The organism is Vicinamibacterales bacterium, from assembly GCA_036496585.1.
GTDB lineage: Bacteria > Acidobacteriota > Vicinamibacteria > Vicinamibacterales > 2-12-FULL-66-21 > JAICSD01.
In genome coordinates this window covers 57672-110205 of sequence record DASXLB010000021.1, presented here as the reverse complement: position 1 = coordinate 110205, position 52534 = coordinate 57672, and the positions used below count along the sequence as shown (strand labels likewise).

The following is a 52534-nucleotide window of genomic DNA, read 5'->3' as shown; positions in this document are numbered from 1 at the left end:
GGCAGCTGCGACGGGCAGCGTTGCGCACCGGACAGACGCGTCCGGCCGCCTTTATCGCTTGGAACAGCTAACAGGAATATCTGCAGGGTAAACCCCCACGTCCTTCGCGTCAAGGGTGTGACCGCGTATTGCTGAGGTGCGTGCGCCAAAACGGCATGAGCGGCGGGCCCCCAGCCTCGATCAGATCCTCTGGAAGCTCTTCTCGATCTCGCGCCGCGTCAGCCGCAGCACGACCGGGCGACCGTGCGGGCAGACGCTCGAATAGGCCGTGCGCCGCAGCTCCTCGAGGATGTAACGCATCTTCTCCAGGGTCAGCGGATAGTTGGCCTTCACCGCCGCGTGGCACGCCATCGTCGCGGCGATGCGGCGCAGCGCTTCCTCGGCCCGCGTACCGGCAGTCAGACCGTCGAGATCGTCGGCGAGTGCACGGATCGTCGCCTCGCATTCGCGGGGATCGAGCATCGACGGAACGGCCGACAGCCTCACCACGTCGCCGCCGAACTCCTCAACCTCCATCCCGAACTTCTCGAGCGTCGCCGCGTGCAGCTTCAACGCCTCGCGCTGGACTGAGGAGAGATCGAGCAGGATCGGGGTCAGCAGCCGCTGGCTCTCGAGCCGGCCCGTCGTCAGCCGCTCAGTGACCTGCTCGAAGAGGACGCGCTCGTGGGCGACGTGCTGATCGATGATCGCGACCCCCTCATCGTCGACGGCGATGATGAAGGTGTCGCGGAATTGCCCCAGCGGAATCATGGGGCGAATGGTCGTCGCGGAGGCTGGCAGCTGGACATCGCCTGGGTGCGGGGCGCCGGCATCCGGAAACGGGTAGCCGGCCGCCGGCAGCTGCTCGCGATTCCACCGGTTCCCTACCGCCGCGCCGGCCATGATGCCGGGAATCGCCATCGCCGTCGGTACGATCGGCTGCTCGGCGCCGCCTTCGAGATGGAACTGGACCTCCGGCGCACGCCCCTGCCCGAGCGCCTCGCCGAGCCCTCGACGAAGTACTTCGTGGACGAGCGACTGCTCGAGGAAGCGGACCTCCGCTTTCGTCGGGTGGACGTTGACGTCGACGCGGTCGGGCGCAATCGTCAGGAACAGGTGCACTTCCGGACTGCGCTCCTTGATGGTCGCGACGCTGTAGGCTTCGATGATCGCGTGCGCGATCGTCCGGTCCTTGACGATGCGGCGGTTGACGAAGACGTTCTGGGCGCCGCGCGTCGGCCCCTGGTCGCCGAGCGCCGCGACGAAGCCTTCAATCTGCAGGCCGCCCGCGTCCTTGCGGATCTCGACGAGATCGGCGCGATCGCCGAACAGCTGGAAGAAGCGGTCGCGCAGCGTCGCCGCCGGCGGGCACTGCAGCACCTGCCGACCGTTGGACGTCAGCGAGAAGCCGACCTCGGCGTAGGCGAGCGCCAGCTGTGTCGTCAGACGCGAAATCTGCGTCGTCTCGGCGACGTCGGACTTGAGGAACTTGCGCCGCGCCGGCAGGTTGAAAAAGAGGTCGGCGACCTCGATCGTGGTCCCTTCCGGCGCACCGGCTTCGCGCATCGAGGAGATGACGCCGGCGTCGACCCTGATTTCCGTGCCCGACTGTGCGCCGCGCGCCCGTGTGCGCAGCGTGAAGTGCGACACCGAGGCGATCGATGGCAGCGCTTCGCCGCGGAACCCGAGCGTGCGGATCGCTCCGAGGTCGTCGGCGCGGCGGATCTTGCTCGTCGCGTGCCGCTCGATCGCGAGACGCGCGTCCTCCGAGTCCATCCCATCGCCGTCGTCTTCGACGCGGATCAGCCGCTTGCCGCCCATCTCGACGGCGATGGTGATGCGGGTGGCGCCGGCGTCGAGCGCGTTCTCGCACAGTTCCTTGACGACAGAGGCCGGACGTTCGACGACCTCGCCGGCGGCGATCTGGTTGGCGAGATCCGGAGCGAGACGGTGGATCTTGGCCACTAGATCCACCCGCGGCGGCGGAAGTAGATCAACATGGCGGCCACGATCCCGCCCATCAGGCCCATCAGCACCCAGAACATCGCGATGCCGCTCAGTCCGAAATGCGGCAGGTCGACGTTCATACCGTAGAGACCGGTGATGAAGGTCAACGGCATGAACACGGTCGCGATGATCGTCAGGATCTTCATGATCGTGTTCAGCTGATTCGAGACGATCGCCAGGTTGGCGTCGAGCAGGCTCGTGATCCGATCCTGGAAAACCATCGACTCGTCGGCGAGGCGAACGAGGTGGTCGTAGACGTCGCGGTAGCGGTAGGACATCTGCTCGTCGATGATCGGGAACTCGCGGCGCGCCAGGCGGCCGACCACGTCGCGCTGCGGCTGGACGACGCGGCGGAGCGAGGCGACGTCGCGCTTGAAATCCAGGATGTCCTTCGCCAGGTTGGCGGCGCCCGCTTCGAAGACGCGCTCCTCGAGGGCATCCAGCCGCTCGTTGAGCTCTTCGATCTCCGGGCGGTAGTTGTCGACGATCGAGTCGATGATGCGGTGCATCAGCGCCGCCGCGCCCTCGCCGAGCGCCAGCGAATTGCGCTCGCAGACCTTGGTGATCTGGTCGATCGATCGTGAATCGCCGGAGTGAATCGTGACGAGGTAGTTCGGACCGAGAAAGAAGTCGACGTCGTGGGTCTTGAAGCAGTGCTCCGGCGCCTTGAAATCGATGCGGTGCAGGATCAGGTAGAGGTAGGCGCCGTAGGACTCGACCTTGGGGTATTCCAGCTCGCTCAGCGCGTCTTCCACCGCCAGCTCGTGGAAGTGGAAGACGTCGCGGAGCACGTGCTGGCCCTCGTCCGGCGAAGGATTCATCACGTCGACCCAGACCTGCACGCCGCTGCCGGGGGCGAGCCAGGCGGGATCGACCTGATCCACCTGGCTCGTCCTGCCCCCGACATGGGCGAAGATCTTGAGCACGCCCGGCCTTACTTCGACTGCAGCGCCGCCTGCGCCGCCGCCAGCCGCGCCACGGGCACGCGATAGGGCGAGCAGCTCACGTAGTCGAGGCCGACCTGCTCGAAGAACTGGATCGACGCCGGATCGCCGCCGTGCTCGCCGCAGATCCCGAGCTTCAGGTTCGGCCGCGTGGCGCGCCCCTTCTTCACGGCGATGTCGACGAGCTGGCCAACGCCGGTCGTGTCGATCGTCGCGAACGGGTTCTTCTTGACGATCTCGAGCTCCTGGTAATGGGGCAGAAAGGATCCCGAGTCGTCGCGCGACATGCCGAGTCCGGTCTGCGTCAGGTCGTTGGTTCCGAAGCTGAAGAACTCGGCCGACTGCGCGATCTCGTCGGCGGTCAGTGCGCCCCGCGGGATCTCGATCATCGTGCCGACCATGTAATTCAGCTTGACCTTCTGCTCCGCCTGCACCGCTTTGGCCGCCTGGTGCACCACCTCGATCTGCAGGTCGAGCTCCTTTTTGAAGCCGACCAGCGGAATCATGACCTCGGGCCGGACCTTGATGCCTTCCTTCTGGACCTGGGCCGCGGCCTCGAACACGGCGCGCGCCTGCATCGCCGAAATCTCGGGATAGCCGATGCCAAGGCGGCAGCCGCGGAAGCCGAGCATCGGGTTGAACTCGTGCAGCTGCTCGACGCGCTGGTGGATGCGCGACGCCTTGACGCCGATCTTCTTCGCCAGCTCCTCCTGCTGCTGCTTGGTGTGCGGCAGGAACTCGTGCAGCGGCGGATCCAGGAAGCGGATGGTCGCCGGGTAACCCTTGAGGGCGCGGAAGATGCCCGCGAAGTCCTCGCGCTGGTACGGCAGGAGCTTGGCAAGCGCCGCCTTCCGCTCCTCCACCGTCTCGGCGAGGATCATCTCGCGCATCGCATCGATGCGATCCCCCTCGAAGAACATGTGCTCGGTGCGGGTCAAGCCGATGCCGACCGCGCCGAACGCGACCGCGTTCGCCGTCTGCTCGGGTGTGTCGGCGTTGGTCCGCACGCTCATGCGGCTCGCCTCCGAGCACCACTTCATCAGCTGCTGGAAGTTCTTGAACTTCTCGGTCTTCTGCGCGGCCTGGTCACCGTGGATCAGGCCCGCGACGATCTCCGACGGCGCCGTCTTCACCTGGCCGGCGTAGACCTTGCCGGCGGTGCCGTCGATCGACATCCAGTCGCCTTCCTTGTAGGTCTTCTTCTCGACGGTGACCGTACGCGCCTGGTAGTCCACTTCGACGGCGGCCGCGCCGCACACGCAGACCTTGCCCATCTGGCGGGCGACGAGCGCCGCGTGCGACGAGACGCCGCCGCGCGCCGTCAGGATGCCCTCGGCGGCGATCATGCCGCGCAGATCCTCGGGCGAGGTCTCGACGCGGACGAGCAGGACCTTCTCCCCCTTCTCGGCCGCCGCGACCGCGCGCTCGGCGTTCAGGTAGATCTGACCGGACGCCGCACCGGGACCGGCCGGCAGGCCCGTGGCGATTGCTTTCGCCTTGGCCACTTCCGACGCGTCGAACACCGGCGCCAGCAGCTGCTCGAGCTGGTCGGCGGGATTGCGCAGCACCGCCGTCTTCCAGTCGATCAGCTTCTCCCTGTGCATGTCGATCGAGAACTTCAGCGCCGCCATCGCGGTGCGCTTGCCGTTCCTCGTCTGCAGCATGTAGACGGTGCCCTCTTCGATCGTGAACTCGAAGTCCTGGACGTCCTTGAAATGCTTCTCGAGCGTCTGGCGGATGCGCTCGAGCTCGGCGTACGCCTTCGGCATCTGCTTCTTCAGCTCGGCGACCGGCTCCGGCGTGCGCACACCGGCGACGACGTCCTCCCCCTGGGCGTTGATCAGGAACTCGCCGTAGAACTCCTTGACGCCGTTGGCCGGGTTGCGCGTGAACGCGACGCCCGAGCCAGAGTCGTCACCCGTGTTGCCGTAGACCATCGCCTGGACGTTCACCGCGGTGCCCCACTCCGTCGGGATGTTGTACTTGCGGCGATAGACGATCGCGCGGTCGTTCATCCACGATCCGAACACGGCGCCGACGGCGCCGAGCAGCTGATCCCACGGCGAATCCGGGAACTGCTTGCCGGCGCGCTCCTTGACGAGCGCCTTGAAGCGGGCGACGAGCTCCTTGAGATCGTCCACCGTCAGCTTGGTGTCCTCGACGTCGTGGTGATAGCGATCGTGCTTGAGCCCGTGAATCACGGTCTCGAACGGATCGTGATCTTCGTTCGCGCGCTTCTGGACGCCGAGCACGACGTCGCCGTACATCTGCACGAAGCGGCGGTAACAGTCCCAGGCGAAGCGCGCGTTGCCGGTCTTGACCGACAGAGCCTCGACGGTCTTGTCGTTGAGCCCGAGGTTGAGGATGGTGTCCATCATGCCCGGCATCGAGTCGCGGGCGCCGGAGCGCACCGAGACGAGCAGCGGATTCTTCAGGTCACCAAAGATCTTGCCGGTCTGCTGCTCGAGCGACTTGACGCCCGCGTCCATCTGGGCGCGCAGCGCCGGCGGATACGACCGCTTGTTGGCGTAGTAATACGTGCAGACCTCGGTCGTGATGGTGAACCCGGACGGCACCGGCAGTCCGATCCGGCACATCTCCGCGAGATTGGCGCCCTTACCGCCAAGCAGCGGCTTCATGCCGCCGTTGCCGTCGGTCTTCTTGCCGAAGAGATACACGTACTTTCCGGCGCCCTTCACAGGCGGGGTCTGGGCTTTAAGCTTTGAGCTCTGGGCTTTCGAGGCTTTGCGCGCTGATTTCTTCGCCATTACGTTTGCTGCACTCCTGTTCGATGGCCGATATCCGAAGTTCGATGTGCGATGGGTGCGGTTGCAGGGCGTGCCTTCAGGCCTGCTTTTCTGCAACGATCTCCGAAATGTCTCCGAGCCGGAGAATGAGCGCTTCGAGGCGCTTCATCAACCCGAGACGTGCCGTCCGCAGCGCCGGGTCATCCACCATGACGAACACGTCCGCAAAGAATGTGTCGACGGCGGGACCGAACTTCGCCGCTTCGGCGAATGCACGCCGGTAGTCGCCGGCAACGATCGACGACTCGATGACCTGCTGCCGGCGCTCGAGCTCGTCGCGCAGCGCGACTTCCGCCGGCTCGCCGAGTGGTGCCAGGTCCGCGTCGGTGCCTGCCGGCAACTCACGGGCGATGTTTCTGACGCGCTTGAACGCCGTCGCGAGCTTCGTGAAATCGGCCGACGAGGTGAACTCGGGCAGCACCGTGAGCATGCGCCGCGCGATGAGCGGGCTGAGCGTGCCGACGTCGCCATGCGTCACGGCGCGGATGTTTCGCGCATCGAAGCCGCGCTGTTCGAGCACGAAGCGCGCGCGTTCGAGCAGGAACGGGCGCAGCGCCGCGGCCCCGTCACCCGACAGGTCGATCACCTGGCCGATCGTGACAGCGCGGTCGACGCCCGTCAGCTCCGGCAGGTCCACGAGAATCTTGAGCAGCCCGTGCGCCTGGCGCCTGAGCGCGAACGGATCGCGCGACCCGGTCGGCTTCTCGCCGGCGTTGAAGAGCGAGACCAGCGTGTCGGCCTTGTCGGCGATCGATACCGCCGCCCACGTCTTCGCCGCCTCGCCGAGCTGGGCGCGAGTGGGCGGCGCATCCGCTTCGACGCTCTGCGGCAGGTAGTGGTAATAGATCGCCTTCCAGACCGCGGACGGCAGTCCTTCCTCCCGCGCGTAGATACCGCCCATCACGCCCTGCAGCTCGGGGAACTCGAACACCATGTCGGTGACGAGATCCGCCTTGGCCAGGCGCGCGGCCATCGCCGCGTGCGCCGCCGCATCCGGCGCACCCAGAACATCGGCGGCAATCGTGCGGGCCAGCCTCTCGATCCGCTCGGCCTTGTCGCGATAGCTGTTCGCGGCGAGTTTTTTGTGGAACGTCAGGCTGTGCAGCCGCTCGAGCCGGTCCTCCAGCGTGGTCTTGCGATCCGATTCCCAGAAAAACCGCGCGTCGCGCAGCCGCGCCGTGACGACGCGCTCGGCATTCTTCGCGATGCGGCGTTCGTCCGAGGGCTGCGTATTGACGACCGCCAGGAACGCTTCCTTCAGCGCCCCCTTCTCGTCGCTCACCGGGAAATAGTGCTGGTGATGGACGAGCGTCGTCGTCAGCACCTCGTGCGGCAGGTCGAGAAAGCCGCGCTCGTAGAAGCCGGCCACCACCCCCGGATACTCGACGAGATCGGCGACCTCGTCGACCAGCGCCGCGTGATCGCGCAGGGGCACGCGTCCGCCCAGCTTGCGCGCCTTCGACTCGAGCTCGCGGGCGATCCGATCGCGCCGCTCGGCGTGATCCAGGATGACGAAGTGCTCGGGCAGCCGCGCCCGATACTCCTCGAACGAGCGGACCTTGACCGATCGCCCGGCACGGCCTGAGGTCGCCAGGAAGCGATGCCCGTAGGTGACCGCGCCGGAGGTCACCTCCTGCACCTGCGACGAGAGGACGTTCGGCAAACGGCCGATCGAGAACGGGACGACGCGCCCGCCGTACAGGTAGAGCAGCCAGCGGATCGGGCGCCCGAAGACGAGCTCGCCCTTGCCGTCTTCGAGCATCGCGTCCCAGTGCATCTGCTTGGGAAACGCGATATCGCGCAGCAGCCCAGCGAGCAGCTCCGGCAGCGCGTCGACGGTGCTCTTGCCGCGCACGTGACGGCGCGCGGCGATGTACTCGCCCTTGTCGGTCTTGACGCGCTCGAGCGCCTCGACCGCGACCCCCTGTTTCTTCGCAAAACCGATCGCCGCCGGCGTCGGCTCGCCCGCCGCATTGAACGCGGCGCTGACCGGCGGACCGCTGACGGTCTCGTCGAGATCCTCCTGCCGCTCGGGCATGCGGCCGACACACGCGGTTAGCCGCCGCGGCGTCGCATAGGTCTCGACCGGCGCGTCGGGCTTGAGCCGCATGCTCGCGAGCCGCGCCGAGAGCTTCTCCGCCAGCTGCGTCGTGAGCCCAGGCAACCAGGCAGCCGGCAGCTCTTCGACACCAATCTCGAGTAACAGTTCACGATCCATTTATTCACCGAGGGGCGTCGCCGCTCGGACTCCCCTCCACGCTCTCTCGCCGCGCCTCGCTCGTGCCCCAGATCGCCCGCTAGGCATGCGATCCCTCTTTGCGATCGTTCGCGCCAGGCTCGTCCACGCCGGCCCAGTGCTTCGCGATCGCGACGGCCATCTGCCGGACGCGCAGGATGTACGACATCCGCTCGGTGACGCCGACCCCGCCCGCAGCATCGAGCAGGTTGAACATGTGCGAGCACTTGAGGCAGTAGTCGAGCGCCGGCAGCACGAGATCGGAGCGCAGGAGCGTCTGCGAGAGCTGGTAGTACTTCTCGAACAGGTCGCGATGCAGCGCAATGAACTCCGGCTTCGGCATGTCGACCCGTCCGAAGGCGTACTTCGACTGTTCGACCTCGTCGCGGTGCCGCACGTCGCGATACGTGACGCCGGACGCCCATTCCAGATCGAACACGTTGTCGACGTCCTGCAAGGCCATCGCGAAGCGCTCGAGCCCGTAGGTCAGCTCGACGGAGATCGGCTGAAGGTCGATGCCGCCCGCCTGCTGGAAATAGGTGAACTGCGTGATCTCCTGGCCATCGAAGAGCACCTGCCAGCCGATGCCCCAGGCCCCGAGCGTCGGCGACTCCCAGTTGTCTTCCTCGAACCGCACGTCGTGCGCCCGCAGATCGATGCCGCACGCCTCGAGGCTCTGAAGGTACAGCTGCTGCACTTCGTCAGGCGCCGGCTTGAGGATCACCTGGAACTGGTGATGCTTGAAGAGGCGGTTGGGGTTGTCGCCAAATCGTCCGTCGGCGGGCCGCCGGGACGGTTGCACGTAGGCCACGCTCCAGTGTTGCGGCCCGAGCACCCGGAGGAACGTCTCGGGATGCATCGTCCCGGCGCCCATCTCGATGTCGAGGGGCTGCTGCAGCAGACAGCCCCGGGTCGCCCAGAATTCCGAGAGTTTGAAGATAAGTTGCTGTAGGGTCACGCGATCTGCTGATTATATCGGAGGGCGGGGAGCGGCGGAGTGCAGAGGGCTACCGGAGCTGGCGCAGCACGCGCGCGGACTTGAGCTCCTTCTCGAGATGCAGGTGCAGCAGGCGCCGGTGCACCGTCTCGAGTTCGCGGGCGGCCCCGGGATCGAGCGTCATACCGATGAGCGAGTCGGGGCTTGCCGCGCTGGCGGTCCTCAGAAAGTGCATGGCCTGGAGCGAAAGCGGCGACCCGCCGGGCGAGGCGCAGCGGCGGCATACGTAGTGGTGCTCGCGGGCGGGCATCACCGCGCCGCCATCGTAGGCGCCGCCGCAATCAGGGCAGGCCGCCAGGAGCGGATAGACGCCCTGCAGCCGCAGCAGCCAGAACTCGAAATAGCGTGCCAGCGGATCGGCGGGTGCGCCGCCTGCGAGCGCGTCGATGACCGACGACCCGAGCCGGAACAGGCGCTCGTCGGCATGCCCTTCCGGCGCCCACTCGTCGATCAGCTCGGCAAAGTACTCGGCGTGTCCCAGCGCGAAGACGTCCTGCGTGCCGCGCGCCACCACCGAGAGCGCGCTCCGCTGCGGCTCGACGTAGTTGAGGCGCACCAGATCGCGCAACTCGCGCTCGTAGTAGGCGACGGCGGCCCGCGTCAACGGCTCGAGCGTGCCGGTGAACCGCGATCGCGCCCGCCGCGCCCCTTTCGCCACGCCGCGCTTCTTGCCGCGATCCTTCGTCAGGAACACGACGATCCGATCCGCCTCGGCGAGCTTGTAGGTGCGGAGGATGAGCGCCTCGGAGGTGTAGACCGGCATACCGGGGAAGGGACAGTTTAGTGGAGGGTGCAAAAGGTGCAAAGGGTGCCAACGGTGCTAAGGGTGCGGGTGCTAAGAGTGCCAAGGGTGCAAACGGTGCTCGTGCCAAGGGTGCCGGCGCCTCGGCGCGGCTTGCACCAACCACCATTCGCACCGCGCGGCGCCAGCACCCCTAGCACCCCTAGCACCCTTAGCACCCACACCCTTAGCACCGTTGGCACCCTTTGCACCTTTTGCACCTTTTGCAGCTTCTCTTCTATTTGTGCGCGGATCGCAAATAGAGCGTGGCCAGGCCGAGGAACGACGCGAAGCCGGCGATATCGGTGAAGGTCGTGATGAACACGGTCGAGGCCAGCGCCGGATCGACCTTCAGCGCCTTGAACCCCAACGGAATCAGCGTTCCGGCGGCCCCGGCGACGAACAGGTTGACGATCATCGCGAGGAACAGCAGCACGCCGATCGACGGCTGCCCCGCCATCGCCCACGCCACGAGCGCCGCGACGGCTCCCGTCGCCACGCCATTGCCGACGCCGACGAGCATCTCCTTGAGCAGCGCCTTTCGCGAGTTCGCCCACGTCAACTCGCCGAGCGCCAGCCCGCGCACGATGACGGTCAGCGTCTGGGTCGCCGCGTTGCCCCCCATGCCGGGCACGATGGGCATGAAGATCGCCAGCGCCAGCCAGGCACTCAGCGTCGGCTCGAACAGCTTGACCACGCCGGCAGCCACGAACGCCGTCACCAGGTTGACCAGCAGCCACGGAAAGCGCTTCCGCAGCGACTCGCTGGCCGGCGAGAACACCCGCTCGTCGGTCGACACGCCGGCGAGGCGGTAGATGTCCTCGGTCGCCTCGTCCTTGATGACGTCGATCACGTCGTCGACGGTGATGATGCCGACGAGCTTGTTCTCCTCGTCGACGACCGGAATCGCCAGCAGGTTGTAGGACGCGACCTGGCGCGCGACTTCCTCCTGATCGGTGTCGGTCCGCACACTGATGATGTCGGTCGTCATGATCCGCTTGAGCGGGGTCGACGGTGGCACCAGGAGCATGCGGCGCAGCGAAATCACGCCGACCAGGTGACGCCGCACGTCGACGACGTAGAGATAGAAGACCATCTCGACGTCGCGCGATCCCTGGAGCGTGGTGATGGCTTCGCCGGCGGTCATGTCCTCCGAAAGCGCGAAGACTTTCGGGTTCATGATGCGGCCGGCCGTCTGCTCTTCGTACTCGAGCAGATCTCCGACCTCGTCGCCAGGCCGCTTTTCGATCAGTTCGAGGACCGCGGCGGAGAGCGGCTCCGGCAGATGGTCGACAATCGCCGCGGCGTCGTCGGATGGCAGCTCTTGGAGGAGGCGGGCGATGTCCTCGGCCGAGCGATCGGCGAGCAGTGCCGCGCCCGCTTCCGGACCGGCCTCGGAGAGCGCCTCCATCGCCAGCTTGCCATTGCGCTCGACGAGAAAGGCAAAGGCGGCGGCTCGGTCCCGCTCGCCCAGCTCCGAGAAGACCTGGGCGAGATCGGCGGGATGTTGTTTCTGCAGCAGGTTGACGAGGTTCGCAGTGGCGCCGAGGCGCATCAGCCGTCGGACCGAGTCGAGGACGACGTCAATCTTCCGCTGCACCATGCGATCCGCTCAATCTACCATGGCGACTGAGCGGATCGCGATCGCCGGAGCTGACGGTCCCGCCTCCCTGGTCGACGGCCGATCTATTTCCTCGATTCGAGCATGCGGCGGACGCCGCTGTCGCGCACCGTGTAGTCGCTGGGCACGATGAACAGCGATGGATCCGGCTCGGCGCGCACGATATTGGTCAGCCGATAGGACGAGTCGCCGCTGCGTGGATCGGAATAGTGCGTCAGCACCAGCACTTTGAGTTCGGGCGAGCGCCACTCTTCAGACGTAATCGTGAGCGGCTGTTCGTTGCCGACCTTGCCGGCCGGGATCGTGGTCATCGTCTTGCGCCCCTCGACCGCCACGCCCTCGAGCGTCTTGTGCTCGAGCGGGCCCGGTTCGGGGGCGTAGGCGACAGCGATGTCGCCGCCCGGCGTGCGCATTCTCACTTCGCCGCCGCCGGCGCCCCCGGACCGCGCGCGCATCTCGCCGGCCGGGGCCGCCTTGGTCGCCGTCAGCTGCTCGGCTTCCACCTTCAGCTTCTGTTCGGCGACCTGCATTTTCTCCATGATCCCCGCGGCGGTCCCGGTCGGCGTCCGCCACGCGATCTTGTTCTGCGGATCGAGCGAATACGAATACCCCGCGACCGGATCGACGATCGAAATCATCGGGCCGCCGTTGGGAACGTAGGGCACCTCGCGCGAGACCGCCTGCTGATCCTCTTCGCGGCGGGTGCGTCCTTCGCCGTCGCGATACACGTGCCCGGTGTTCTTGCGGACGATGCGGTTGCCGTCGGCGAGCACCTGCACGCCCTCGACCACCGTGTCGGCCGAATAGGGCGCGCCTTTGATCGCGTTTTCGAGCGGCACCCGGGTCGCGACTTCGGCCGCGACCTTGCGCCCTGCCTCGTCCTGCGCGTAGGCGCTTGCGCCCGCCAGCAGGGCCACGGCGGCGATGGTCAATACACGCATGGGTCTGTCTCCTTTATGAACCCTCTTCCAGAGCTCAATTCACGATGCGCACGGCGCGCGGCAGGCCGTCCTGGCCGACGATGAGATCGGTGGTGACCGACGCGGTGCGGCCAGGCGGCGGCGTCACACCGTACGACGGCAGCAGCGACACCGGCAGATTGACGCGGACGAGTGTGCCGCTTTCCATCGCCGGCAGCGCCGACGCGCCGGGGACGGGGATGAAATCACTGGGCGGCTGCAGCTGGACGCCACGGTTGTTGGCAAGGCCCGGATTGTGCGAAACCGGTCCTGGAGGAAGAGGGCCGTGACGTCCAGTCAAAGCCGGCGTCACGCCGGCGGCGATGAGCACCGCGGCGGCGGTCGCGAGCGCGGCCATGTACCAATACTGACGACCGGACGCAGGGCGCGCGGCGCGACCGTACGCGTCGTCGAAAGCGGTGAACAGCGCCGCGTCGCGCGCCGGATCGGCCGGCGGCACCACCGCGGCGGCGTTCAGCCGGCGAAGCGCGTCCGCGAGATCCGGTTCGATCGGGCCGTCGAGTCTGTCCATCGTTGGTTCCGTAGTCTTTCTGCCAGCAAACCGCGGCCGCGATGCAGCCGCGAGCGAATCGTCCCCACCGCGCACCCGGCCGCCGCGGCGGCGTCCTGGTACGAGAACTCCTGCAGGTCGCAGAGCACCACCGCCTCGCGGTAGACGACCGGCAGCGCCACCAGCGCCGCGCGCAGCGTGGCCACGTCCTGCTCCCGCGCCACGGCGTCGCCGGGATCGACGACGACCGCCGGTTCCCGCCCGTCGGCCGGCAGCGGCTCGTACCGCCGCTCGGTCATCCGCCTCAGCGCATGATTGCGCGCGATGCCAATCAGCCAGGCGGCGACTCCGGATCGGCCCGGCGTATAGCGCCCCGCGTCGTGAATCACGGCGAGGAACACCTCCTGCGCCACGTCTTCCGCGACCGCCGGGGCCCCCGTCATATGGAGCGCGAACCGGTAGACATCGGGCCGGCGGCGGCGATACAGCTCGGCAAACGCCTCGCGGTCGCCCGCCGCCACGGCGGCGATCAGTTCCTCATCGCTGGTGCTCATCGGACGGCGTGGCTAGTTGTATTCCGCTCGGGCGGCGCGAAAGTTCCCGGCGGGCAGGGCGCTGTGTGCGGGGCTGTGGAATTGACCCCGGCCTCTCTTACCGCTTGCGCGGCAGGCCGAGGCTATCGAGCACGCGCTCGTCGTCGCGCCAGTCCGGCTTCACCTTCACGCGCAGATCGAGAAAGACCTTGCAGTCGAAGAAGGCCGCGACGTCCAGGCGGGCTTCGGTGCCGATTTTCTTGATCATCGAGCCGGCGCGGCCGATGACGATGGGCTTCTGGGACTCAGTCTCGACGAAAATCGTGCAGTAGACGCGAAGCAGGCCGCCGGGGCGCTCGGGCTCCTCGAACTGATCGACCACGACGGCGGTCGAAAACGGCAGCTCGTCGCGCGTATTCGCCAGCACCTTCTCGCGCACGGTCTCGGCCACCAGCACGCGTTCGGGCTGGTCGGTCAGGTAGTCGTCAGGATAGAGAGGCTCCCCTTCCGGGAGATGCAGGAGCAGTTCGCGCTCCAGCGCCTCCACGCCGTCGCCGCTGGCCGCCGAAATCGGCACCATCGCGGCAAAGTCGTGCCAGCCGGCCAGCTCGCTCATCAGCGGCAGCAGCTTCGCCTTGGCGATGAGATCGATCTTGTTCAACACGAGCACGACCGGGATATCGACCGGTTTCAGCAGCTTCGCCACGAACTCGTCCCCATGACCGGGGCGCGCCGAGGCGTCGTGCACGAGCATCACGGCGTCGACCTCCGACAGCGTATCCACCGCCGCACCGACCATCCGCACGTTCATCCGATGCAACGGCCGATGGATACCGGGCGTGTCGACGAACACGATCTGCCCCGCCGCCGCGGCCTGGGGCTGACCCGAAGCGGCGGGCTCCGGATAGTTCTTCACGCCGACGATGCGCGTCCGCGTCGTCTGCGGCTTGTCGGAGACGATGGCGATCTTCTCCCCGACGATGCGGTTGAGGAGAGTCGACTTGCCGGCGTTGGGCCGGCCGACGATGGAGACGTAGCCGCTCTTCATGGCTAGGACGTCCGGCGGAGTCCGACGGCGGCGCCGTCGGAAACCGGCGACGGCTGCAGCCTGCGGAAACGCACCTTGTGGATGCGGCGGCGCTCGGCCTCGAGCACGTCCACCTGCATGGCGTCCAGCTCGAACGACTCTCCCACCGCCGGGACGCGGCCGAGGCGGGCCAGCACATAGCCGCCAACCGTTTCGAAGCCTTCCGGCTCCACGTCGAGACCAAGCCGGTCGCGGAGATCGTCGAAGCTGACCTTGGCGCTGAACACGTACGAACCGCTTCCCTCCTCGACGATCGGCTCGCTCTCCACGTCGTCCTCGTCGCGAATCTCGCCGACGATCTCCTCGATCAAGTCCTCGAGCGTCACCAGGCCGGCGGTGCCGCCGTATTCGTCGACGACGATCGCCATCTGCACCTGCTTGCGTTGAAACTCCTTCAGCAGCTCGTGCACCCGCTTCGTCTCCGGGACGAACGTCGCCGGCCGCACCATCGACGTGATCGGATGCCGCTCGAGCGCGACGTCCTCGATCTTCAGCAGATCCTTCACCCGGATGACGCCCACGATGTTGTCGAGGTTCTCCTTGTAGACCGGGAAGCGCGAATACTCCTGGTCGCGGAAGCGCGCTCGCAGTTCGGCGACGGTCGCGCTGGCCGGGATCGCGACGATATCGGGCCGCGGCGTCATCACCTCGCGCGCCAGCGTGTCGCCGAAATCGACGATCGACTGCAGCAGCCGTTTTTCGTCCCCTTCGATCAGCCCTTGTTCCTCGCCCGCTTCAAGATACGCGTGCGCCACCTCGCCGGCTTCAGCAGCGGCCGGCTCCTGCGCGGCTTCCGGCCTCGCCGGCTTGCCGGTCGTCAGGAGGCGCACGAGCGGACCCGAGATGGGCAACATCGCGCCAGCGATGACCGAGAAGCTCGGCAGCAGGAGCGTCAGCACACGCTCGGGATTGCGCCTGACGATGATGGACGGCAGCAGATGCTCGCAGATGACGATGTAGATGGCGACGCAGACCAGCAGCGTCGAAATCGAGGCGAAGCTGACGCCGGACCGTCCGGTCAGCACGGCGAGCAGCACGGTGGCGAGCGAAAAAGAGATGCCGAGCAGCAGGCGCGCCGGAACGAACAGCTCGATCGGCTCGTCGAGGTAGCGGCCCAACAGCCGGTCGTCGCGGCCCCGCTCCGCCATGAGGCGAAGCGACAGCTTCATCAGCGCGCTGAATGCGGTCTCGACGGTGCCGATGTAGACGGCCGCGATCCCGAGCAGGAACAGGGTGAGCGGAATCATCGCCCAGCCGAGGGGTTTCGCCCTGTGGACTCCCCCACACGCGCTTTCGCGCGTCGTTTCGCCGGCCCGCTCGGTTCGCGTCGTCGCGGCGGACGGCTGCCGCGTTCGATGAGCCCCTCGCGCAAGCCGCCTTTGGCGCGAAGGCGCCGCTCGACCCGGGCCATGCGGCCGCGGTCGGACGACGAGTCGTGATCGTAGCCCACCAGGTGCAACAGGCCGTGCAGCGCGAGAATCCTGAGCTCGACGATGTCGCTGTGCCCCGCCTCACGCGCCTGACGGCGGGCGGTCTGCGTGGAGATTACGATGTCGCCGCTGGCGCGGCTCGAGGGATGCGGATCGAGATGGACGGTCTCGGGAAACGTCAGCACGTCGGTCGGCGCGTCCATGCGCCTGAAACGCCGGTTCAATTCGCGGATGCGCGCGTCGGACACGAGCGCGATCACCACCTCGCCCGAGACGGCGCGCGGGACGACGCGACGAAGCCAGGCGGAGAGTCCACTGAGGCGGAGCGGCCGGCCGCGGCCGTCGACGACGGCGATCTGCACCTCGCGATCGGCGACACGCAGCTCACGGGCCGCCACCCGGGACCCGCGGCGCGCGCGCCTACTGTCGGGATCCACTGCCGCCGTACGCTTCGTACGCCTTGACGATCTGCTGGACGAGCGCGTGCCGCACCACGTCCTTCTCGTCGAAGTGAACGAATGCGATGCCTTCGACCTTGCCGATCACCTTGACCGCCTCGACCAGTCCGGAGGGGCGGCTGGTCGGCAGATCGATCTGGGTCACGTCGCCGGTGATCACCGCCTTGGAGCCGAAGCCCAGACGAGTGAGGAACATCTTCATCTGCTCGGACGTGGTGTTCTGCGCCTCGTCGAGGATCACGAAGGCGTCGTTGAGAGTGCGGCCGCGCATGAACGCGATCGGCGCAACCTCGATCGTGCCGCGCTCGATCAGCCGTTCGACACGATCGAGATCGATCATGTCGTAGAGGGCGTCGTAGAGCGGACGCAGGTACGGGTTCACTTTCTCCTGAAGGTCGCCCGGCAGGAACCCGAGCTTCTCTCCCGCCTCCACGGCCGGCCGCGCGAGGATGATGCGGCTGACCCGCTTGCTCAGCAGAAACGAGACCGCCTGCGCCATCGCCAGGTAGGTCTTGCCGGTCCCGGCCGGTCCGATCCCGAAGACGATGTCGGACTGCTCGATCGCGTCGAGGTAGCGCTTCTGCGTGGCGCTCTTGGGAACGACCTGGCGCTTGCCGGAGGTCTTGGTGCCGGGGCGGAGGAAGTAGTCGGCCAGCTCGACGTTGTCGCCCTGGGCCACCAGTTGCGCGGCGGTCTTCACGTCCCCCTTGGCCAGACGGTATCCGCCGCGGATCAGGGAGGCGAGCTGGTCGAGCACGCGCTCCGCGCGCGTCACGTCGGCGGGTTCCCCCTCGACGATCAGCTCGTGCCCCGCCGTGCGGATACGCACGGCGAACTGCGATTCGAGCTGCTTGAGGTTCTCGTCGTACGGGCCGAACAGGGACTCAGCCCCTTCTTCGGGGATCTGAATCTTACGTATCGCTGAGGTGGGCAAATTCGTTGGGGAAATCCTAGCACGAGCCGTGGCTCCCCGCTTCCAAGCCCGATTTCAGAAGGGATCGGGCTCGGCCGCCTCGGGGACAGCCCCCGGCGGCTACTCCGTCCGCACGTGGAGCTCGCGGAGCTGTTTGGCGTCGACGGTGGACGGCGCCCCGGCCATTAGATCGATGGCCTGCGCGGTTTTCGGGAACGCGATGACGTCGCGGATCGACGGCTCGGCGGCCAGGATCGCGACGATGCGATCGAGACCGAGGGCGATGCCGCCGTGGGGGGGCGTTCCGAACTCCAGCGCGTCCACGAAGAACCCGAATCGCTGCTTTGCCTCCTCGTCGGTCATGCCCAGCAGCTTGAAGATCAGCCGCTGCAGCCGCTGGTCGTGGATGCGGATGCTGCCGCCGCCGATCTCGCTGCCGTTGAGGACGAGATCGTAGGCGCGCGCCCGGACGGACCCCGGATCGGACTCGAGCCGCCCGGCGTCGGATTCGAGCGGCGCGGTGAAGGGATGATGCATGAACTCCCAGCGCGCCTCGGCGGGCAGCCATTCGAACATCGGGAAGTCGACTACCCAGAGGAACTCGAAGCGGTTGGGGTCGAGCCGGTTCTCGCGCTTCGCCACGTTCAAGCGCAGCTGGCCGAGCATCCGGGCGGTGGCGTCGTGCGGGCCGGCCGCCAGCACCAGGAGGTCCTCCCTGGCGGCGCCGGCCGCGCTCAACGCGGCGCGAATCGTCGCTTCGCCGGCTGCCTTGAGCGCCGGGCTCTGGACGCCCGCCTCGGCGTGGCGCGCCCACACGAGGCCGGCGGCGCCGAGGCCCTTGGCTTCCTCGACCAAATCGTCGAGGACCTTGCGCGAATAGCCGGCGGCGCCAGGAATGACGAAGCCGCGGACTTCGCCGCCCGCGTCGATGGCGGCGCGAAAGATCGAGAAGCTCGACGACCGGAACGGTTCCGAGAGGTCCCGCAGCTCCATGCCGGCGCGCAGATCGGGCTTGTCGGATCCGTAGGTCGCGATGGCCTCCGCGTAGGGCATGCGCCGGAACGGGTGCGGAGCGTCCCGGGCGACCAAAGCCATCAGGCGGCCCATCAGCGGCTCGAGCATCGAGAACACCAGGTCCTCGGTGGCAAAGGAGATCTCCAGATCGACCTGCGTGAACTCAGGCTGCCGATCGGCGCGCAGGTCTTCGTCACGGAAGCACTTGACGATCTGGAAATAGCGATCCAACCCCGAGATCATCAAGATCTGCTTGAAGATCTGGGGGGACTGCGGCAGCGCGTAGAACTCGCCTGGATGGACGCGGCTGGGCACCAGGTAGTCGCGCGCCCCCTCCGGCGTCGACTTGGTCAGAATCGGCGTCTCGACTTCGAGGAAACCGTTCTCGTCGAAATAGCGGCGGATTTCGAACGCCGCCTTGTGCCGCAGGATCAGGTTCGATTGCAGGCGGGGCCGGCGCAGGTCCAGATAGCGGTAGCGCAGCCGGATGTCTTCCGAGACGGGCGTGTCCTCGTTAATCGGAAACGGCGGCGTCCTGGCGTCGTTCAACAGCCGGATCTCGCGCGCCGCCACCTCGATCGCGCCGGTGGCCAGTTTCGGGTTGATCGCGTCCTTGGCGCGCGCGTCGACGCGGCCGATGATCCCGACGACGTACTCGGGCCGAAGGCGCTTCGCCTTGTCCTCGAGCGCGGCGTCGCGGACCACCACCTGCGTAATCCCGTGTCGATCGCGCAGGTCGAAGAACAGCACGCCGCCCAGATCGCGGACGCGATGGACCCAGCCGAGGAGCACCACGTCCCGGCCGACATCGGCCGGCGCCAACTGGCCGCAGGTGTGAGTACGGGCAAGAGATCCGAGCGGTTCTACAGTCATGGCGCGTCGTCCGAAAGTCGATCTGCGATATCCGAGAGCCGCTGGGTCAGCGTGGCGGCGACCGTCCCTCGGGCGACGGCTTCCTCCTGTCGGGTGGTCAGGGTCTTTATCTTAACTTCCCCGCGGGTCAGCTCGTCCTGTCCCATGACGGCGACGAATCGCGCCTGACGGGCGTCCGCATACTTGAAGGCCTTGCCGAGGTCCTTGCCGTTCCGCAGCCCCTCGGGATAGACCTCGACGCGCAGCCCGGCGGCGCGCAGCTCGCCGGCGAGGCGCAGCGACTCCGCCGCGAGCGGCGTGTCGAAGATCGTGACCAGCACGTCGGATCCGGAGGCCTGGACCTCCACCGGAAACATGCCGCGCTCGCCCATCACGACGAGGATGCGTTCGAGGCCGAGCGAGAAACCGCAGGCCGGCACCGACTCGCTGGAGAACATGCCGATCAAGCCATCGTAGCGACCGCCGCCGCCGAGGCTGCCGGCGAGGTCGGGTACGGCGATCTCCATGATCGCGCCGGTGTAGTAGGACAAGCCGCGCGCCAGCCGCGGCGTGAACTGCACGTGGCCTTTTGCAGGCGTGCTCTCACTCAGGTTGATGATGGAATTGACGTTGAGCCCAGCGACAGCAGCCGCGGGATCGACCGAGAAAAACTCTTCGCGCCAACGCTCCTCGATGATCTTTTCCGACGTCTCGAGAATGGACTTCGCCGTGTCTTCTGGTACACCTCTCGAAACCATGTCCGTTACAACGCCAGCCGCGCCTACTTTGTCCAACTTATCAATGGCAACGAGGACGTCAGCGTGCCTAGACTTCTCGACACCCAGTGTGTCGAGCATCGCCGTCAGCAGCACGCGGTGATTGAGCTGCACCGTGAAGTCGCGGAACCCCAGCGTCTGCAGGACCTCGCTGACGGCGGCGATCATCTCGGCCTCGACGACCGGCGACGTCGAGCCGATCGCGTCGACGTCGCACTGGTAGAACTCACGGAATCGTCCACGCTGCGGACGGTCGGCGCGCCAGACCGGCTGAATCTGATACCGCTTGAAAAACTTCGGCAGTTTCCCGCGGTTGTCGGCGACCACGCGCGCCAGCGGCACCGTCAGATCGTAGCGAAGCGCAAGATCCGTCTCGCCGCTCGCTTCGCCTTCCCCGCGCCGCAGCACTTTGTAGAGAAGCTTGTCCCCCTCCTCGCCGTACTTGCCCAGCAGCGTCTCGATGTTCTCGAGCGCCGGCGTCTCCAGCGGCTCGAACCCGTAGCGCTGGTAGACGCGGCGCACCACGTCGATGACGTACTGCCGCTTCCGGACGTCTTCCGGCAGGAAATCGCGCATGCCGCGCGCCGGACCGGTGTGCATCCGTACAGTCTACCGTTTGCCGGGGACAGTTCGCAGTTAGTGCAGGTGAATGCCGTCCTGTTTCAGCAACGCGTGGTAAATCGGCGTCGGCTGCAGGCGGCGCGAGATGGCAAAACTGAGAAGGTTGGCGACCATCAGCGGCACCAGGATCTGATAGTCCTGCGTGATCTCGAAGATCATGAACACCGACGTCATCGGCGCGCGCAGGATGCCGGCGAACAGCGCGCCCATGCCGACGAGCGCGTAGGCGCCGGGATCGGCGACCGGAAACGGTGCGACGTGGTGGACGAGGACGCCGATCGCTCCGCCCGCCATGGCGCCGATGTAGAGCGTCGGGCCGAAGATGCCGCCGGCATTGCCGGTCGAATACGACACGATCGTGGCCACCAGCTTCAACGCGCACAGCAGCGCCATGGTCTTCAGCACCATCCCGCCATTGAGCGCCTGGTCGACGTAGCCATAGCCGACGCCAGTAACCTGCGGCACGGTCAGCAGCAGTACGGCGATCGCGATCCCGCCGACGGCCGGCTGCACCGCGACCGTCCATGACGGAAGCCGCTTGAACGCGGCGCGCAGGCCGAGCAGGCCCTTGCAGAAGACCATCGAGACAATCCCGCCGGCGGCGCCAAGCGCGGCGTAGGCGAACAGCTCCGCCGGGTGTGCCAGGCGGTACTGCGGCACGTGGAAGAGCGGCTCGTTGCCCAGAATGGCGCGCTCGACGACCACCGACGCCACCGACGCGATGACGGCCGACCCGAGCAGCGGCGCATTCATGTCGCCGATGATCTCCTCGAGCGTGAAGATGACCGCAGACACCGGCGTGTTGAATGCGGCCGCCAGCGCTCCGGCCACGCCGACGGGCACCAGATCGCGCACGCGTTCGGGCGACAGCCCCAGCCAGCGGCCCACGACCGACGCGATGCCGCCGCCGATCTGCACCGACGGCCCTTCGCGGCCCATCGAGTGACCGGCACCGATCGTCAGGGCCCCGGTGAGGAACTTGCCGATGGGAACGGTCCACGGGATGACGCCCCCGTCGAGCTTGTAGGCGGCCTCGGTCTGCGGCACGCCGCTGCCGCGCACGCCGGGGAACACATAGCGCAGCAGCAGCCCCGTGCCGAGGCTGATCAGGATCGGCACCATGACGGTACGCGAGGGACTGGCGCGAAACCCGAACAGCACACGGGTGACCCAGTCGATCGTGACCGTAAAGAACACCGCGCTCAGGCCGGCGAGGATGCCGACGACGATCGACAGCGCCGCGAACAGCCGCGCCTCGCGGCTGCGCTGTGTTTCTGAGGCATCCGCAACCTCCGCGGCGATCGGGCCCTCGATCGGTTCGCTCACGACGCGTCCAACCCGTGCCGCGCGGCGATGAGGACGATGGCGCGATCGATCGGCTGTGGCGGCGGACAGAGGTTCGACAGGTCGCGCGCGAGGCCGGCGACGCGCGCCAGATCCGGACCGAGGCTGTCGGCCGACGTCGCGTGCGCCGCCGCGAACGTCCGCTGCAGATCCGCGAGTGCCTGCTGCGGAGCCGCCGCGCTGGCGCACCCGGCGGCACGCGCCTGCAGCTCGTCGACCGCGCGGGCGAGCCGTCGGTCGCGCTCGCGCGCGGTGAGGCGCGGCAGCAGCGGATCGATGTCGAGCACCAGCTCGGCGATCTGCAGCCTCTCGCTGTCGGCGCCGCCGGCGGTGCGCCGCAGGTAGTCGCGCGCGTGCTCGTAGTCGCCGGTCGCGAAGGCGGCCTCGCCCGCCCCGGCCAGCGCCGTCTCGTCGTGCGGGGCGCGGCGGAGCGCGGCGACGAACTGCGCCTCGGCGCGCGCCGGGCTGCCGGCCTGCATCAGCAGCTGGCCGACGCGGACGTGCGCCAACGGGTCGTCGGGAATCTCACCGCTCAACTTCAGCAGTTCGGCCAGCGCGCGTTCGGCCGCGCCGTGTGTGAGCAGCAGGTCAATCAGCTCGATTCGAAGCGTGCGTCGCTCTTCGATCCGCGCCGGCTGCCACAGGCCCAGAATCGCGGTCTGGAAATAGCGGACCGCGTCGTCGACGCTGCCGCGCGCCGCCACCAGCCGGGCCAGACTGGCGTTGACCTCGACGTCCTCGGGCACCGCCTCGCGCAGGCGCAGCAGCACGTCGAGCGCCGCGTCGTTGTCGCCGGTCCGGCGCAAGGCATCCGCCAGCGCAGACCGGTAGGCTCGATTGTCACGGTCGATCAGAGAGGCCTTGCGGAACGCGTCGACGGCGGCCTTGGCATTTCCCGCGGCCAGGCTTGCCGCGCCGGCGGCGTTCCAACGCGCCGCATCCGCCTGCGCGGTGCGGCGATTTGAGGCGGCGAGCGTCCGGGTGGCGAAGAACGCGGCGATCGCGATGGCGCACAACGCACCGAAGATGCGGGCTTCGCGCCTGATGATCCGATCGATTGCGCTGCGAACGTCCAACCCCCGGATCGTACTCCCCCCGTGTAGTCGGAATCAACCGCTGCCGTTCAGGGATTCGATGCGCGTACCGTCGGGTACTTGATTCCGAGCTGCTCGAGGTACGTCTTGTAGCGCGACGGATCGTAGTAGTACTTCTTCATCTCCGCGCGGTACTTGTCCATCGTGTTCTTGTTCAGCCAGATGGCCGGGGTGTCCTGCGGGCGGATCAACGGCTCGTACTTGGTGTCCTTGTTCTGGACGTCTCGGAAATACGACCAGGCCTGATCGACCAGCTCCTTCCGCGCCAGCAGGTCGAGCATCGTCATGGCCTGCACCTTGGCACCGGCGATCACACCCTTGTGCGCGATCGGCGTGGCCATCGCGATGGCGTTCGCCCAGTTGTGGCCCGGCAGACCGGGAATATTCGAGGGGTAGCGCAGCGTCACGGTCGGGACGTTCCACGAGATGTCGCCGATGTCGTCCGAGCCGCCGCCGTCGTTGTGCTCCACCGGCCCCTGAAGCTTTTCCGGGAGCTTGACCGACAGTCCGTCGGTCTTCGGGTTCTTCAGCTCCTTCTGCAGCGCCTTGGCGAGCTGCTGATCCTCATCGCTCCATTTCGGCAGGCCGACTTTCTGGATGTTCGACCACGTCGTCTCGGCGACGACCTTGTTGAAATGCTGCGGCCACGCCGCACCGAGGACCTGTTCCTGCTTCAGTTCGACGCCGGCCATCATCGCCGCCGCTTTGGCCATCGTGTCGCCGGTCTCCCAGAGCTCTTTGATGTGCTCATAATCGGTTTCGCGGAAGTAGTACCAGACCGACGCCGTGCGCGGGACGACGTTGGGCTGATCGCCGCCGTCGGTGATGACGTCGTGCGAGCGCTGGCTGAGACGCAGATGCTCACGGCGGAACTGCCAACCGATGTCCATCAACTCGACGGCATCCAGCGCGCTCCGGCCGCGCCACGGCGCGGCGGCGGCGTGCGCCGTTTCGCCGAGGAACGAGTACTGCACCGAGACGAGACCGGTGCCGCTCCCCGCGCCCCACGACACGCCGAGGTTTTCCCCGACGTGGACGAAGAGCGCGATGTCGACGTCCTTGAACAGCCCGGCGCGGACGAAGTAGGCCTTGCTGCCGACGAGTTCCTCGGCGGTGCCGGTCCAGATGCGGATCGTGCCCGGCAGGTGCTCGCGCGCCATGATTTTCTTGACGCTGATCGCGGCGACGATCTGCAGCGGCAGTCCGGAATTGTGCCCTTCGCCGTGGCCGGGCGCGCCTTCGATGATCGGGTCATGGTAGGCGACCCCCGGCTTCTGCGACGCCTGCGGGATGCAGTCGATGTCCGATCCGAGCGCCAGAATCGGCTTGCCCGATCCCCACGTGGCCATGAAGGCGGTCGGGATGCCGGCGACCCCCTCCTCCACGTCGAAGCCGTTCTTCTTGAGGATGTCGATCAGATAGTGGTTCGTTTCGGTTTCCTGGAAACCAAGCTCGCCATAGCTGAAGATCTGATCGACCATCTGCTGCGCGAAGCCCGCCTGGCTCTCGACATCGTTGACGGCTTCCTGCTTCCAGGCATCGAGCCTGGGATTGGCCGCCGCCGGAGCCGCGGGCGCCTGCGCGACCCGCTCGGCAAGCGGCGCGGCGACGACGACGGTGGCGAGCAGTGCGGCGACCAGCAGCGCGCGTGGTTTCATGCGCGGGATTATATGCGCGCAACCGACCGGCAGCCGCCAGGCGGCTACAGGTCTCTTCGCAGCGCCAGCGCCGGCTGCACCCGCGCGGCGCGCGCCGCCGGCACGTACGACGCCAGGAGCGCCGTCACGCCGAGACCCACCGCAACGGCCACGTACGTCACCGGATCGAGGGCGCCGACGCCGTACAACAGCGTCGACATCACGCGGGTAACGAAGGCCGCCGTCACCAGGCCGATCGCAATGCCCGCCCCCGCCAGCACCAGGCCTTGACGCACGAAGAGACCGGTCACGTCGCGGCTCAGCGCACCGAGCGCCATGCGGATGCCGATCTCCTTCGTCCGCTGCGTCGCGATGTAGGCGATGACGCCGTAGATGCCGACGATACCGAGCAGCAGCGCCACGGCTCCGGCAATCGCGAGCATCACCAGCGCGAACGACGTCTGCGCCATCGATGCCGACATGATGTCGTTCATCGTCCGGACGTTGGCGACCGGGAGGCTGGCGTTGACCGACCACACCGCCTGCTGCAGGTCCTTGACGAGCGTCGGCGACTTCGGCCGCTCGCTGCGGATCACGTAGGTGAGACTGCGGCGTACCGTCACCGGTTCGTTCCACAGCTTCTCGACGATCAACGGCCAGTAGACGGTGGGCGGCGCCGGCTGCGCCAGCCCGTCGTCGCGCTCGTCGCCGACAACGCCGACGACCGTCCGCCACGGGTTGTCGGGTGAATTGCGGACGCGGCGGCCGACCGCCTTCGCCGGATCCTTCCAGTACTCGCGCGCCAGGCTCTCGCTGAACACGACGACCGGCAGGTGGTTGTAGGTGTCGGTCCAGTTCAGGAGACGTCCGGCGACGAGCCGCGCGCCCATCGTCGAGAAATAACTGCCGTCGGTCGACTTGTAGCGACGAATCGGCGGAATCGTACCGGGCGGGGGCGGCACGTCCTCCACGAAGATCGGATCGTTGGAATTGGCGCCTTCCATCGTGACGGAAGACGTCAATCCGACCGAGGCGACGCCCGGCAGAGCCGCCAGTTTGCGCGCAATCGCCTCGTGGGTCCGCGTGGTGCGGTCGGGATCCTTGACGATCGAGTCCGGGATCGACACGCGCATCGTGACGAGCTGTTCCGGATGCACGAAGCCGGGATCGACGCGCCGCATCGCCTGGAACGTGCGAATCATGAGACCCGAGCCGACCAGCAGTACCACCGCGAGCGCCACCTCGACGACGACCAGCGTGTTGCGGGCGCGGTGCCGCTGGCGGCTGGCAGTGCCGAGACGACCGCCCTGGTTGAGGAACGTCGCCAGGCGAGGCGTCGCGAACTTCATCACCGGCAGCAGCCCGAACAGCACCCCGGCGACCAGCGAAATCCCGAGGGTGAAGACGACGACGGCGCCGTCGATGCCGATATCGTCGACGCGCGGCAGTCCCGAGGGCGCCAGCGCGACCAGCCCGCGAATCCCGAGCCACGCCAGCCCGAGCCCGGCCGCTCCCCCGGCCAGCCCGAGACACAGGCTCTCCGACAGCAGTTCCCAGGCGATCCGGCGCGTCCCCGCGCCGAGCGCGGCGTGGATCGCCAGCTCCTGCTGCCGCCCTTCGGCGCGCACCAGGAACAGATTCGCCACGTTGGCGCACGCAATGAGCAGGACGATGCCCACGGTGCCGAAGACCACCCACAGCACGCGGCCGACGTCCCCGATCACGTCCTGGTCGAGCGGACGGACGTTGGCGCCGATCCGCGCCGCCGCGAACATCGGTTTGGTGAACCCGGGCGGCATCGGGTATCGATCCTCGACGAGCGGGATCATCCGGTTGACGTCGGCATTCGCCTGCGCCAGTGTCACGCCGGGCTTGAGCCGCGCGATGCCCTGAAAGCTGAAATTGCCGACGAAGACGGTCGCCGGGTCGATCCGCATCGGCAACAGCATCTGCGGATGGAGATTGAGGAACCGGAAGCGGGCGGGCAGGACGCCGATGATTTCGTGCGGCTTGCCGTCGAGCACGATCGACCGACCGACGACCGAGGGATCGCCGCCGAACTTGCGCTGCCAGTAGCCGTAGGCGAGCATCACGCGCTCGGGACTCTTCGGTGAATCGTCGGCGGCAGTGAAGCGGCGGCCTATTGCGGCCTGCACACGCAGGATCGGCAGGATGCCGTCGGTGACGTCGAGCGCGTCGACCCGCTCCGGCTCGCCGGCGCCAGTCACCGCGACCGCGTCCGTGTCCCAGAGCCCCGTGTCCTCGAAGGTGCGGTTCGAGTCGCGATACGTCAGGTAGAAGGCGGGCGCCTGATTGAGGAGGGGGATCCCGAGTCCCGGCGCCGCGTGCCACACACCGATGAGGCGTTCCGGCGCCTCGAAAGGCAGGGGTTTGAGGAGCACACCGCGAATCACGGTGAACATCGCGGTGTTGGCGCCGATGCCCAGCGCGAGCGTGGCGACGGCGACCGAGGTGAAAAGCGGGGCGCGGAGCAGCCGGCGCGACACGAGGCGAAGCCGTGCGGGCAGAATCATGAGATTAGGGATAATGACGGAAGTGATCGCCGACAGGTTCAACCGGCCCCTGCGCAGCCTCCGCATCTCGGTCACCGACCGGTGCAATCTCCGGTGCCAGTACTGCATGCCCGAGCCGGACTACGCCTGGCTGCCCCGGGCCAGCATCCTCGATTTCGAGGAGATCGCGGCGCTGACCGATGCCTTCACGGCGCTCGGCGTCGAGCACGTCCGTCTCACCGGCGGCGAACCGCTGCTCCGGCGGGATCTGCCGGCGCTCGTCCGGCAGCTGGCCTCGCGCGGGTCGATCCGGGATCTCGCGCTGACGACCAACGGCGTGCTGCTGAACGATCAGGCGCGGGCGCTGCGGGACGCCGGGCTGCATCGGCTGACGGTCAGCCTCGACACCCTGCAGCCAGACCGTTTCCGCGCGTTGACGCGTTTCGACGAGCTCGGCTCGGTGCTGACCGGGATCGATGCGGCGCGGGAGGCCGGGTTCGCCGCGCTCAAGATCGATACGGTCGTGATGCGCGGCCGCAACGACGACGAACTGCCGGCGCTGCTCGAGTTCGCGAAACACCGCGGCGCCGAGATCCGGTTCATCGAGTACATGGACGTCGGCGGCGCCACGCACTGGACGCCCGCCAGCGTCGTGCCGCGCGTGGAAATCCTCGCGCGCCTCCGCACGGCGCTGGGCGCGATCGAGCCGCTGCCTGGCCGCGGCTCGGCGCCGGCCGAGCGCTTCCGCCTCGCCGATGGCACGACGTTCGGGATCATCGCCTCGACGACCGAGCCATTCTGCGCCGCCTGCGATCGCAGCCGGCTCACCGCGGACGGCCTCTGGCTGCTTTGTCTGTACGCGCAGGGCGGCCTCGATCTGCGGCGGCCGCTCCGTGAGGGAGCGTCCACCGAAGAGCTGCAGCAGCTGGTCGCCGCGGTCTGGGGGATGCGAGCCGATCGCGGCGCCGAGGAACGCCTTGGCTCGCCGGCGCGCGACGTGCTCATCCCGGTCGCCGCGTTGAAGCGCGACGCCCATCTCGAAATGCACACCCGCGGCGGCTAGTCACTCGTGGCAGACACGGTTCGTCAGGTCGTCGGCCAGACAGTGCGGGTCGACTGGCGGCTCTTCGAGGGCGCCGGGGCACTGCGCTGCACGGCCGGGGTTGCCATTCCGCTTCTCGCCGGCCTCGCGCTCGGACAACCATCGGTCGCCGCGTTCGGCGCGGTGGGCGCGGTATCGGTCGGCTTCGGATCGTTCCAGGGCGCCTATCGCAGCCGCGCCGCCGTGATGGTGTCGGCGTCGCTGGCGATGGGGATCGCGATGGCGGCCGGATCGATGGCGGGCCGTTCCGACGCGGCGGCGATCCTGGTGTCGACCGCGGCGGCGTTCGTCGGCGGACTCGTCGGCGCGCTCGGCGCCTCGGCGGCGTTCGTCGGGCTGCAGGCCATCGTCGCCGTGCTGATCGCGACGGGATTCCCGTCCGGCCCGCGCGAGGCCGCGATCCGCGGCGCGATCGTGATCGGGGGCGGCCTCGCGCAGACGCTGCTCGTCGCGCTGCTCTGGCCGCTGCGCCGCTTCACCGCGGAACGCACGACGATCGCCGAGATCTACCGGAGCCTGTCGGCCTACGCGGTGTCGCTGGCCGATCCGCGCACCGACGCCGCGCCCGAACCGCACACCTTTGCCGTCAGCGCCGCGCCGCTCGACGATCCGCAGCCGTTCGCGCACGCCGGCGAGGTGCTGGTGTTCCAGGCGCTGTTCGACGAGGCGGACCGGATCCGCAGCAGTCTCGCGGCGCTGGTCGCGAGGCGGCGCGACGCCGGCGGCGATCCCGGGTGCACCTCGCGGTTCTTCACCGCCTGCGCGGCCGCGCTCGACGCGATCGCCGCGGCACTCGACGCGGGGCGCGAGCCGCACGATACGGCCGGAATCTGGGATGACATCGACGCGTGCGCCCCGGCGTTCGAGCGCCGCGTTCTGGTGGAAGCGCTGCTCGGCCAGGTGCGCGCGGCATGGCGCACCGCCGGTGTGCTGGGAGACGACCGCCCTTCCAGGACGACCGGCCAGCGGCTGCCGCCGCTCCGGCGGCGGCCGCCGGTTCGTGACGCGCTGACCACCCTCGCGGCGAACCTGACGCCGCAGTCGACCGCCTGCCGCCACGCGCTGCGCACGGCGATCGCCGTACTGCTCGGCACCGCCGCCTACCGGTTGTGGCACATGCCGCGCGGCTACTGGATGCCGATGACCGCGGTGCTCGTCCTCAAGCCGGAGTTCTACGACACCTTCAGCCGCGGCATCGCGCGCATCGCCGGCACCGTCGCCGGCGCGTTCCTCGCCGGACTCATCGTGCGCGCGTGGGCGCCCGGCCACGTCGCGCTGATGGCGCTGGTGCTGATCTCGGTGTGGGGCTGCTACGCCTTCTTCAGGATGAACTATGCGATTTTCGCCGTCTGCCTGACCGGCTATGTCGTCTTCATCCTGATGCTGAGCGGGGTCGGCCCGGCGACCGCGGCGATGTTGCGCGAGGAATACACGCTCGGCGGCGGCGCGCTGGCGCTCCTGCTCTACGCGCTCTTCCCGACGTGGGCCGGCACCACCGCGCGCGCCGCGCTCGCCTCGATGCTCCGGCTGCACAGCCAGTACGTCGACGCGCTGCTCACCGGATTCGCCGATCCGTCGCGCATCGACCTGCAGCGGATCGGCGGGATCCGCAGCGAGGCGCGCCTCGCGCGATCGAATGCCGAGGCGGTCATCGAGCGGATGATCGCCGAGCCGGCGCGGCGCGCCGGGCTGCCGCCGCGGGTCGCGGTCGGGATCCTCGCGGCGCTGCGCCGGCACGCGCTGGCGGCACTGGCGCTGCACGCCGGCCTCGAACGCGGCGTCACCGAGGGAGTGCCCGGAATGGCGCGACTGGCGCCAGAGATGAGCGGCGCGCTCACCGCGCTCGCCACCGCGCTCGACGCCGGCACGCCGCCACCGCCCCTCCCGGATCTGCGCACCAGCCAGCTGGCGCTCGGCAAGAGCGACGCGCTGGTGAACGACGAAACCGATCTGATGGTCGACAGCGTCAACACGATCGCCTCGCTTCTGGCGCGGCCACGGTATGCTGAAGGGCCACCGTGACGATCGCGACGACCTACACCGCGCGCCGGCCGTTCGCCGCCACGCGCCTGAGCGGCCGCCGTTTGACACCGGCCGGCTCGCCCAAGGACACGCAGCACCACGTCATCTCGCTCGCCGGATCCGGCATCGCCTATCGACCGGGCGACTCGCTGGGCGTCTGGCCGCGCTACCACGAGCCGCTCGTCGCCCGGATCGTCGAGCGGCTCGGCCTCACCGGCGACGAGATCGTCGACGCCGCGCCGCAGGGTCCACTGCCCTTGCGCGAGGCGCTCGCCCGCACGGTCGATCTCGACATCGTGTCGCGCCGCCTGCTCGAAGCCTGCCGCGATCGCGGCGCCGCGCGGTTCGACGCGCTGCTCGAGAAAGGCCACGAAGAACAGCTCAAGCGCTACCTGCGCGGCTGGGACGACGTCCACGACGTGCTCGACGTGCTGAACGACGCGCCGGAGGCGCAGTTCACCGCGACCGAGTTCCTGGGATTGCTGCGTCCGTTGCAGCCGCGGCTCTACTCGATCGCGTCGAGCCTGCGCGCGCATCCAGACGAGGCGCATCTGATGGTGCTCGCGGTGAACTATGCGTCACGCGGACGCACCCATCTCGGCGTCGGCTCGACATTCCTCAATGAGCGCTGGCCCGATGGGACGCCGGCGCCGGTCTACACGCAGGACGCGCAGAAGCATTTCGGGATGCCGGCCGATCCATCGACGCCGATCATCATGATTGGGCCAGGCACCGGCCTCGCTCCGTTCCTCGCCTTCATGCAGGAGCGGGAGGCGACCGGCGCCGGCGGCCGCAACTGGCTGTTCTTCGGCGAACAGTCGCGCGCCTGGGGCTTCTACTACGAAACGGAGCTGACCAGGTGGCAGCGGCAGGGGCGGCTAAGTCTCGACCTCGCGTTCTCCCGCGATCAGCCGCATAAGATTTACGTGCAGCACCGCATGCGCGAGCAGTCGGCCGACCTCTACGCCTGGCTCGAAGAAGGCGCGGAGATTTTCATCTGCGGCGACAAGGCGCGGATGGCGACGGACGTGCAGCGGGAACTGCAGCAGATCGTCGAAACGGCGGGCGGGCGCACGCCCGAGCAGGCCGCCGAGTACGTCGCCGACCTCCGGCGGCGCCGTCGGCTCAAGCTCGACGTCTACTGACCTCATGAAGATCCGCTGGGGCATCCTGGGGTGCGGCGACGTCACGGAAGTGAAGAGCGGTCCTGCCCTGCAGAAGGCCGACGGCTCGACGCTCGTGGCGGTGATGCGGCGCGATCGCGCCCTGGCGACAGATTACGCGCGACGGCACGGCGTACCGCGGTCCTACGACTCGGCGGCGGCGCTGGTCGCCGATCCGGACGTGGACGCCGTCTACGTCGCTACACCGCCGTCCACACACCTCGAATTGGCGCTACTCGCGGCTGACGCGGGCAAGCCGTGCCTGGTCGAGAAGCCGATGGCCACCAGCCACGACGAGTGCCTGGCGATGGTGGAGGCGTTCGCCGCGCGCGGCGTGCCGCTGTGGGTCGCCTACTACCGGCGCGCCCTCCCGCGATTCCTCGCTGTGCGGGAACAGATGGCGTCCGGCGCGATCGGGACGATCACCTCCGTCCACGTACAGGTCACCGACCGTCTCGCAAGCGGCACCACCCTTCACAACTGGCGTTTCGATCCGGCGATCGCCGGCGCCGGACTGTTCTTCGACCTTGGCTCCCACTGCTTCGATCTGCTCGATTTCCTAATCGGCGCCGTCGGCGACCCGCACGGCATCGCCGTGAACACGGCAGGCGCCGGCGCGGTCGAGGACGTGACCGCGGCGGCGTTCCGCTGCGCGAGCGGCGTGGCCGGTACGGCGATCTTCAACTTCAACGCAGCCTCGAAGACCGACGCCATGACGATCATCGGCACGCGCGGCACCATCGTCACGCCGGTCTTCGCCGATGCCGACGTAATCGTCGACACGGAGCGCGGCGCCGAAACGCTGCCGGTGCGCAACCCGCCGCACGTGCACCAGCCGTTGATCCAGACGATCGTCGACGAGCTCCACGGTCGCGGCCGCTGCGCCTCGACCGGCGAATCGGCCGCCCGTGCATCGTGGGTGCTCGATCGCTGCCTCGGGCGACCGACTTCTCTGAGCCGGCGTTGATCGTCGGGTTCGTTCGCCGGCTTCGTGTCTGTCGGCCGCCACGGCTCTGGTAATATCCGCGGCATGCGCTTCATCCTTGCGGCCGCGGCCGTCTTTTCGATCGCACTCGCAGCCGCGCCTGGCGACACCGTCAACCCGGCGGCGTTCGCCGAACTCAAGTGGCGGTCCATCGGACCGCCGCGTTCAGGCTACGTCGCGGCGCCGGCCGGCGTGCCGGGCGATCCGACGACCTACTACGTCGGCCTTCCCGAGGGGGGCGTGTGGAAAACCACCAACGCCGGCACGACGTGGAAGCCGATCTTCGACGCCGTGCACATCGCGTCGGTCGGCGCCGTCGCGGTGGCGGCGTCGAACCACGACGTCGTGTATGCCGGCACCGGCAACCAATCGGGCTGGTCGTTCACAACGGGCAAAGGGGTTTACAAATCGACCGACGCCGGACGGACGTGGACCAGCGCCGGCCTGGCCGCCTCGCAATACATCGGCGGCATGGCGATCGATCCCGGCAACGCTGACAACGTCCTCGTCGCGGCGCTGGGACCGCGCGCACCGGGCGGCCCTGGCGTACCGGCCGCGGCGCCCGACACGACGGGCACGGCCGCCGAGCGCGGGATCTACCGCACGACCGACGGCGGGAAGACGTGGACCCGCGCCCTGCTGCCTGAGGGCTCGACCGGCGCGACGGACGTCTACCTCGATTTCGGCGACCCGCGGATGGCCTTCGCCCTGCTCGCCGGCGGATCCGGACCCGGCGTCTGGAAGTCAGCCGACGCCGGCGCAACCTGGCAGGCGGTCGGCGGGCGCGGCCTGCCAGATGGCTCCCGCATTACGGCATTCGCGCTCGCGTCCAACACGCACGGCCGACGGCTCTACGCCGTCGCGGGGACGGGCGGGCGCGGCGGCGGTGGCCGCGGCCCCGGCAGCCGCGCGCTCTATCGATCCGACGACGGCGGCGACACCTGGGTCTTCGGATCGCGTGACCTGGCCAGCGCCGGCGGCAAGATCTACGCGGATCCGCAGCACCCCGACGTCGTGTATCTGATGGGCACGGCGGTCTACCGATCTGTCGACGGCGGCCAGCACGTGTCGGCGTTCTGGGGCGCGCCGAGCGGCGCCGATCCGCGCTTCCTCTGGATCGATCCGACCAATTCGCGACGCCTCATCGCGGGCGTCGATCAAGGACCGGCGATCTCCGTCGACGGCGGCGAATCGTGGACGCCGTACTACGGGCTGGTCAACGGCCAGTTCTATCGCGTCGCCACCGATTACGATTTCCCGTATCACGTCTGCGGACCGCAGCAGGATTCCGGCTCCGCATGCGTCGCGAGCCGCAGCGACTTCGGCGAAATCCGTCCCTACGACTGGTATCCCGGTGGCGGCTTCGAGAACGGCTTCCTCATCGCCGATCCGCTCGACACGCGCTACCTCTTCACCCAGGGCTGGTATCACGTGCTCCGCCGATACGACAAGACGACCGGCGCGGTGATCGTCCTCTACCAGCCGACCGCCGACGATCGTTTCGGCGGCGCGCCACCGCTCGCGTTCTCGGCCGACAGGCGGACGCTGTTCATGGCGTCGCAGCGGCTGATGGCGTCCGCCGATCGCGGCGCGACGTGGCGCACGCTCAGTCCTGATCTCACCGTTCCGATCGCGCCGCCAACGCCGCCGGCGGAACCGCCGACCGGCAGCGCGCGCGCCCTTCCGGCGGCCGGCGGCTTCATCCAGGCCCTCGCGCTGTCTCCGATCTCGGCGGCTGTGATCTGGACGGGCGCCAGCACCGGTGTCGTGCAGGTGACGCGGGACGGCGGCAAGACGTGGACGAACGTGACGCCGAAAAATCTTCCCGGCGGCGCCGTCAACGTGATCGACGCCTCCCACGCGAACACCGGGACGGCCTACGTCGCGCTGCTGTCGCGCGACAGCACGCCGCATCTCTACCGCACGAGCGACTACGGCGCGAGCTGGCAGGAGATCGCGTCCGGCCTCGCCGGAGGCGCAGTCACGCGCGTGGTCCGCGAGGATCCCGCCGATCCCTCGATCCTCTACGCCGGCACGGTGAATGCCGTCTACGTCTCCTTCGATCGCGGCGATCACTGGCAGTCGTTGCAGCTCAATCTGCCGACGACGGTGGTCAGCGATCTCACCGTGCACGACACCGATCTCGTGATCTCGACCTACGGCCGTGGCTTCTGGATCCTCGACGACATCACGCCGCTGCGCCAGGCGAAGGCGGCGCTGGCCTCGACGGCGTCCGCGTTCTTCTTCACGCCCGCGCCGGTCTCACGGGCGCGCTGGGACAACACACAGGACACGCCCGTCCCGCCCGAGATGGTGGTCGGCGAGAATCCGCCCGAGGGGGCGATCCTCGACTACTACCTGCGCACGCCGGCGACGAGCGTGACGATGACGATCACCGACCCGGCCGGCCGCGTCGTCCGCGAGTACTCGAACGTGGCGCCGCCGGTCGACACCACGATGGCGAACGTCCCCGAATACTGGCTCATGCCGCCGACCGTCATGCCGACGACGGCGGGCATGCATCGGGTGACGTGGGATCTCCGCTATCCGGATCCGCCGACGCTCAACTACGGCTATTCGGGCAACCTGCTCGACTATCGCGAATACACGCTCAGCTGGCACGCAATTCCCGGCAAGACACCGCGGACGACGCTGGTCGGACCGATGGTGGTGCCTGGCAGCTACACCGCGAAGCTGACTGTGGACGGCAAGAGCTCGACGCAGGCGATCACGCTCGCCGCCGATCCGCGCATCCCGATCACCGCGGCGGCGCTCGACGCGCAGTTCCGTCTGGAGCAACGGATGGTGGCGGGCATCGCCGCAACCTATCGCGCGGTCAACCGCGTGCAGGCGCTGCGCGCTGCGATTGCGAAGCGTCTGCCGGGCGCGGCGCCCGACGCGGCGGCGGCACTCAAGACGCTCGACGCGGCGCTCGCGCCGCTCGACGGCAGTGCGGGCATCTTCGGGCTGGCGCACCGCGATCTCGGGCGGCGGCTCAACGACCAGCTCGTCGCTGACGCGCAGCCCACTACGAGCATCGTCGCCGGTGTCGATACGCCGTGCGCGACGATTGATGTCGCACTCGACGCATTGAAAACGCTCGACACCAGCGCCCTGACCGACGTCCCCGTGTGGACGCCGCCGGCGGCGCCGGTATGCGGGCGATAGGACGGCTGCCGATCAGGCAGGCTGACTGACCCTGGCGTCCGGCGTTTCTCGCCTGCGGTCTGCCTGCGCCATCGGGGACGCCCGATCAGGCCGCCGACGTCTTGTCGACGGGCGCGGCCGTCGAGGCGCTGGCGCCGGGCTCTCGCTGAACGTCGATCTGGCAGTCGCTGGCGAGGGCGACGATGGTCGCGACGGCCGCCAGAATCGGCGCGAACACCGCGCCGACGACGCCGGCGGTCAACGGAAATTCGGCAATGGTGCGATCGCCCTGGCGGACGCGCACGCGCCGAATGTTGCCTTCGCGGAGTAAATCCTTGAGTCTGTCGAGGATCGCGCTGCCTTCCGCCTTTACCGATTCCCACGTGATTTTGTCCGTCATGGCTCCCCCTGTGGATTTACGAAAATGACGGGTGGATGGTGCCCAAAATAAGAGCACGACGGCCGTTTGGTGGATAATCGCGTCTGATTTGCCATGAAGATCCGCCATGCGACCCGCTTTGCCGCCGGACCCATCGCCGTGGCTCTGCTGCCGATCGCCGCGATGGCACAAAAAGCTCCATCCGCGACCGATCTACTGACGGTCGTGGGCAACTACCTGACCGGGTACGCCGATCGCCTTGGCGCCGTCGGGGCCGACGAAGAGTTTACGCAGATCGACATCGGCTCGGGCCGCATGGGGACGCCGCGCCGCGTAAACTGCAGTGTCGTCTGGCTGGGGCGATCGGGCGGCGTCCTCGACGGTTTCCGGGACGTGGTCGCGCTCGACCGCGCGCCGATCAGACCGAAAGACGATCGGCTCATGGCGCTGTTCCAGTCGCCAACGACCACGTCGCGGAGCTCCGCCCACGAGATGACGGAGAGCGCGGTGGCGCAGTACCTCGATCCCAATCTGCACGCGCTCGATCAGGCGATGCTGGCGCTCGACTTTCTCCGCCCCGAGAACCAGGAACGGTCGACCTACAAGGTCGAAGGCCTCAAGAACCTGAAGGGGACGCAAGTCGCCGTGCTGCGGTTTACCGAGAAGAAAGGCCAGCCGCTGGTCCAGACTCCCGAAAAGACCCCCGCGAACGGGCGCCTGTGGATCGATCCCACGGACGGAACCGTGCGGCAAACCGAACTGATGCTCGCCGGCGATACCTACAACCAGAAGGTCACGGTTACGTATGCCGCCAACCCGGCGACGTCGCTGTGGCTCCCGGTCGAGATGTACATCCAGTCCGAGGTCAGCGGACCCGGCGCGGCGGACAGCAGCGGCCGCGGTGCCGCGGGCAGCTACGGAGGCCGCCAGGCGTTCGAAGGACGCGTGACGTACACGAACTTCCGGCGCGTCGACGTCGATCTCACCAAGCTGCGCTGACACTCGACTGGTGCGCGGTCCCCGCTGCCGCGCTGTGCATTTCATCAGAACGTCCGGCTAGCTGGCCAGCACCCGCCGGTAGTGCGCTTCGTACATCGGCACGATCCGCTCGGCACAGAACCGTTCGCGCACGACCCGCACGGCCGCCTCGCCAACCCGCCGGTGCAGCGCGGCGTCGGTCAGCAGCGCGATCCCGCTTGCCGACATCGCCTCGACATCGCCGACCGGATGCAGGAACCCGCTCACGCCGTCCTCGATGACTTCGGGCAGGCCGCCGGCGTTCGACGCGACGACCGGCACGTCACACGCCATCGCTTCGAGCGCTGCCAGGCCAAAACTTTCCTGTTCCGACGGCAACAGGAACAGATCGGCAATCGAGAGCAGCGGCAGGACGTTTTCCTGAGCTCCGAGCAGCCGTACCTGGTCGGCGACCCCGAGCTGCCGGGCGCGCCGACGAGCCGTCGGCACTTCCGGGCCGTCGCCCGCGAGTAGCAGCACGGCGGGAACCTTCGCGGCGATGCGCGCGAACACCTCGACGACCGAATCGATGCGCTTCACGGGGCGGAAGTTCGACAGATGCATGACGATACGCGTCTCGTCGGACGCGTAGCGGCGGCGCAGGTCTGTCGATGCGAGGCGGCGATAGGCCGTGCAGTCGAGAAAGTTGGGAATGACGTCGATCGGATGGTGGATCGCCAGGTCGCGGCATGTCGCCGCCCGCAGACTCTCCGACACCGCCGTCACCCCGTCCGACTGGTCGATCGAGAAGGCGACGATCTCGGAGTACGAAGGATCGGCGCCGACGACGGTGATGTCCGTCCCGTGCAGCGTCGTGACGACGCGCGGCGCGCGTGTTTCGTGCGTCGCATCGAGCACTTGCCGCGCCAGCACCGCCGCCGTCGCGTGCGGCACCGCATAGTGCGCGTGGATGATGTCGAGCCCCTGCTCGCGGGCGACCTGAACGACGGTATTCGCCAGGCCGATGACGTACTGTGGTTCCCGGAAGAGCGGATAGCTGGGCGTGTTGACCTGGTGAAAGACGAGCCCCGGATGGAACGTGCCAAGCCGAAATGGCTGGTCGGCGCTGATCACGTGCACCTGATGGCCGCGGTCGGCCAGCGCTTTGCCGAGCTCAATCGCGACGATGCCGCTGCCGCCCATCGAGGCATAGCAGATGATGCCGACGTTCATGCACGACGCACTCGTCAGCGGCGTTCCCCACTATCCGGCAAGAGCGACAGCACGAGAGGATCGCGAACGACGAAGCCCTCCGCGAAGGCGACGCCGGCGAGCGCGCCGAACTGTGCGTCGCGGCTTTCGATCAACTGCTGGAACGTCGGCGAATTCAGGCGTGTTGCCACGTCGCCCTTCGTCGCATCCGCCGGCCGGAACTGTGAGACGTAGCAGGCAAGCGCACGCCGCTTCAGGTCGTAGGCTTCGCTGACGTCGATGACGAACGACGGCGACACCGAATCGTTGATGAAATACTGGCAGAGACGCTCGGGCTTCCACGCCGGCGTCGCCGGATCGTAGCGGCGCAGACCGCTGTCGAAGACGGCCTCGTTCAGGATTCGGTGCGCCGCGACGTGATCGGGATGACGATCGATGCCGTACGGAATGGCGATTGTCCGCGGCCGGGCGCGCCGGATCAACGCGACGGCGGTGCGGATCTGATCGTCGCCGCCGATGTCGCGATCCGGCCAGCGCAGGTTGACGCGCCACGCCGCGCCGAGAACGGCGCCGGCGGCGTCGGCTTCCGCCAGCCGCTCCGCGACGGTCCCGTTGCTGCCCATCTCACCGGCGGTCAGATCGCAGAGGCCGACGCGCTGGCCGAGCGCGACATGGCGGGCGATGGTGCCGCCCAGCCCGATTTCGATGTCGTCGGGATGCGGACCGAAGGCGAGAAGATCGACCGTCGTGACGTCAGGCGGCGTCATGCCGGCAATGCTACTCGGTTCCGGCCTATTCGTGTCGGAGGGCGACGAGCGGATCGATGCGCGCGGCGCGGCGCGCCGGCAACCAGGCGGCCGCCAGCGCCGTCACGGTCAGCGCGGCGGCGGCGGTGGCGAAGGTCCCGGGATCGCCTGGCGTGAGCCCGAACAGCAGCGAGCTCGTGACGCCGGCCGTCATCCATGCGCCGGCCGAGCCGAGCACGACGCCGCATCCGACCATGACGGCCACGTCTCTCAATACCAGCCGCATGAGCGATGCGCGCCCGGCACCGAGCGCCGTACGCACGCCGAACTCGTTGGTCCGCCGCGCGACCTGGAAGGCCAGCAATCCGAAAAGCCCGAGCGCCGCCACGAGGAGCGCCAGGCCCCCAAAGACGCCGCCGAGCGTCGCCATCGTACGCTCGGTGCCGATCGACTCACCGATGATGTCGGTGTAGGCGCGCGCCTCGCGCACGCGGAGCGCCGGATCGGCGTCCCGCACGGCGCGCGTCAACTCCGGGACAAGCCGCCCGGGATCGCCCGCCGCGACGCGGATGACATAGTTGATGCCGGTCGGCTGCGGATCGCCCGCGCGTTGCATCGCCGCGACATAGAGCGTCTTGATCACGTCGGCCCGCAGGTCCTGGTATTTTGCGTCGGCGACGACGCCGACAATCTCGTAGGTGGTGCCTGCCGAGGTGACGTGTCGGCCGAGCACGGAGCCGTCGGGAAAGAAGTAGCGCGCGAAACTGCCGTTGACGACGGCCACCCGCGGCGCCGCCAGGGTATCGTGCGGCTCGAACGTGCGCCCGGCGACGAGCGGCGTGCCGAGCGTCGCAAAGTAGCCGGGCGCAACCGCGTTGAAGCCCACCGCGTCCGACTCGGTATCGCGGAACTGGTGACCTTCGACCTGGACGTTGCGCTCCCAGAGCCCGCCGCCGATGGGCAGCACCGCCGCCGCGCTCGTAGATGTGACGCCGGGCAACGCTTTTAGCCGGGCCAACAGCGCGTCGGTCACCGCCTGGACGCGCGCCGCGGGATACGGCTGCGCCGATCGCACGGCGACGACGAGGACGCCGCCCGCGTCGAAGCCGCGATCGACGGCCTGGAGCCTGACGAGCGATCCGATGAAGAGTGCGGCGCCGACGACCAGAATCATCGAGATCGTCAACTGCGCGACGACCAGCGCCTTGCCGAGGGCGTTCGATCCGTGTGCGCGGACTTCCTTGAGCGACGGGGTGACGGCGGCGCGCACCGCATGGAACGCCGGCGCCAGTCCCGCCAGCACACACGCCAGCGCCGCAACCGCGCCCGTGAACGCCAGGACGCGCCAGTCCGGGGCGACCGAGATCGCGAGCGGGCGGCCGTTCACGAGGAGGGTGAGGAGCCGCGCCGCCAGCGGCCCCGCGAGCAGCAGCCCGATGGCGCCACCGAGCAGCGCGAGAAGGAGGCTCTCGGTGAAGAACTGCCGAAGCAGGCGTCCGCGCCCTGCGCCCATCGCCAGGCGGATCGCGATTTCCCGCTGCCGCGCGGCGGCCCGCGCCAGCAGCAGACCCGACAGGTTCACGCAGGCGAGCAACAGCACCAGCCCGACGCTGCCCATCAGGAGGAACAGCGATCGACGATACTCGAAGCGCATCGCGTTGAAGCCGTCGGGCGCGGCGAACACCACCGCGCGCTGGCGCAGAATCATCGGGCGATCCTTCTCGCGATCCATCGAGGCCTGCTGCTGCACGAAGCCGCCATGGATCGTCTGCACCTCCGCATTCGCCTGGGCCACCGTCGCCTCATGCCTGAGACGCGCCATCACCATGTAGTTGTTGAGGTTCATCGATCGCCGCTGCTGCTCGGTGAGCATTGCCTGCAGCGGCAGCGCCATGTCGGCCATTCGCTCCGGCCGGACTCCGTGGAACGCCGCCGGTGTCACGCCGACGATGGTAAACGCCCGGTCGCGAATCCTCACGATCTTACCGACCGCATCGGCCCTGCGGTCGAAGCGCCGCCGCCAGAAGCTGTCGCTGATCACCGCTGCCGGAGCTGCTGGCGCCACCGAGTCGTCGTTCTGCGACAGGAGACGTCCGGCCGCCGGCTGGACGCCGAGGACGTCGAAGTAGGACCCCGACACCAGGTCGAGGCTGACGAGCTCGTCTTCTCCGTCGATGACGGCCGTTTGCTCCGACGTGCCGGCCGCAAGCACGCCCGAGGTCGACGTGAGGCGATCACGCAGGATCTCGAACAGCGGATACGCCAGGAACAGCGGCCGGCCGGCGTCGTTCATCCGCGCGATGACGACCAGTCGATCAGGGTCGGACACCGGAAGCGCCCGTAGCATGACGCCGTTGAGGACCGAGAAGATCGCGGCGTTGGCGCCGATGCCAAGCGCCAGCGAGAGCACGGCGACCGCGGCAAAGACAGGACTCCGCCGCAGGACCCGCGCGGCGTAGCGCAGGTCGGCGCCGCAGTCGGCCAGCCAGCGTCCGCGCACGTCGCGGACAGCTTCCTCCAGCCCCGCGACGTTGCCGAACTCGAGAAAGGCGCGGCGCTCGGCCGACGGCCGGTCCATCCCGGCCGCCACGTAGTCGTCGATCAGCCGATCGCGGTGATAGCGCAACTCGTCTCCGACGCGAGGGTCCCGGCGTTTGCCCCACTTCATCGCCTTACTCCACCGTGTTGAGCACGGCGGTGACCGCCGTGGAGAGTCTGGTCCAGTTGGCGCGCTGATCCTCGAGCTGGCGCCGGCCGTCGCGGGTCAGCGTGTAGAACCGCGCTTCGCGCCCCGTCTCCGACGCCGCCCATGCGGCGCGCACCCAGCCGCGCTTCTCGAGGCGATGGAGCGCCGGATACAGCGATCCCTGCTGTACCTGCAGCACGTCGCGCGAGATCTGCTGGAGCCGTTGCGCGACGGCGTAGCCGTGAACCGGCCGGAGGGCGACGATCTTGAGGATGAGGACGTCGAGCGTCCCCTGGAGCAGATCCGATTTGGGAGATTCCGGTGACGGCGACGGCATACTATGACAATCTACATATGTATATGTAGATTGTCAAGGTGTCGGCGCGCTCCGTCCCTTGTCCCAGCTCACACGGATCAACGACACCCCCTGCCGCGGGAGCGGGAACGAGAGCTGGATACGTCCGTCGCGCGTCTGCAGACGCCGTATCGGCTCCACCGCCGCGAGCTGCGCCGCCGTCTCGAGCTGCGCCAGTTGCGCGGCGGACGGCGGCTGCGGAGAGCCCATGCGCTTCCACGCCTCGTAACTGTTGCTGTGATCGCTGTCGATGCGTTCGTGCGCGATCGTCACCGTCGTTCGCGGCAGACCGTCGACCGCGAGATCGATCGCCGCGGCGTCGGCCGGCAGGTCGTCGTCGTGGTAGTTCCACAGCAGGACCGTCACCGAACGATCGTCCCGGCTGGCCAGCGCGCCGATATCGGGCGTGCCGCGAACGCCGCCGTCGCGCACGGCGTCGAGCGACAGCGCGCCGCTGCTCTCGACGCGAACCCGCTGGCCGCGCATCTCGCCCAACATGCGGAACGCGTTGAGCACCGGCTTGTCGAGACCGTTCGTGGCAAGGTCGCGGAAGCCCGCGAAGTACGGCTGCCCTTCGAACTCGAACGCCCAGGTCAGCGCGCCGCGCAGGTTGACGCCGTGACGATCGGCCAGCTCGTAGGTCCGCGCCAGCTGCTCCACGGTGTAGCTCGAGTACATCGTGCCGTTGCGATACGCGTTCTCGGGATTGGTGGCCACGCCACAGGCGGCGCAGCCCTCGGGGTCCGATTCGCCGATGATGATCGGGGTGTTCTTGAACTCGGGGAACGATGCGACGATGGCGAAGCCGTTGTCGATCGCCTTCAGCTGATTGGCGAGCCCCATTCGCACGTGCCCAGTCCCGAGCGCAGTCGAGGGGCCGTCGACGACGCGCGGCGCTCCTTTGGCGTGGAAGCTGACGTAATCGAGCGGTGCACCAGTCCTGCCGGTGGCGTAATTCGTGCCCCTGGCGCAGTGCTCGAGGAAACCGCGGAGGAACTGCTGGGTGCGTTCGCCGTTCGGGCCGGTAACGGTCGGACCACCGATGCGTGCCGCCGGCAGCACGCGCTTCAGGCCGTCGGCGGCGTAGTCATAGAGCTGTTGATACTCCTCGGGTGTCCCGTGCCAGTAGCCGATGTCGGGCTCGTTCCAGACTTCCCAGTACCAGCTCTCGACCTCGCGCGTACCATAGCGATCGATCGCATGCCGCGCCCAGGCCGACACGATCTCCCGCCAGCGGTCGTAGTCCCTCGGCGGATAGCTCCAGCCGGTGTATAGCGCCGCGTTGGTGCCGGCGGCCCAGTGATGGCGATACGGATCGGGGTGCGTCGAGAGCGCCTCGGGCATGAAGCCAATCTCGACCAGCGGCTTCATCTTGCGCTGCACATAAGCGTCGAAGATGCGATCGACGATGGTCCAGTCGTAGCGGGGACGGCCAGCGCTGTCCTCGGTGTACGCGTTGGTCGAACCCCATTTCAGCGCCGGTGTGCCGTCGCCCGAGGTCAACAGATTGTGGGCGCGTACATAGACGGGAACCGGACTCGCTGCGGCGAGCTCGCCCAGCAGCTTCTTGCCGTTCTCCGTATAGGTGTAGTTCGGCTCGTCGTAGCCGAACATCGCCCACATCGGCGACAACGGGCCGAGGCCGGCCGCGGCGTCAACGTGAATCGCGACGGAGCCCTGCTGCGCGGCCGCGGCCGCCAGCATCGATGCCACGGCGGCAGTGAAGAGGATGCGCATCAGCGGCGCATGCTAGCACGCGCGAGTCCGTGACGTTCGATTGGGGTGTCCGCAAGCACCGCGATTGGCTCCTCGGCGCTGGCAGCCGTCGCCGTCCTGGCTGAAGTCGCGCCGTACGGAAGGCATGCGCAGACCGTAGGCGCGGCGGCGGCCGCCGTCAATCGATTTGGGTTATGTTGAGGCCGGCTGCCGTTTTCAAGGGAGATGTCGATGTCTGCTGCTGACGCCCGCTGGTCCGTGGTCCTGATCGCGCTAGGCTCGCTGTGGACGACCACCCAGGCGCAGAAGGCGCCCGCCCTCCCCGACGTGCTGAAGGTCGCGGGCGATGCGGTCGTCCAGTACACGCAGAAGCTGGGCGTGGTGGCGGCCGACGAGGAATTCACGCAGTACGAGACGAGCTCGGGGCGCATGAGCACGCCGAAGCGGGTGAACAGCGTCGTCGTGTTCAGCGGACAGGACGACGGCAGCCTCGCCAGCTTTCGCGACGTCGTCGCCATCGACACGGTGCCGGTGCGCTCCAAGGACGATCGGCTGCCGGCGCTGTTCAAGTCTCCGACGGACGCGTCGATCGGCACGGCGCGACAGATGACCGACGACGCGGTGAAGGCGTACTACAGTCCGAATCTGCATCTCCTCGACCGGCCGCTGCTCGCGCTCGACTTCCTGCGCTCCGCGAACCAGGAAAATTCGACCTTCAAGATCGAGGGGACGAAGACCCTCGACGGCGCGCAGGTGGTGGTGCTCAAGTTCAACGAGAAAGGAAAAGGTGGTCTGATGCCCGACGCGTCGGCGATCGGCCGCGTCTGGATCGATTCCGGATCGGGGGTCATCCACCAGACCGAGCTTGGCTTCGTGTCGAGAGCGGCAAACATGCACGCCACGGTCAAGTTCGCCCGGGATGCCGCGATCGACCTGTTCATGCCGTCGGAACTGTTCGAACAGGTGGAGGCGAGTTCCTCCGCGGGGGGCATGAGCGACATGGGCGGCGGCGGCAATCTGGGCGGACGCCAGGCGATGGAAGGGCGGGCCCGCTACTCCACGTATCGACGGATTTCCGCTCACCCCTAGCGCTGGTCCCCGTTCAATCTGGGATGCGGCTCGCCAACCGGACGGCATCGCCGTGGCCTAACGAGTGGCGGTTCATCAGTGCCTGCGAGAGTGCGACGGCACGGGCGCGCCTGCGCCGCAGGCGATCGCCCGGCCCCGTCCGCCACGACGCCGCCGGGCGGTGCTACTGCGGTGTCGGCACCGGAATGTTTTTGGTCTCTTTCTCCATCTCCTTCACCATGTAAAGGGTGGCGCCGATGCCGGCCACCGCGGTGACGAGCCCGATGATCATCCCCGCATGGCCGCCTCCGTTCGATTGCCGGCGAACGCCGCTGGCTTTCGCCGGTGCCGGGGCCTTCACCTGCAGACGCAGGTTGGGCGTGGCGACGGCCGCGGCGGCCGCCTGGTGAATCGCCACCTGCAGCGAGAAGGCCTTTGGAGGGTTGGCGGAGGTCGAATCCGCTGCCCAGCTGTTCGCCGGAGCGAGCGCGGATATGAGCGTCCCGATCAGTACGGACGTCGTGCAGCGTCGAATCGTCATGGCCAGTTCTCCCTTTGTGCCGGCGGGAAGCGGTCGGTGCCGGCTATTTCCTAACGCGCCTTTTGGGGGAAAACAGGCTCAACCGCAGGTGTACATAGAAAAAGGCCGCGCGGCGTGAACCGTGCGGCCCTTATTGTCGGGTCCGAAGATCCGACCTATATAGACGGCAGTGGAAGACGCTCCCGGCGCCCTCCAACCCGCGCCCCGTTATTCCTGGTTCTTGTGCACGACGTCCTGGACCGGCTTCTTCTTGCCTCCCAGACCGGCTATCTTGATCGTCGGCTGCTCCTTGAGGACGTGCTGGCGATAGAGCTCCGCCATCTTCTCGTCCTCGGGCGCATGCGCGCCGGGCTGCTGCTTCTTGGCGCGCAGCTTTTCCTCGCGCGCGTTCTTGGCCACGCCCAGCTCGTCGAGGTCGGTCTGCTTGCCCTTGGCGACCGCGTCGGCGTTGAGCACCAGGGTGTGCTCGGTCGACGACAGCTCCACCGTCTTGCCGCCCGCGTAGATCTGGTGCCGGCCGTGCTCGTCGTACCACTTGGTCAGCGTGGCAGTCATGTGCATCTTCTCGATGATGTTGCGCCAGCCGATACCGGTGTTGTACGCGCAGAAGCTGATCTCCCCTTCCTGCGTCGCGTACGGAATGATGCAGCGCTCCGTGCGGCGGAAGTCGTAGTTGAACAGATCCTGGAACCACATGCCGGCGATGAACAGGAAGTTCCAGCGGTCGCCGCGGCGCTTCTCCTGATCGTCGATCGTGCGGTCCCCGCCGACGCGGCCATAGGCGCCCGCGTGCGACTTCTTCGTCGCGCCGAACGTCTTGTCGAACTTCTTCATCAAGTCCGACATCTTGAAGTGGGTCGGCGACTGGAACGGATCGTAGTTGCGCGCCAGTGCCAGGGCCATGCCGAGCACCGACAGCTTGCGGCCGCGCGCCGCGTCGTTGACGCGCTGGAGGTCCTTGGCGAGCTGATCGGCGTGCAGGAACTTGGTGACCGGAACGGCCTCCTTCGTTTCCTTGTCGATCATCACCGCCATGCCGATGCCGCAGTTCGGGTGGCAGCCGCACGTCAGGTTGCCCCACTCCGCCGACGGTCCGTGCACCAGGTCCGCCCAGTCGGTGAACGTGCCCATGAACGAGATCGGGAACCAGTCACGAATCGGCTCGCCGATGCCGGTCTGGTTCTTCACGTCGTGCGCCAAATGGGACAAGGTATAGCGCTGCGCGGCGCGGCGCTCGGGCGTCACGTCCTCGTCGCGGCCCGTGAACGACACCGGCTGGAACGACAGGAAGTTGATCTTCTTCGGATTGTCGAGCGCGAACTGGACGACGCGGCCGACCTGCTCGTTGTTGATGCCGTTGACGATCGTGATGACCGGCACGATGTCGACGCCGGCCGACCACAGGTTCTCGATCGCGCGCAGCTTGACGTCGAACAGGTTGCCGACGAGACGATGCGAGTTGGCGGCGTTGCCGACGCCGTCGAACTGCAGATAGGCGTAACGCAGGCCGGCCTCGAACGCCGCCTTCGCGAATTCCTTGCTCTTGGCGAACTCGATGCCGTTGGTCGCCGCCTGAACCGAGTTGTAGCCGACCTTCTTCGCGTAGCGCACCGCGTCGAGGAAGTACGGCGACATCGTCGGCTCGCCGCCGGAGAACTGGACCGACATCTGGCGCTTCGGCTTCAGCGTGATGGCGTTGTCGAGCATCGTCTTGATCTCGTCCCAGCTGAGCTCATGGACGAAACCGACCTGGTTGGCGTCCATGAAGCACGGGTCGCACATCATGTTGCAGCGGTTGGTCAGGTCGATGGTGAGGACCGAGCCGCGGCCGTACTTGATCGTCGAGCTGCCGTGATTGTGGAGCTTCTCGTCGTTGTGCGAGCGGATGTCGCTGCCCGGGAAGGTCTCTTCGAGGTGCTTGAAGAACGCCGGGTCCATGGCCATGACGTCTTCGAAATGCCCGTGGATCGGGCAGTCCTTGATCATGACGATCTTGCCGTCCTTCTCGGTGATGGTGGCCTTGATCTCGCCCACCTTCTCGTTCAGAAGAATCTTGTAGTCCTGCTTGCCGTCGACGATCGACTGACGCGCCTCGCGGACGCAGTTGGGGCACAGCGAATCGGTCTCGCGCGGCCAGCCGAGCGGCGGCTTCACCTTCTGCCATGATTTCTGCAGCGGGAGCTCGGACCACTTCGGGGTAAACGCCCCGTTCGGCTTGATGCTGTTGAGGGTATTAAACACAGTCCAGGCGCCCTTGGCGGCAACCGTGAGCCCCTTCTCAACGTACTTGATTGGCTTGTGCATGGCGGAAGAATACCCGCAAATCCTTAGAAAATCAGGGCTTTTCCCTGAAATGGCAAAAACGGGTGCCGAACGGCCCCGAGCAGTCGTTCAATTGGCCGCGGCCGTCACTCTCATCTGCCACTGACCTGCCACAGCTTTCAATGCCGCGGCGGAAGCGGATCTACCAATATTGTTGAGCTATATACACGAAACGTCATGCCGTGTATCGATACGGCACAGCTAGCTCCCCCCAGTCGCTATACTCAGCTGCAAATTTGTTAGCGATTTCCATTTTTGGTAATTCGTCCGCCTTACGGCAGCGGCATTGCCTCTGCCAGCCGCGCGCAGCCGCGCATTCCTGATAACCGCTACATCTCTTAGGGGACTTCGCTGATGCCAAGTTTCTCGCGGCGCGGACGTGTGTGTGTCGGCGCGCTGGCGTACATTCTGGCGGTTGCCTCGCCAGCCGCGGCCGGCCCTCTGCGGGTCGCCTTCTGGAACATCATGTCTGGCAAAGGAGTCGACGCGCTGCCCGGCTTTGCCGCTCCTTTCAGGAATACGCCGAACTGCACCGACCCCACGCAGCCGCTCAACGCCTGGGGCGAAGGCGCCTCGCAGGCAGCGATCGCGCAGGTCGGCGCCGACCCCTCGGTCATCGCGTTCGGGCTCGCTGAAGCGTGGAGCAGCGTCTGCGGATCAGGGGAACATGTCCGCCAGGCTCTCGGCTGGAAGGCGGTCTCCTCCGAACAGAACGGCGTGACGCTCGTCGCCCGGTACGGCTTCGGCGGTCCGGAACAGTGGCGGCAGCTCGATACGTCGCGGAACCCCTCACCCAGTGACACGATGTGGGTCGTGCGCGCCCCGGTCTGCGTCGACGCCGCCTGTTCGCACACGCTGCTGCTCTACGTCACCCACTGGTACGGCCCGGGAGACAACGCGGAGGCGAGCTATGCGGCGCAGGCACAGGGTACGCTCGCCTTTCTCAACGCGACCGCGAACGGTCAGCCCCACGTACTCGTCGGCGATCTCAACGTGTTCGAAGGGTCGACGCCGGTGTGCGACCAGACGCCCGTCAACACGGCGCTGCCGGTGCTGCGCGCGGCGGGCTACGTGGACGCGTGGACGGTGATTCACGGATCGCTGCCCGGCTACACCGGCATGGTGGACCGGAGCGGCTGCGGATTCCCGAACGGCTTCCCGTTCAAGCGCATCGACTATGCCTGGACGCCGGCCGGCTTCCTGCCGCTGGACATGCAGCAGTTCGCCATCACGCCGGTCACCGGCGACGCGTCCCCTTCGGATCACTTCGGCATCGTGGTCACCGTACCAGACCCGGCGGCGTCGGCCCCGGTGACGCCGCCGCCGCCCGGCGATCCCGCGCCGACGCCGCCCCCGACCGTTGGGGCGGATGACGTCGTGTTGTATGCGCGGAGCGCGAAGACCGTCGGAACCGCCTGGTCAGCCATCGCTGATACGACGGCCGCCGGCGGCATTCGACTCTTCAATCCCGACGCGGGGGCGTCGAAGCTGTTGTCGGCCGCGCCGATGCCGGCAAGCTACGTGGAGATCCCGTTCCTCGTTCAGCCCGGCCGCGCCTACCGGTTGTGGATGCGCGGCATGGCGCAGCAGGACTCGTGGCAGAACGACTCGGCCTTCGTGCAGTTCAGTGGCAGCCTCGACGCGACCGGACGTCCCGTCGATCGCATCGGCTCCGCGTCCGCGGCCGTCGTCAGCATCGAGGAAGGAAGCGGAATGGGACTATCCGGCTGGGGCTGGCAGGATAGCGGCTACGGCGGATGGGGCGATCCGATCGCCTTCGAGGGCGCCGCGCAGACGCTGCGGATCCAGGTGCGAGAGGACGGACTCTCGTTCGATCAGATCCTGTTGTCACCCGCGCGGTTCATGTGGGCGGCGCCGGGGCTCGCGAAAAACGACACCACCGTGTTTCCCGAAGCGGGACTCGGCGCCCTCACCGGTCCGGTCGTCTGGACGTCGCTCGTCAAGGCGACGGCGTCGCTGGACGTCTTGCGGAAGACCGGCCCGTGCGCCACGTGTTTCGATGCGGGCGGCATCAGCGCGCAGCGGATCATGAGCGACGGCGCGTTCTCGCTGACGGTCGCGCCCGGTCAGCGCCTCGTCGCTGGTCTCGCGCCGGCGGCGACCGCCGGCGTCGCCGTGGCATCGATCTCGTACGGGTTGAGCTTCTGGCCCACCGGCGTGTTCGAAGTGCGCGAGAACGGCATGTATCGAACGGAGGGACCGAGCGCGCCCGGTGATGTCTTCACCGTCACCGTCCACGCCGGCGTGGTGCAGTACTTTCGCAACGGCGGCCTGCTCTACACCAGCGAGACGCCGGCGACCGGCGCCCTCGTCGCTGATACGAGCCTCAGCAGCCTCGGCGTCGGCGTCACCAGCGCAGCCATCAAATGACGTGACTCGATCCTCGCCTCGCGGTGCCGCTGGAGTGAGGATTGCAATGTCATCCCCGGCCCACGGCCGAGGCTGACATGTCGCAAGATCGGATTCCTTCACTGGATGGGCTTCGCGCGATTTCGATCGCGTTCGTCTTCGTCGGCCATCTCGCCGGCACCCGCGGGTTTCCGCTGAGCGCTCCGGCGGGCAACGCCCTGAACATCGCCGAGCTGGGCGTGCATGTGTTCTTCGTCATTTCGGGATACCTGATTACGCGGCTGCTCCTGCACGAAGTGGCGCGAACCGGACGCGTGAACCTGGGAGCCTTTTATCTCCGTCGCACGCTTCGCATTTTCCCTCCGTACTACACCCTGCTGGCGGCGCTGCTCGCCGCCCACCTCGCGGGGATCGTCGCGCTGCATCAGGACGACATCCTGCGCGCCGCGACCTATACGACGAACTATGACGAGGGGCGCTCCTGGTTCGTCGGGCACACCTGGTCGTTGTCGGTCGAGGAGCAGTTCTACCTGATCTGGCCCGCAGTGGTGCTGCTGGCGCGGTCCAGAAAGGCGATCGTCATCGCCGCCGCGGTGGTGCTCCTCGCACCGGTCATTCGAATCGCCGAGTGGGAGTTGATGCGGTGGGCGGGCGACGGCATCGGGGCGCGCTTCGAGACGGTCGCGGACGCGATCGCCGTCGGCTGCGTCCTCGCAGGCGTACGGGCGCGGCTGCACGCGACGCGTGTCTACATGCGGGCACTCGCGTCTCCGGCGTTCCTTCTGGTTCCGCTCGCGACCTTCGCCGCCAACACGCTCGCGCAGCACCCTCTCGTCTATTTCGGCGCAGCATTCTCTCTCGTCAACGTCGGGGTTGCGCTGTGCATCGACTGGTGCGTGACGTTCTCCGAAGGGACACTGGGACGGCTGCTCAACACCCGGCCGCTCGTGTTCGTTGGCTGGCTCAGCTACTCGCTCTACCTCTGGCAGCAGCCGTTCTTCAATCGCGCCAGCAGCGCGGCGGTGGCGGCATTTCCGCTGAACCTCGCGCTCGCGTGCGGGCTGGCGCTGCTCTCCTACTATCTGGTCGAGCAGCCGTCGCTGCGGCTGCGCCGCCGGATCGAAGCGCGCTTCATCCGCGCGGCTCCGCAGCCACCGGCTCCCGGACTGGCCCCCGTGAACCCTGCCGCGTGACGGCGCCGCGCGGGCGGTGGGTGGCGGCCCAGACCACGCGGAATCCGAGCAGCAGCGCGACGGCGCTGGCGTAATAGACCGGATCGCCGGTGAACACCTTGACCTTCCACCCGAAGTGGACGGCCGCGAGGATCGCCGATGCGTAGATCAGCCAGTGCAGGCGCGCCCAGTTGCGACCGAGGCGCCGGATCCAGCCCTTCGTGGACGTGACGGCGAGCGGCACCATCAGGACCAGCGCCGCGAACCCGACGGTGATGAAGGGGCGCTTGCCGATGTCCTTGACGATGCCGCTGAACGCGAACAGCAGATCGAACGCCCAGTACGACAGGAAATGGAGCGTGGCGTAGAAGAACGCGAAGAGCCCGAGCATGCGCCGGTACTGGATCACCACGTTCCAGCGGGTGAGGCGCCGAAGCGGCGTCACGGCCAGCGTCAGCAGGAGAAACTTGAACGCCCAGCGTCCGGTGGTGAGCTGAATGGTCTCGGCGGGATTGACGCCGAGGTCGCCGACGAGCGCGCCGCGCACGAGCAGCGCGACGGGCACGAGGGAGGCCACGAAGACGACGACCTTGGCCGCCCTCTTCACTCAGTAGAGCTTCCGCAGGTCCATTCCCGCATACATCGACGCGACCTGATCCGCGTAGCCGTTGAACATCAGCGTCTTCGTGTTGGCGAAGAACGCCGGAATGCGCCGCTCGTTGGCCTGGCTCCAGCGCGGATGATCGACAGTTGGATTCACGTTCGAATAGAAACCGTATTCGCGCGGGTTGGCGTCGTTCCACGCGGTGTGCGGCATCTTGTCGACGAAGCGGATACGGACGATCGACTTGATGTTCTTGAATCCGTATTTCCAGGGCACCACCAGCCGAATCGGCGCGCCGTTCTGGTTGAGGAGCGTCTTGCCGTAGAGACCGACGGCGAGCAGCGACAACGGATTCATCGCTTCGTCCAGCCGGAGCGCCTCGGTGTAGGGCCAGTTCAAGCCGCCCTCGGCCAGCCCCGGCATTTCGCTGGGCCGCAGCACGGTCTGGAACTCGACGAACGTCGCCTTCGGCTGAGGATCGGCGCGCTTGAGCACGGCGGCCAGCGGTATCCCAATCCACGGGATCACCATCGACCACGCCTCGACGCAGCGGAAACGATAGACACGCTCCTCGAGATCTGCCGTCTTGATCAGATCCTCGAGATGGTAGTCGGCGGGCTTGTTGCACAGCCCGTCGATCTTGACCGTCCACGGCGTGGTCTTCAGCTGCCCGGCGTATTTCTTCGGGTCGCCCTTGGCGGTGCCGAACTCGTAATAGTTGTTGTAGCCGGTAATCTCTTCGAACTTGTTGAGCGGCTCGGTCGTCGTGACCATCTTCCGGGGGGCCGTCAGCGGCTGCTGAGCGGCGACCGCCGTGGCGCCGCCGGTCGAGGCGTTCACTGCGTCCCCCGCGCACGCGGTCGCCACCCCTCC

39 protein-coding genes (1 of these 39 running past the window's edge) are annotated in these 52534 nt (G+C 67.7%); 9 read left to right on the top strand and 30 right to left on the bottom strand.

Features of this window, described 5'->3' with window-relative positions; all coding sequences use genetic code 11:
- Positions 1-180: 180 nt before the first annotated feature.
- The 20 genes from mutL to VGI12_06680 all read right to left on the bottom strand — a co-directional run bounded on the left by mutL (position 181) and on the right by VGI12_06680 (position 27135).
- A complete protein-coding gene (mutL, locus tag VGI12_06775; GenBank protein HEY2432362.1) occupies positions 181-1953 on the bottom strand; it encodes a DNA mismatch repair endonuclease MutL in 1773 nt (590 codons plus the stop codon).
- The gene (gene corA / locus VGI12_06770) at positions 1944-2912 is read right to left on the bottom strand and encodes a magnesium/cobalt transporter CorA (GenBank protein ID HEY2432361.1); all 969 of its coding nucleotides are present in this window, start codon (positions 2910-2912) and stop codon (positions 1944-1946) included. Before corA ends, mutL begins: the two co-directional genes overlap by 10 nt.
- An 8-nt stretch (positions 2913-2920) precedes the next feature.
- Positions 2921-5629, bottom strand: a complete 2709-nt coding sequence (ppdK, locus tag VGI12_06765; protein HEY2432360.1) for a pyruvate, phosphate dikinase — start codon at positions 5627-5629, stop codon at positions 2921-2923.
- Positions 5630-5774: 145 nt separating this feature from the next.
- Positions 5775-7955, bottom strand: a complete 2181-nt coding sequence (gene glyS / locus VGI12_06760; protein ID HEY2432359.1) for a glycine--tRNA ligase subunit beta — start codon at positions 7953-7955, stop codon at positions 5775-5777.
- Between the two features lie 79 nt (positions 7956-8034).
- The gene (locus VGI12_06755) at positions 8035-8931 is read right to left on the bottom strand and encodes a glycine--tRNA ligase subunit alpha (protein ID HEY2432358.1); all 897 of its coding nucleotides are present in this window, start codon (positions 8929-8931) and stop codon (positions 8035-8037) included.
- Between the two features lie 49 nt (positions 8932-8980).
- On the bottom strand, positions 8981-9733 hold the full coding sequence (recO, locus tag VGI12_06750) for a DNA repair protein RecO (protein HEY2432357.1): 753 nt from the start codon (positions 9731-9733) through the stop codon (positions 8981-8983).
- Between the two features lie 256 nt (positions 9734-9989).
- Positions 9990-11351, bottom strand: coding sequence for a magnesium transporter (gene mgtE, locus VGI12_06745; GenBank protein HEY2432356.1), 1362 nt, complete (start codon positions 11349-11351; stop codon positions 9990-9992).
- Between the two features lie 86 nt (positions 11352-11437).
- Positions 11438-12313, bottom strand: coding sequence for a hypothetical protein (locus tag VGI12_06740; protein ID HEY2432355.1), 876 nt, complete (start codon positions 12311-12313; stop codon positions 11438-11440).
- A 34-nt stretch (positions 12314-12347) separates the two neighbouring features.
- On the bottom strand, positions 12348-12863 hold the full coding sequence (locus VGI12_06735; GenBank protein HEY2432354.1) for a hypothetical protein: 516 nt from the start codon (positions 12861-12863) through the stop codon (positions 12348-12350).
- Positions 12806-13396 (bottom strand): sigma-70 family RNA polymerase sigma factor, encoded by a 591-nt coding sequence (locus VGI12_06730; protein ID HEY2432353.1) that lies wholly within the window; start codon positions 13394-13396, stop codon positions 12806-12808. The genes VGI12_06735 and VGI12_06730 overlap by 58 nt, the downstream gene beginning before the upstream one ends.
- Before the next feature lie 97 nt (positions 13397-13493).
- Positions 13494-14423, bottom strand: coding sequence for a GTPase Era (gene era, locus VGI12_06725; protein ID HEY2432352.1), 930 nt, complete (start codon positions 14421-14423; stop codon positions 13494-13496).
- A 2-nt stretch (positions 14424-14425) separates the two neighbouring features.
- Positions 14426-15709, bottom strand: a complete 1284-nt coding sequence (locus tag VGI12_06720) for a hemolysin family protein (GenBank protein ID HEY2432351.1) — start codon at positions 15707-15709, stop codon at positions 14426-14428.
- Positions 15706-16290: an rRNA maturation RNase YbeY gene (ybeY, locus tag VGI12_06715; protein ID HEY2432350.1), complete on the bottom strand. Its 585-nt coding sequence runs from the start codon at positions 16288-16290 to the stop codon at positions 15706-15708. The genes VGI12_06720 and ybeY overlap by 4 nt, the downstream gene beginning before the upstream one ends.
- Positions 16291-16312: 22 nt before the next feature.
- Entirely contained in the window at positions 16313-17284 is a 972-nt protein-coding gene (locus tag VGI12_06710; protein ID HEY2432349.1) for a PhoH family protein, read from the bottom strand.
- A gap of 99 nt (positions 17285-17383) precedes the next feature.
- On the bottom strand, positions 17384-19150 hold the full coding sequence (aspS, locus tag VGI12_06705; GenBank protein ID HEY2432348.1) for an aspartate--tRNA ligase: 1767 nt from the start codon (positions 19148-19150) through the stop codon (positions 17384-17386).
- Positions 19147-20505: a histidine--tRNA ligase gene (hisS, locus tag VGI12_06700; protein HEY2432347.1), complete on the bottom strand. Its 1359-nt coding sequence runs from the start codon at positions 20503-20505 to the stop codon at positions 19147-19149. Before hisS ends, aspS begins: the two co-directional genes overlap by 4 nt.
- A 36-nt stretch (positions 20506-20541) precedes the next feature.
- Positions 20542-21852 (bottom strand): chloride channel protein, encoded by a 1311-nt coding sequence (locus VGI12_06695; protein HEY2432346.1) that lies wholly within the window; start codon positions 21850-21852, stop codon positions 20542-20544.
- Entirely contained in the window at positions 21849-22946 is a 1098-nt protein-coding gene (locus VGI12_06690; protein HEY2432345.1) for a tetratricopeptide repeat protein, read from the bottom strand. The genes VGI12_06695 and VGI12_06690 overlap by 4 nt, the downstream gene beginning before the upstream one ends.
- A gap of 47 nt (positions 22947-22993) precedes the next feature.
- Positions 22994-24622 carry a peptidase dimerization domain-containing protein gene (locus VGI12_06685; GenBank protein ID HEY2432344.1) on the bottom strand — a complete coding sequence of 543 codons (1629 nt, stop codon included), beginning with the start codon at positions 24620-24622 and terminating at the stop codon, positions 22994-22996.
- A 44-nt stretch (positions 24623-24666) separates the two neighbouring features.
- A complete protein-coding gene (locus VGI12_06680) occupies positions 24667-27135 on the bottom strand; it encodes an ABC transporter permease (protein ID HEY2432343.1) in 2469 nt (822 codons plus the stop codon).
- Between the two features lie 13 nt (positions 27136-27148).
- Here VGI12_06680 and moaA point away from each other — a divergent pair, with 13 nt between their 5' ends.
- The 5 genes from moaA (at position 27149) to VGI12_06655 (ending at position 35554) form a co-directional block, all read left to right on the top strand.
- Positions 27149-28177, top strand: coding sequence for a GTP 3',8-cyclase MoaA (gene moaA / locus VGI12_06675; GenBank protein ID HEY2432342.1), 1029 nt, complete (start codon positions 27149-27151; stop codon positions 28175-28177).
- Positions 28178-28183: 6 nt separating this feature from the next.
- Entirely contained in the window at positions 28184-30238 is a 2055-nt protein-coding gene (locus VGI12_06670; GenBank protein ID HEY2432341.1) for an FUSC family protein, read from the top strand.
- Entirely contained in the window at positions 30235-31383 is a 1149-nt protein-coding gene (locus VGI12_06665; GenBank protein HEY2432340.1) for a hypothetical protein, read from the top strand. The genes VGI12_06670 and VGI12_06665 overlap by 4 nt, the downstream gene beginning before the upstream one ends.
- 4 nt (positions 31384-31387) lie before the next feature.
- On the top strand, positions 31388-32368 hold the full coding sequence (locus VGI12_06660) for a Gfo/Idh/MocA family oxidoreductase (GenBank protein HEY2432339.1): 981 nt from the start codon (positions 31388-31390) through the stop codon (positions 32366-32368).
- Between the two features lie 63 nt (positions 32369-32431).
- Positions 32432-35554, top strand: coding sequence for a hypothetical protein (locus VGI12_06655; protein ID HEY2432338.1), 3123 nt, complete (start codon positions 32432-32434; stop codon positions 35552-35554).
- An 85-nt stretch (positions 35555-35639) separates the two neighbouring features.
- On the opposite strand, the gene VGI12_06650 is transcribed toward VGI12_06655, so the two are convergent.
- Positions 35640-36041: a DUF4342 domain-containing protein gene (locus VGI12_06650; protein HEY2432337.1), complete on the bottom strand. Its 402-nt coding sequence runs from the start codon at positions 36039-36041 to the stop codon at positions 35640-35642.
- Between VGI12_06650 and VGI12_06645 the strand changes: the two genes are divergently transcribed.
- Positions 36027-36911 carry a hypothetical protein gene (locus VGI12_06645; GenBank protein HEY2432336.1) on the top strand — a complete coding sequence of 295 codons (885 nt, stop codon included), beginning with the start codon at positions 36027-36029 and terminating at the stop codon, positions 36909-36911. The two genes, VGI12_06650 and VGI12_06645, sit on opposite strands and share 15 nt — an antisense overlap.
- 57 nt (positions 36912-36968) lie before the next feature.
- Here VGI12_06645 and bshA read toward each other — a convergent pair whose 3' ends face one another.
- From bshA to VGI12_06620, 5 genes are read right to left on the bottom strand one after another with little or no spacing between them, the layout of a single operon-like run.
- A complete protein-coding gene (bshA, locus tag VGI12_06640) occupies positions 36969-38102 on the bottom strand; it encodes an N-acetyl-alpha-D-glucosaminyl L-malate synthase BshA (GenBank protein ID HEY2432335.1) in 1134 nt (377 codons plus the stop codon).
- A gap of 14 nt (positions 38103-38116) precedes the next feature.
- Positions 38117-38848 (bottom strand): bacillithiol biosynthesis deacetylase BshB1, encoded by a 732-nt coding sequence (gene bshB1, locus VGI12_06635; protein HEY2432334.1) that lies wholly within the window; start codon positions 38846-38848, stop codon positions 38117-38119.
- Between the two features lie 25 nt (positions 38849-38873).
- Positions 38874-41495: an ABC transporter permease gene (locus tag VGI12_06630; GenBank protein HEY2432333.1), complete on the bottom strand. Its 2622-nt coding sequence runs from the start codon at positions 41493-41495 to the stop codon at positions 38874-38876.
- A 4-nt stretch (positions 41496-41499) separates the two neighbouring features.
- A complete protein-coding gene (locus VGI12_06625; protein ID HEY2432332.1) occupies positions 41500-41850 on the bottom strand; it encodes a PadR family transcriptional regulator in 351 nt (116 codons plus the stop codon).
- Between the two features lie 33 nt (positions 41851-41883).
- Positions 41884-43605 carry a hypothetical protein gene (locus tag VGI12_06620; GenBank protein HEY2432331.1) on the bottom strand — a complete coding sequence of 574 codons (1722 nt, stop codon included), beginning with the start codon at positions 43603-43605 and terminating at the stop codon, positions 41884-41886.
- A 210-nt stretch (positions 43606-43815) separates the two neighbouring features.
- Here VGI12_06620 and VGI12_06615 point away from each other — a divergent pair, with 210 nt between their 5' ends.
- A complete protein-coding gene (locus VGI12_06615) occupies positions 43816-44673 on the top strand; it encodes a hypothetical protein (protein ID HEY2432330.1) in 858 nt (285 codons plus the stop codon).
- A gap of 163 nt (positions 44674-44836) precedes the next feature.
- On the opposite strand, the gene VGI12_06610 is transcribed toward VGI12_06615, so the two are convergent.
- A complete protein-coding gene (locus tag VGI12_06610) occupies positions 44837-45193 on the bottom strand; it encodes a hypothetical protein (protein HEY2432329.1) in 357 nt (118 codons plus the stop codon).
- Between the two features lie 207 nt (positions 45194-45400).
- Positions 45401-47497: a radical SAM protein gene (locus VGI12_06605; protein ID HEY2432328.1), complete on the bottom strand. Its 2097-nt coding sequence runs from the start codon at positions 47495-47497 to the stop codon at positions 45401-45403.
- Positions 47498-47869: 372 nt separating this feature from the next.
- On the opposite strand from VGI12_06605, the gene VGI12_06600 reads away from it, so the two are divergent.
- Complete coding sequence (locus VGI12_06600; GenBank protein HEY2432327.1) at positions 47870-49906, top strand: hypothetical protein; 2037 nt, start codon at positions 47870-47872, stop codon at positions 49904-49906.
- A gap of 77 nt (positions 49907-49983) precedes the next feature.
- Positions 49984-51078, top strand: a complete 1095-nt coding sequence (locus tag VGI12_06595) for an acyltransferase (GenBank protein ID HEY2432326.1) — start codon at positions 49984-49986, stop codon at positions 51076-51078.
- Here the strand turns inward: VGI12_06595 and VGI12_06590 are convergent.
- Both VGI12_06590 and msrP read right to left on the bottom strand, forming a co-directional pair.
- On the bottom strand, positions 51017-51664 hold the full coding sequence (locus tag VGI12_06590) for a protein-methionine-sulfoxide reductase heme-binding subunit MsrQ (GenBank protein HEY2432325.1): 648 nt from the start codon (positions 51662-51664) through the stop codon (positions 51017-51019). The two genes, VGI12_06595 and VGI12_06590, sit on opposite strands and share 62 nt — an antisense overlap.
- Positions 51665-52534, bottom strand: partial view of a protein-methionine-sulfoxide reductase catalytic subunit MsrP gene (gene msrP, locus VGI12_06585; protein HEY2432324.1) — the 3' portion only. It continues 114 nt past the right edge of the window; only the last 870 of its 984 coding nucleotides appear in the window; its start codon lies beyond the right edge, outside the window; it ends in the stop codon at positions 51665-51667.

Bases quoted from the DNA above. Each gene is read 5' to 3' on its own strand.
- VGI12_06650 (HEY2432337.1), bottom strand. From the start codon at position 36,041: ATGGCGGATCTTCATGGCAAATCAGACGCGATTATCCACCAAACGGCC.
- recO (HEY2432357.1), bottom strand. From the start codon at position 9,733: ATGCCGGTCTACACCTCCGAGGCGCTCATCCTCCGCACCTACAAGCTC.
- VGI12_06680 (HEY2432343.1), bottom strand. From the start codon at position 27,135: ATGATTCTGCCCGCACGGCTTCGCCTCGTGTCGCGCCGGCTGCTCCGC.
- VGI12_06660 (HEY2432339.1), top strand. From the start codon at position 31,388: ATGAAGATCCGCTGGGGCATCCTGGGGTGCGGCGACGTCACGGAAGTG.
- VGI12_06625 (HEY2432332.1), bottom strand. From the start codon at position 41,850: ATGCCGTCGCCGTCACCGGAATCTCCCAAATCGGATCTGCTCCAGGGG.
- VGI12_06600 (HEY2432327.1), top strand. From the start codon at position 47,870: ATGCCAAGTTTCTCGCGGCGCGGACGTGTGTGTGTCGGCGCGCTGGCG.
- glyS (HEY2432359.1), bottom strand. From the start codon at position 7,955: ATGGATCGTGAACTGTTACTCGAGATTGGTGTCGAAGAGCTGCCGGCT.
- VGI12_06735 (HEY2432354.1), bottom strand. From the start codon at position 12,863: ATGGACAGACTCGACGGCCCGATCGAACCGGATCTCGCGGACGCGCTT.
- VGI12_06615 (HEY2432330.1), top strand. From the start codon at position 43,816: ATGTCTGCTGCTGACGCCCGCTGGTCCGTGGTCCTGATCGCGCTAGGC.
- bshA (HEY2432335.1), bottom strand. From the start codon at position 38,102: ATGAACGTCGGCATCATCTGCTATGCCTCGATGGGCGGCAGCGGCATC.
- VGI12_06740 (HEY2432355.1), bottom strand. From the start codon at position 12,313: ATGCGTGTATTGACCATCGCCGCCGTGGCCCTGCTGGCGGGCGCAAGC.
- moaA (HEY2432342.1), top strand. From the start codon at position 27,149: ATGACGGAAGTGATCGCCGACAGGTTCAACCGGCCCCTGCGCAGCCTC.
- VGI12_06645 (HEY2432336.1), top strand. From the start codon at position 36,027: ATGAAGATCCGCCATGCGACCCGCTTTGCCGCCGGACCCATCGCCGTG.
- VGI12_06630 (HEY2432333.1), bottom strand. From the start codon at position 41,495: ATGAAGTGGGGCAAACGCCGGGACCCTCGCGTCGGAGACGAGTTGCGC.
- VGI12_06620 (HEY2432331.1), bottom strand. From the start codon at position 43,605: ATGCGCATCCTCTTCACTGCCGCCGTGGCATCGATGCTGGCGGCCGCG.
- VGI12_06720 (HEY2432351.1), bottom strand. From the start codon at position 15,709: ATGATTCCGCTCACCCTGTTCCTGCTCGGGATCGCGGCCGTCTACATC.
- VGI12_06605 (HEY2432328.1), bottom strand. From the start codon at position 47,497: ATGCACAAGCCAATCAAGTACGTTGAGAAGGGGCTCACGGTTGCCGCC.
- VGI12_06730 (HEY2432353.1), bottom strand. From the start codon at position 13,396: ATGAGCACCAGCGATGAGGAACTGATCGCCGCCGTGGCGGCGGGCGAC.
- bshB1 (HEY2432334.1), bottom strand. From the start codon at position 38,848: ATGACGCCGCCTGACGTCACGACGGTCGATCTTCTCGCCTTCGGTCCG.
- VGI12_06685 (HEY2432344.1), bottom strand. From the start codon at position 24,622: ATGAAACCACGCGCGCTGCTGGTCGCCGCACTGCTCGCCACCGTCGTC.
- era (HEY2432352.1), bottom strand. From the start codon at position 14,423: ATGAAGAGCGGCTACGTCTCCATCGTCGGCCGGCCCAACGCCGGCAAG.
- VGI12_06595 (HEY2432326.1), top strand. From the start codon at position 49,984: ATGTCGCAAGATCGGATTCCTTCACTGGATGGGCTTCGCGCGATTTCG.
- VGI12_06610 (HEY2432329.1), bottom strand. From the start codon at position 45,193: ATGACGATTCGACGCTGCACGACGTCCGTACTGATCGGGACGCTCATA.
- hisS (HEY2432347.1), bottom strand. From the start codon at position 20,505: ATGCACACCGGTCCGGCGCGCGGCATGCGCGATTTCCTGCCGGAAGAC.
- aspS (HEY2432348.1), bottom strand. From the start codon at position 19,150: ATGACTGTAGAACCGCTCGGATCTCTTGCCCGTACTCACACCTGCGGC.
- VGI12_06655 (HEY2432338.1), top strand. From the start codon at position 32,432: ATGCGCTTCATCCTTGCGGCCGCGGCCGTCTTTTCGATCGCACTCGCA.